This window comes from Pseudomonas fluorescens (genome assembly GCF_902497745.1).
Taxonomy (GTDB): domain Bacteria; phylum Pseudomonadota; class Gammaproteobacteria; order Pseudomonadales; family Pseudomonadaceae; genus Aquipseudomonas; species Aquipseudomonas fluorescens_BM.
Genome location: NZ_CABVHJ010000006.1, coordinates 168,605 through 225,353, shown reverse-complemented (window position 1 = coordinate 225,353; position 56,749 = coordinate 168,605). Strand labels below are relative to the sequence as shown.

Sequence of the window (56,749 nt, the reverse complement as noted above, 5' to 3'; positions counted from 1 at the left end):
CAGCTGTTTGGCAATCGCCGTGGAGCCGGTGAAGGCCAGCACGTCGACGTCCATGTGCAACGCCAACGCCTTGCCGACGGCGTGGCCGAAGCCTGGCAGAACGTTGAACACGCCTTTCGGAATGCCGGCATCCAGTGCGAGCTGGGCGATGCGGATCGCGGTCAGCGGCGATTTTTCCGAAGGTTTGAGAATGAACGAATTGCCCGCTGCCAGCGCCGGGGCGAATTTCCAGCTGGCCATGATCAGCGGGAAGTTCCACGGCACGATTGCCGCAACCACGCCGGAAGGCTCGCGGGTGACGAGGCCGAGTTGGTCGTGCGGTGTGGCGGCGACTTCGTCGTAGATCTTGTCGATGGCTTCGGCGCTCCAGCGGATCGCGTTGGCGGTCGCCGGGATGTCGATGCTCATCGAATCGCTGATCGGTTTACCCATGTCGAGGGTTTCCAGCAGCGCCAGTTCTTCCTGGTTCTGCAGGATCAGATCGGCGAAGCGAATCAGGATGCGCTTGCGCTCGGCCGGGGCTTTTTTCGCCCACACGCCGGATTCGAAAGACTGGCGCGCGACTTCAACGGCGAGGTTGGCATCGGCTTCATCGGTGCTGGCCACGGAGGCGAGGAAACGGCCATCGACGGGGCTCAGGCATTCGAAGGTGTCGCCACTGATGGCCGGGCGGTATTCACCGTTGATGAACGCGCGGGCTTCGATGGTCAGGGACTGGAAGCGTTGTTCCCAGTCGTTGCGGGTCGTTGTCATTGTTGTGGCTCGACAAGGGGGAATGGGGGTGTCGGGGTGTTGTGTCTGGTTTGAGATGGCCGCCCTCACCCTAGCCCTCTCCCGGGGGTAGAGGGGACCGACCGAGTTGTCTTGGGAGATACACCGACCTGAACGACCGAGTCGATTATGGATTCGGTAAAGCAGGTTCAGGTCGCAGAATTTCCCAAGCATCCCCGGGTCAGTCCCCTCTCCCTCCGGGCGGTCCGACGTTTCGGGAGGGTTAGGGTGAGGGGCTCTTCAGCTTTTGAGGGCCTCAGCCAATCACACCGTATGCAGATACCAGTTGTACTCAAGGTCAGAAATCGAGTTCTCAAACTCGGCCAGCTCGCTCTCTTTACACGCGACAAACACGTCGATGTACATCGGGTCGATGTAGCGGGCCATGACCTCGCTGTCGTCCAGCTCACGCAGTGCATCACGCAGGTTGTTCGGCAGGCTCTGTTCGTTCTGCTCGTAGCTGTTGCCTTCCACCGGGGCGCCCGGCTCTATCTGGTTGGTCAGACCGTGGTGAATACCGGCCAGCACCGAAGCCATCAGCAGGTACGGGTTGGCGTCAGCGCCAGCAACGCGATGCTCGATACGCACAGCGTCGGCCGAACCGGTTGGCACACGAACCGCAACGGTGCGGTTGTCGATGCCCCAGCTCGGCGAGTTCGGTACGTAGAACTGCGCGCCAAAGCGGCGGTACGAGTTGACGTTCGGGCAGAGGAACGCCATTTGCGCAGGCAGGGTCTCCAGCACACCGCCGATCGCGTGACGCAGTGCGGCGTTCTGCTCGGGATCCTCGCTGGCGAAGATGTTGTTGCCTTCTTTGTCCAGGATCGAAATGTGTACGTGCAGACCGTTGCCCGCCTGTCCCGGATACGGCTTGGCCATGAAGGTGGTGTCCATCTCGTGGTCGTAGGCGATGTTCTTCACCAGACGCTTGAGCAGGACGGCGTAGTCGCACGCCTTGATCGGGTCGGAGACGTGATGCAGGTTGACTTCGAACTGCGCCGGGGCGCTTTCCTTGACGATCGCGTCAGCCGGGATGCCCTGCTCTTTCGCGCCTTCGAGGATGTCTTGCAGGCAATCGACGTATTCGTCGAGATCGTCGATCAGGTACACCTGAGTCGACACCGGACGCTTGCCGGACACCGGCGAACGTGGCGATTGCGGACGACCGTTCACGTTGTCCTGGTCGATCAGGTAGAACTCGAGTTCGAACGCCGCGCAAATGGTCAGGCCGAGGTCGTCGAATTTGCGTACGACGTTGGCCAGCACTTCACGCGGGTCAGCGAAGAACGGCTGGCCTTCGATCTCGTGCATGGTCATCAGAAGTTGTGCGGTGGGACGCTTCTGCCACGGCTCGATGCTGAGGGTGCCGGGGATCGGGTAGCAGATGCGGTCAGCGTCGCCGATGTCCAGACCCAGGCCGGTGCTTTCCACCGTGGAGCCGTTGATGTCGAGGGCGAAAAGCGAGGCCGGCAGGTTGATGCCTTTCTCGTAAACCTTATGAAGACTGGTGCGTTCGATGCGCTTGCCGCGCACCACACCGTTCATATCCGCAATCAGAAGGTCGACGTACAAAACCTCAGGATATTTCTTAAGGAATGCGTTTGCTTCGTTGAGTTGAACGGTACGCAGAGGGACCGACATGATGCACCTATTTAGCTGTTAATTATTATGTTCACTGCTGTTTCGCCGAGCCAGTCAACCCGAACGGCAAAGTGAAGTCAATAGCGAACACATGGCCGCTCAGGGTTTATTTTTCGGGCTTTTTTTAACACTTGCGTGCCAATACAGGCGCCAGAGCCCCGATAATCATGAAGAGATGATGAACGGCGTTTAGAATTTTTTACATGGCAGTTGTTAATTAAAATCAACGAGGCTAAGCTCCGGAAAAGCTCGTTCAAGTGTCAAACTTCGAGGTGAATAAAAATGGCATTCAAGCCATTGATCGGCGTTACTGCGTGCGTCAAACAGATTGGCCTGCACCCCTATCACATCAGCGGCGACAAGTACGTACGTGCTGTCAGCGTTGGCGCTGAAGGGCTGCCAGTGGTCATTCCTTCCCTTGGCAACCTGACTGAAATCGAAGACCTGCTCGGTCAACTCGACGGTCTGCTGCTGACCGGTTCGCCCTCGAACGTGGAGCCTTTCCACTATCAAGGTCCGGCCAGCGCCCCCGGCACGGATCACGATCCGGCGCGGGATGCCACCACCCTTCCTTTATTGCGTGCAGCCATCGCGGCGGGCGTTCCGGTGCTCGGCATTTGCCGTGGCTTCCAGGAAATGAACGTGGCGTTCGGCGGCAGCCTGCATCAAAAGGTGCATGAGCTGCCGGGCATGCTCGATCATCGTGAAGCCGATAGCCCTGATGTGGCCGTGCAATACGCACCGGCCCATGCGGTGACAGTATTGAGCGGCGGCGTGTTTGAGGCGCTGGAGTTGCCGGGCGAGTTCCAGGTCAATTCGATTCACAGCCAGGGCATCGATCGCCTCGCCCCCGGCCTGCGTGCCGAAGCGGTGGCGCCGGACGGTCTGATCGAGGCGGTCTCGGTCGAGCACAGCCCGACCTTCGCCCTCGGCGTGCAATGGCACCCGGAATGGCAAGTGCTCGACAACCCGAACTACCTGAAGATTTTCCAGGCGTTCGGCGAGGCTTGCCGGCAACGGGCGGCGCGGCGCAACCAGCGCTGATCCAACCCAAGAATACGTAACGATTTACTGCCCCCATGAATATCGGGTGTGCCTGCGCGCATCCGTCATTCGTGAACAGCGACACCCGTAATAACAACAAGTACGACCCAGGCAGCCAGGACGGCGGCGCCGAACAAGCCGGATCGGTACGGGTAATGCCAGTCAGGTAAACGCATTTCCCCTGTGGGAGCGAGCCTGCTCGCGAAAGCGGTGTATCAGCAAACAATGATGTCGACTGACACTCCGTATTCGCGAGCAGGCTCGCTCCCACAGGTTCTGCGCCAGAGCTGACAGGCATCCCGTACAGGCTTGCAATCCACTTAAGCCCGGCCACATTGGCCCGGCGAACGAAACCTGTTGGGAGTTTCACATGGCAAACGCCTCCAGCACTTACAGGAAGGCACTTGAAGGTCATCAGCAACCGAAAAAGGTGCTGGTGAAAGTCGATCGTGTCACCAAGAAGTTCGACGAAACCGTGGCCGTGGACGATGTGTCCCTGGAGATCCATCAGGGCGAAATCTTCGCCCTGCTCGGTGGCTCCGGTTCGGGCAAATCGACCCTGCTGCGCATGCTCGCCGGGTTCGAGCGTCCGACCGAAGGGCGGATTCTGCTCGACGGCGTGGACATCACCGACATGCCGCCGTACGAGCGGCCGATCAACATGATGTTCCAGTCCTACGCGCTGTTCCCACACATGACCGTCGCGCAGAACATCGCCTTCGGCCTCAAGCAAGACCGTTTGCCGGCCAGCGAAATCGATGCCCGCGTCGATGAAATGCTGCGCCTTGTCCACATGACTCAATACGCCAAACGCCGTCCGCACCAGTTGTCCGGTGGTCAGCGTCAGCGCGTCGCCCTTGCCCGCTCGCTGGCCAAGCGTCCGAAGCTATTGCTGCTCGACGAGCCAATGGGTGCGCTGGATAAAAAGCTGCGTTCGCAGATGCAACTGGAGCTGGTACAGATCATCGAACGCGTTGGCGTGACCTGCGTGATGGTGACTCACGACCAGGAAGAAGCCATGACCATGGCCGAGCGCATCGCGATCATGCACCTCGGTTGGATCGCGCAGATCGGCAGCCCGGTCGACATTTATGAAGCGCCGGTCAGCCGCATGGTTTGCGAGTTCATCGGCAACGTGAACGCCTTCGACGGCACCGTGGTGGAAGACCTCGAAGGTCACGCGATCATCCACAGCCCGGACTTGCAGCAGAAGATCTACGTCGGTCACGGCGTCAGCACTTCGGTACAGGACAAGTCGGTCACCTACGCGATCCGTCCGGAAAAAATGCTCGTCAGCACCACCCAACCCGAGTTCCGCTACAACTGGTCCGAAGGCAAGGTGCATGACATCGCCTACCTCGGCGGTCACTCGGTGTTCTACGTCGAACTGCCCGGCGGCAAAATCGTCCAGTCGTTCATGGCCAACGCCGAACGCCGTGGTGCGCGTCCGACCTGGGACGACAAAGTCTACGTCTGGTGGGAAGACGACAGCGGCGTGGTACTGCGCTCATGAAAACCTTCAATCAGCAATTCCTGCGCCTGGTGCCCAGCGGGCGAAAACTGGTGATCGGCATTCCGTTCATCTGGCTGTTCCTGTTCTTCATGCTGCCGTTCTTTCTGGTGATGAAGATCAGCTTCTCGGAAGCCGCGCTGTCGATCCCACCGTACTCGGAGATCTACACCTACGCCGAACAGAAATTCCAGCTGCTGCTGAATATCGGCAACTACACCCTGCTCGGCGAAGACGAGCTGTACCTGTCGGCGTATCTCGGTTCGCTGAAGGTCGCGGCACTGAGCACGATGATGTGCCTGCTGATCGGTTTCCCGATGGCCTACGCGATCACCAAGACCGGCAAGGAAACGCAAAACGTCCTGCTGCTGTTGATCATGATGCCGACCTGGACCGCGATCCTGATCCGCGTTTACGCGTGGATGGGCATCCTCAGCAACAACGGTTTGCTCAACGCGTTTCTGATGTGGACGGGGCTGACCGATCACCCGATCGAGATCCTCAACACCAACACCGCCGTGTATATCGGCGTGGTTTATGCCTATTTGCCGTTCATGGTGTTGCCGCTGTACGCCAACCTGGTGAAGCACGATGGCAGTCTGCTGGAAGCCGCGCAGGATCTTGGCTCGAGCAACTTCAACAACTTCTGGAAAATCACCGTGCCGCTGGCCAAGAACGGCATTATTGCCGGCTGCATGCTGGTGTTCATTCCGGTGGTCGGCGAGTTCGTCATCCCTGAACTGTTGGGTGGCCCGGAGACGCTGATGATCGGTCGTGTGCTGTGGCAAGAGTTCTTCAATAACCGCGACTGGCCGGTGGCGTCTGCGCTGGCGGTGGTGATGCTGTTGATCCTGATTGTGCCGATTCTGCTGTTCAACCGCAGCCAGGCCAAAGAGATGGAGGCACGGGGATGAAACGCTTCGGTTTTTCCAAGTTCATGCTGATCTTCGGTTTGATGTTCATTTATCTGCCGATGCTGATTCTGGTGATCTACTCGTTCAACGCATCGAAACTGGTGACGGTGTGGGGTGGCTGGTCGGTAAAGTGGTACGTCGGTTTGCTCGACAACACGCAACTGATGGGCTCGGTGGTGCGCTCGCTGGAAATCGCCTGCTACACCGCGATTGCCGCCGTTGCATTGGGCACCCTCGCCGCTTTCGTGCTGACGCGCGTCACGCGCTTCAAGGGTCGCACGCTGTTTGGTGGTCTGGTCACCGCGCCGTTGGTGATGCCGGAGGTGATCACCGGTCTGTCGCTGTTGCTGCTGTTTGTGGCGATGGCGCAGTTGATCGGCTGGCCGCAGGAACGTGGCATCGTCACGATCTGGATCGCCCACACCACGTTTTGTGCCGCTTATGTGGCGGTGGTAGTCTCCGCCCGCCTGCGCGAACTGGATCTGTCGATCGAAGAAGCGGCGATGGATCTCGGTGCGAAGCCGTTCAAGGTGTTTTTCCTGATCACCATTCCAATGATCGCGCCGTCGCTGGCGGCGGGCGGGATGATGTCGTTCGCCTTGTCGCTGGATGACCTGGTGTTGGCCAGCTTCGTCTCCGGCCCGGGGTCCACCACCCTGCCGATGGAAGTTTTCTCGGCGGTGCGTCTGGGCGTGAAGCCCGAGATCAACGCTGTGGCGAGTCTGATTCTGCTGGCGGTTTCCTTGGTGACCTTCCTGGTCTGGTACTTCGGCCGCAAGGCAGAAGCCAACCGCAAAAAAGCGATTCAGGAAGCGATGGATCAGACGGCGAATGAGTCGTGGCAGCAACCGCAACAAGCCGCCACCGCTTGACCGGTAGGAGCTGCGGCACGCTGCGATCTTTTGATCTTGATGTAAAAGATCAAAAGATCGCAGCCTCGTTTCACTCGACAGCTCCTACACAAATGTAGTCAGCCCCTCGGTCAGTCCCCTCTCCCCTTGGGAGAGGGTCAGGGTTAGGGGGCTTTGCGTAATGTGAATAAAAAGAATGGAGTTGTACCGATGAAAATGTTTGGCAGGACTCTGCTGACACTGTCCTTAATGGGCGCAATGGTCATGGGCGCCCAGGCCAACGACAAGGTGCTGCGCGTTTACAACTGGTCCGATTACATCGCGCCGGACACCGTCAAGAAGTTCGAAGACGAGACCGGCATCCGCGTGACCTACGACGTCTTCGACAGCAACGAAACCCTTGAGGCGCGCTTGCTGGCGGGCAAATCCGGCTACGACCTGGTCGTGCCGTCGAACAGTTTCCTGGCCAAGCAGATCAAGGCCGGCGTCTATCAGACGCTGGACAAATCGAAGCTGCCGAACTGGAAGAATCTCAACCCGGTGCTGCTGAAAAACGCCGCCGCCAGTGACCCGGACAACGCCCACGCGTTCCCGTACATGTGGGGCTCGATCGGCATCGGTTTCAACCCGGCCAAGGTCAAGGAAGTGCTCGGCGCCAATGCCCCGACCAATTCCTGGGACTTGCTGTTCAAGCCGGAAAACGCTGAAAAACTCAAAGCCTGCGGCATCAGTTTCCTCGACTCGCCGACCGAAATGATCCCGGCCGCCCTGCACTATCTGGGCTACCCGGTGAACGACAAGGACACCGCGCACATCAAGGAAGCCGAGGCGCTGTTCATGAAGATCCGCCCGAACGTGGCGTATTTCCATTCCTCGAAATACATCTCCGATCTGGCCAACGGCAACATCTGTGTAGCGGTCGGTTACTCCGGCGACGTGCTGCAAGCCAAGGCCCGCGCCGTGGAATCGGGCAACAACGTGGTGATCGATTACAGCATTCCCAAGGAAGGCGCCGGCAGCTTCTACGACATGGTCGCGATCCCGCGCGATGCCGCCAACGTCGAGAACGCTTACCTGTTCATGGACTTCCTGATGCGCCCGGACATCATCGCCGAGATCACCAACAGCAATGGCTACAGCAACGCCAACGCGGCGGCTACACCATTGGTGGATGAAGCGATCCGCAACGATCCGGGTTCGTACCCGTCGCAAGCGGTGATGGCGACGTTGTACGCGGTGCCGGATCAGCCGATTGCCACACAGCGAATCATGACCCGTGGCTGGACCCGGGTGAAACTCGGTAAATAGGACAAGCGAAAATCCAAATGTGGGAGCGAGCTTGCTCGCGAAAGCGGTGGGTCAGGCCATGCAGATGTTGAGTGAGCCGACGCCTTCGCGAGCAAGCTCGCTCCCACAGGGACGGTGTTGACTCGAAAAATCATTGATTTCCCGTTCACGCAGCGCCTTACCACCGCTGCACCCTGCCATGAACGGCCTCACCTGGCTCCCTCGGTTCAGGTGAATTCTCAGGCGCCCTCGGGCGCCTTTTTTTGTGCCTTCACATCAGCGACCAGTCTTGAAGAATCCGATAGCGGCCCTTGTGTGATTCAAACAAGGCGAAGCGTTCAGCACGCAGGAAAAACTCCGGCGGCGTAGCGGATTCCGGCTCCGGCGCACGGTACTCACGGGACAACGTCAGATGCGGGCGAAACTCGCGTGGCGTCTCTTCAAAGCCAAACGGCAACATCGCCTGCTCCAGTGCATAAACCAACCGCAACAAAGCCTGCGGTGCCTGCTCCGGCGCCAGCGACAACACCCCGGCGCGATGCCAGACCTGCAGACGATCCAGCGCAATTTTCAATGGCTCACCCGGCGTACGCACTTGTCCGGCCGCCTCGCAGACTTCGTTGATCTGCGCTAATGGCACCGCGCCGAGAAACAGCAGCGTCAGATGAAAGTTGTCCGCCGGCACGGGCTTACCGGTTCGCAAGCCCAGATCCGCTCGCCATTGGGCAATCGCCTTGCGTTGCGCCGGCGGGCAATCGAGGGCGAAAAACAGTCGCTTCGCTTCATCGGTCATGGCCCTGCTCCCTTGCTCATCATGATCAGCCGGATTCTACACAGCCTGACCGGACGACTCGTGACAGCTAGCTATAGTTCAAGGATTGCCATCAAACGGAGGCCGCCATGCGCGAGATCCTCAGCAAAGAACCGTGGTGGGCCCGACCGCCGCAACCCGGGCAGGATGAGAAGGAAGTGGAATGGGGCTGGCTGGTGCATTACAGCGAGGGTGAGCCGCGTTTCGAATTCGTCCGTGAACGCCCGACGGACGAGCAGATCCGCGACCGCAAAAGCTGCCGCATCACCCCCTCTGCCGAGTGATCACAGCCAGTGACCACTAATCCTGTGGGAGCGAGCCTGCTCGCGAAAGCGGAGTTTCAGTGACCTTTTTGTTGACTGACACACCGCATTCGCGAGCAGGCTCGCTCCCACAGGGTTTTGTGGTGAAGCATGAATCTTGCCCATTCAAAAATCGGGTTCAGGACTCAAGAATATTTTTAAAGCCGCCAAAGATCATCCGTTGACCATCAAACCCCATCGGGTTGACGTCCGGTTGCATGCGCGGGTCTTCCATCATTTTTGCCATGCCGGCATCACGGGTGGCTTTGTCTGGCCAGATCAGCCAGCCGGACGACACCGTTTCGCCTTCCTTGAGTTTGACCGCCATCGGGAATGACGTGACCTTGCCCTCCGGCACGTCATCGCCCCAGCACTGCATCACTTCCTGTGCACCGTATTCCTTGAACAGTTTCGCCGCGATTTCACAGTGCTTTTTGTACTGCTCAAGGTTGGCAGTCGGCACCGGCGCTACGAAAATATCGATGTAAGCCATGATCACTCTCCTTGCACGTTGGGTTCGATCTGCTGATTGGTCGATTGCGGCGGTTGCCAGTCGACACGGTTCACGCCCAAGCCGACCGACGGTTCATCGCCCCCACCCAGATTGCGCTCGACCTGCCCGGCCATGTGCAGGGTACCGGCCATGACGCCGGTGGTCGGGTTCTGCACCAGTTTCAGCCAAGCCTTGTCGAAGGTGCTGCCCAGACTGCTGCGGATCAGCGCTTCACTGTCCGGCCGGTCATTGGCCTGGATGATCGCGCGAATGCCGGCCACACCGACCGAAATCAGTCCGCCAGCCAGTTTTCCGGCCGCTGCTGCGACTGCGCTGGCAGCCCCACGCGGGGCCATTTCCGCTTCCATCCGCTGACTGGCGCGTTTGGCCACCGGGGCCATGCCGGCATCCGTCGAGCCAATCCCCTTTGAGCCACCCTCGGTGTGAATCTTGTCGATCAGCGCGGCATAGGCCGGCAAGGTGTTCAACGGTTCCGTACTGATGACCTGAAACAACGAAGCGTCCCGCGCCGGCGGCGGGCCCAGCGCGATGGCAGGGACTTTCTGCAAGCGTCCATTGAGCTGACCAACGGGCACGCCATGACGCTGGGCGATGAGCGGCATCTGCTGTGCCATCAGTTGCGCGTAGAACGCCGTGGCCTGCCCGAGGATCGCATCCGGATCAATCTCCACCGCCACCGGCGCCAGCACCCTTTCCTGATATTGCTCAAGCAGATACGCCGCCAGGCGCTTGGCCGACGCGTCCTGCTCGCCACCGGCATTGATCGTGTACCAACTGACCTTCATCGACAGCCATTCCTGGGTCCAGTAGCTGCTGAACCACGGGATGAAATTTTCTTCAGTTTGCTGATAGACCCGAGTGCGCCAATGTTCCATCGAACCACGGGCAAAGACTTTGACTTGCTCGGTGGACTGCTGCGAAGCGCTGACGATTTCCCGGTCGATCTGCTGCCAGGTGGCCGGCGAGACAAACACGGCCTGCGGCGCCGACACCGGCGCCCGCGCCGAAGTGGCGCAGCCGGCCAGCAACAACAGTGCGGCGACGAGCAGCGCACGCGGGTTCACGGTGGCGGTTTCCTTTCAACAAGGAGGAGTCAGATTTGAGTATAGGTGTGGGCGTCGGACCATTTGTCCGCTATCGCGAAAACACTGTAGATCCCCTGTGGGAGCGAGCTTGCTCGCGAATGCGGTGTATCAGACACATATGAATCGACTGGCTCGACGCCTTCGCGAGCAAGCTCGCTCCCACAGTGGTCTGCGACAACCATCACTGCCATCGATATTCACCATCGCCACGATTGCCTTCCGCCCACCGCCCATGAAAGGCACGATTAGCCCATCCGAAACACAACGAGGAGTTCACAGCATGATTCACACCCACGTCATACTCTCCGTGAGTTTCCCGGTGTTCGGCAGCAACTATTACGACCAGCACGCCGTGTCGCACAGAGCTCAGGCACTGGTGTTCAACGAAGATTTCGAAGATCTGCTGATGCCCGCCGCGAGCAATCATTTCAGCAATGAAGTGGTCGGCCTCAACGATCAGTTCCGTTTTCTGAGCGACATTCTCGCCACCCATTTGCTGGACATCGAGGCCTCTGTGCCTGCGCGATCCAGCGTCCGGGCGAGCGCTCACTTTTAATTGCAACACGCACAAAAAAGCCCACTGGCCGTATCGGCGCAGTGGGCTTTTTCACATCAGGACGGCGACGCTCAGGGCTTCCAGCACTCAGCGAAACGCGAGCAAACGTTGTACTGCGCATCCATTTCGGCCAAACGGTCGAAATGGCGCCGGACGGCTTCGCGCATGGCATCCTTGGAGGACTGCAAATAGTACTGGATCATGGCGGTCTCCATTTCGGTCGGCGCGGTATTGCCGCGTTTACCGGAGGTACCGTCGAGGGTGGACCATTCCTTCAAGCGCTTGTCGTCGACACTGCGCAAGCGCTTGCGGTACTCGGCGCTGGAGCGGGTCATCGCCTCGCTGGCAACAGCCTCGGTTTCATTGTCGAATTCAAGCATGTTCTGGCGGTAAAGCGTCCAATACTCATCCGGCATGTCAAAGCCCATTCTGGCCTTGCGCTCGCGGACCAATGCATCGATTTTATCCCCGGTAACGCTCGCCGAAGTCGGCTTCTGGGGATCAGACTTCATCGCCACAAAGAGACTGGCATCGACAATGCGGTCGATCATCACCGTGCGCTCCGGCGTGTCCGGCAGCGATTCCAGCGGCTTTGGAAAGAGCGGACTAAGCCCCACACACGCTGCCGGCGGGTTGTGATCTAACGGGATGACCGTGCGCACATCTTTACCGCCAATGCGCTCCAAATGACGCAACGATGTGATGCACTGGGACTTGGTGACATCAAGGGTGACTTCGTATTCATTGCCACGCTTGGGGGTAAAGGAAAAGCTTGAACCGCAAACCGCGTAGCCGACCTGTGTATTGACGCTCAGATACGCTTCCTGCTCGGGTTTGAGCTTGAACTCAAGATAACCACGAGCCTTTTCCGGCGGCGCAACGATCATTCCCACGCGCCGATTGCTGTCGCGAAGAAGCAGATTATTGAGGATGCCGGTGGTCAGGCCATCGCAATGCTGCGCGTCAAAATAGTTCATCGTGGCGTTATCGGTATTAGCGACAAACCGCACTTTGGCGGCGTCTGGGTCGGTTGCATCCGGGTAAGTGCCGGTGATACTGCAACCCGACAGCAACGTGCAGGACAGCACCGTGCCCGCCAGTGTCATCGCGAAGCGTAGCGGAGAAGCAAAGGACATGATCTTCCTTGACGAGGCAGTAAAAAGGCGCACATGCTACTAAATTGCCATCACTGCGTCCATCCACGTATCAAATCAACATTAGCCCGTCCCTGGGCTGCGGATTCAATCAATCATCATCCCGATCACGGTAGTAACGACGCCCGTCGCGACGATCATCGCGGTCGTCCCAGCGCCGGTCATGGTCGTAATTGCGGCCATGATCGCGGTCGTAATGCCGGCCATGGCGGTGGTCATCATCAAAATCCGCGACACAGCCACCTAGCATTACGGCGGCGGTCACGGTCAGCAGCATCGTTGTTGCGCGCTTCATTCAACACTTCCCTAAAACCAAGGTCTTGACGACGGAATCGGCCACGCTGCCCGAGCCTTCTGGAGCGGTGCGTGCAGCCGCAGATACGACCGGGCAAAACGCCGTTGATTCAATGGCCACTAGCGACCGTTTGTCGCCCCGTCCTCGCAGCCCGAGCGGCGGCGAAATGCCACCTATACTGCTTGCAACCTAGCCCCACGCAATGGATCTGCGCCCTCAATAACAACAAGCAGAGGTGGACCATGGTCTGGCAGCAAATTTACGACCCGTTCGGCAACCCGGTGATCTCCACGCTCATGGCCGCCGTACCGGTGGTGGTGATGCTCGCAGCGCTGGCGTTCTTTCATGTCAAAGCGCATCTCGCGGCGCTGCTGGCGCTCGCGTCCGCCCTGCTGATTTCGATTTTTGCATTCGGCATGCCGGCGAGCATGGCCGGTTCCGCCGCGTTGTTTGGTGCAGCGAATGGCTTGTTGCCGATCGGCTGGATCGTCCTCAACATCATTTTTCTGCATCGCCTGACCACCGAGAACGGTTCGTTCAAAGTCCTGCAGGATTCCCTCGCGCGGATCACCGATGACCGTCGTTTGCAGTTGCTGCTGATCGCCTTCTGCTTCGGTGCATTTTTCGAAGGCGCGGCCGGGTTTGGCACGCCGGTGGCGGTGACCGGGGCGATTCTGATTGGTCTCGGTTTTTCGCCGCTGGCCGCGTCCGGTCTGGCGTTGATCGCCAACACCGCGCCGGTGGCATTCGGCGCACTGGGCACGCCGATCATCACCTTGGCCAAAGTCACCGGTCTGGATGAAATGGAACTGTCGATGATGGTGGGTCGGCAGTTGCCGTTTTTCTCGGTACTGGTGCCGTTCTGGCTGATCTGGGCCTTCGCCGGGTGGCGCAAGATGCTCGAGATCTGGCCGGCGATTCTGGTGGCCGGCGTCAGCTTCGCGATCCCGCAATTTCTGGTGTCGAACTACCACGGGCCGATGTTGGTGGACGTGATCGCCGCGCTGATTTCCATGGCGTGTCTGACGCTGTTTTTGAAGGTGTGGAAACCGGCGACCATTCACACCTCCGCTGCGCTTTCGGGGCGCGTAGACAACTCCAAGGTCGATGAAGAAAAAATCACTGCCAGCGCCGCGTTCAGTGATCAGGCGCGCCCGGCGGTGATGCGCGCGTGGATGCCGTGGATCATCCTCACCGTGTTCGTGTTTGCCTGGGGCACGCAGGGCTTCAAGAATATGTTCGACACCCGTCCGGTGATTGACCCGGTCACTCAATCGGCCAAGCTTGATCCCGCCGGCAAACCGCTGCGCGAGGCCAACCCGATTTTTGCCCCGGCGGTGACGTTCACCAGCCTGCACCTGCAAATCGAAAAAGTACCGCCGGTGGTCGCGGCGCCGAAAGCTGAGGAAGCGGTGTACAAGTTCACTTGGCTGACCGCCACCGGCAGCGGGATTCTGCTGGCAGCGATTGTCGGCGGTTTGCTGATGGGCTATTCGATTCCGCAACTGATCAAGCAATACCTGCGCACGTTGTGGGTGGTGCGGTTTTCGCTGATCACCATTGCGGCGATGCTGGCGCTGGGGTTTCTCACGCGCTACTCGGGACTCGATGCGACCATGGGCCTGGCATTTGCCGCGACGGGAATTTTCTATCCGATGTTCGGCACCTTGCTCGGTTGGCTGGGTGTGGCGTTGACCGGTTCGGATACGGCGTCGAACGTGTTGTTTGGCGGCTTGCAGCGGGTCACCTCGGAACAGCTCGGGATCAGTCCGGTGCTGATGGCGGCAGCGAACAGTTCGGGTGGGGTGATGGGCAAAATGGTCGATGCACAATCGATCGTGGTCGCCTCCACCGCGACCCGCTGGTACGGGCATGAGGGCGAGATTCTGCGCTACGTGTTCTTCCACTCGATTGTGCTGGCGATTCTGGTCGGCGGACTGGTGACGTTGCAGGCGTATGTGGCGCCGTTTACGCATATGGTGGTTGGCTCACATTAGACAGGCAGAATCCATTCCAGTGTGGGAGCGAGCTTGCTCGCGAAGGCGTCCGGTCTGCCAATGAAGATATTGGCTGTGCCGGCCTCTTCGCGAGCAGGCTCGCTCCCACAATGGCTGAGTGACGCTCTATGGATTGATGAACTGTGCACATAACTCTATAGCGAAAATCCGCAAAAACCTTTTCCTCTCTCCAGCAGTCACTCCTTAACGAGACCGGCGATAACGCTGGCTGCCCGCTTGGGCCATCTATGACCCTGCTGCCCTGATGAAGAGAGAAAAGGAATCGAACCATGACGATTTCCCGACGCGGATTTCTGATCCTCGGCGCCGTGACCGCCACCGCCTTCGCGATGCCGCCGTTTATCAGCCTCAAGGCCTACGCGGCCAATCTGGAGCAACCGGCCATGAGCACAGTGACGATCAACGTTAACGGCAAGCCGTGTGCGCTTGACGTCGACACCCGCACCACCCTCCTCGATGCCCTGCGCGAACACCTGCAACTGACCGGCAGCAAAAAAGGCTGCGACCACGGCCAGTGCGGCGCCTGCACGGTGATCGCCGATGGTCGACGGATCAATTCCTGTCTGACTCTGGCAGTGATGCACGAAGGCAGCGAGATTACTACCATCGAAGGCCTCGGCATGCCCGACAATCTGCACCCGATGCAAGCCGCGTTCATCAAGCATGACGGCTATCAGTGCGGCTATTGCACACCGGGGCAGATCTGCTCGGCAGTGGCGGTGATCAAGGAAATCCGCGATGGCATTCCCAGCCATGTCAGTGAAAGCCTCACCGAGGCGCCGCAGTTGATCGCCAGTGAGTTTCAGGAACGCATGAGCGGCAATATCTGCCGCTGCGGCGCCTACTCGAACATCATCGAAGCCATCACGGAAGTCGCGGAGGTACCGGCATGAGACCGTTCAATTACAGCCGCGCCGACTCCCCCGCCGCAGCCGCCGCACAAGCTGCGCAAGTTCAAGGCGCACGTTTCATCGCTGGCGGCACCAATCTGCTCGACCTGATGAAACTCGACATCGAAACCCCGCTGCACCTGATCGATGTCAATCACCTCGGCCTGGATCAGATCGAAGCCACCCCCGAAGGCGGATTGCGCATCGGCGCGCTGGTGCGCAATACCGATCTGGCTGCCGACGCGCGCGTGCGCAAAGACTACGCCCTGCTCTCCCGCGCCCTGCTCGCCGGGGCGTCCGGGCAGTTGCGCAACATGGCCACCACCGCTGGCAACCTGCTGCAACGCACGCGCTGCCCGTATTTCTACGACACCCATCAGGCCTGCAACAAACGCCAACCCGGCAGCGGTTGCGCAGCGATTGGCGGGGTCAGTCGGCAGTTGGGCATCATCGGCGTCAGCGACGCGTGCATCGCCACACACCCGAGTGACATGGCGATCGCCATGCGTGCCCTTGATGCGCAGATTGAAACAGTGAAACCGGATGGCACGACCCGCAGCATCGCCATGGCTGATTTTCATCAATTGCCCGGCACCACGCCGAACATCGAAACCAGCCTCACACCCGGCGAATTCATCACCTCGGTGACATTGCCCGCGCCAGTCGGCGGCACTCACGTTTATCACAAGGTGCGAGATCGCTCGTCCTATGCGTTTGCGCTGGTCTCGGTCGGTCTGATCCTGCAAAAGGACGGCAGTGGCCGCATCGCCGTCGGCGGTATCGCACCGAAACCATGGCGGGTTGATGCCGCCGAAGCATTGCTGCCCAAGGGCGCCAAAGCGGTCAGTGAACGCCTGCTCGACGGTGCCACGCCGACCCACGACAACCAATTCAAACTGACCCTGGTCGAGCGCACGCTCGGTTCGGTGTTGGCGCAAGCGAGGGATGAAGCATGAAATTCGACACGCCCGCCACCACCAACCCGATCGACCAGTTGAAGGTCATCGGCCAACCCACCGACCGCATCGAAGGCCCGCTGAAAACCAGCGGTCAGGCGCCTTACGCCTATGAGCAGCATGAAGCGGTGGCCAATCAGGCTTACGGTGTCATGGTCGGCTCGGCCATCGCCAAGGGCCGCATCAACAATATCGATCTTGAACAGGCGAAAGCCGCGCCCGGTGTGCTGGCCATCGTTACCGCCGCCAACGCCGGCAAGCTCGGCAAGGGCAAATACAACGCCGCGCATTTGTTGGCCGGGCCGGAGATTCAGCACTATCACCAGGCTGTTGCGCTGGTGGTTGCCGAGACCTTTGAACAGGCGCGCGCCGCTGCGCAAATGGTCAAGGTCGACTACGTCGCGGCCAAAGGCGAATTCGATCTGGCCAGCGTGCGCGACCAAGGCGTCGAGCCGAAAGACGAACTGCCCGACGTCAGCCACGGTGATTTCGCCAAAGCGTTCACCGCCGCGCCGGTGCAGTTCGACCAGACCTACACCACGCCGGATCAGTCCCACGCGATGATGGAGCCGCACGCCACACTGGCGGCATGGAAAGGCGATCAACTGACCTTGTGGACATCCAATCAAATGATCGCCTGGAGCGTCGGTGACATCGCCACGACGCTCGGCTTACCCAAGGAAAAGGTGCGGCTGATTTCGCCCTACATTGGCGGTGGTTTCGGCGGCAAACTGTTCGTGCGCGCCGATGCGATCCTTGCCGCCCTCGGTGCGCGGATGGCTGGCAGGCCGGTGAAGGTCGCCCTCGCCCGCCCGCAGATCGCCAACAACACCACCCACCGCCCGGCGACGATTCAGCGCATTCGCATGGGCGCGACAGCGGACGGCAAACTCACGGCGATTGCCCACGAGGGCTGGTCGGGCAACTTGGCTGAAGGCAAGGTCGAGGTCGCGGCGCAACCGAGTCAGTTGCTGTACGCCGCCGAGAACCGGCAGGTCAGCATGCGTCTGGCGCCGCTGGATCTACCCGAAGGCAACGCCATGCGTGCGCCCGGCGAAACCCCGGGGCTGATGGTGCTGGAAATTGCCATGGACGAGATGGCCGAACAGCTCAAACTCGATCCGATCCAGTTCCGCATTCTCAACGACACACAAGTCGACCCGGTGAAAACCGAGCGGCCGTTTTCGCAGCGGCGCCTGATCGAATGCCTGCAGACCGGTGCCGAGAAATTCGGCTGGGACAAGCGCAATGCGCAACCGGGAACACGTCGAGAAGGTCGCTGGCTGATCGGTATGGGTGTCGCGGCGGCAATCCGCAACAACCTGCTGGTCAAGTCCGGTGCGCGGGTGCGGCTGGAGCGCGACGGCAAGGTCACGGTGGAAACCGACATGACCGATATCGGCACTGGCAGTTACACGATCATTGCGCAAACCGCCGCCGAAATGATGGGGGTTGGCTTGAAGGATGTGAGCGTGCATCTGGGCGATTCGAGCTTCCCGGTGTCGGCAGGTTCCGGCGGGCAATTCGGTGCCAACTGCTCGACCGCCGGGGTGTACGCCGCGTGCATGAAACTGCGTGAAGCGGTGGCGGGCAAGTTGGGCATGGCGGCGGATCAGGCGGAGTTTGTCGACGGTCAGGTACAGGTCGGCAGCAAGAGCGTGCCGTTGCGCAATGCGGCTGAAGGCGGCGCACTGGTCGGCGAGGACAGCATCGAGTTCGGTGATCTGGCCGAGAAATATCAGCAGTCGACGTTTGGTGCGCATTTCGTCGAGGTCGCGGTGGATGCGGCGACCGGTGAAGTGCGGGTGCGCCGCATGTTGGCGGTGTGCGCGGCCGGGCGGATTCTCAACCCGAAAGCGGCGCGCAGTCAGGTGATCGGCGCGATGACCATGGGCGTCGGTGCGGCGTTGATGGAAGAGTTGGCGGTGGACAAGACGCTGGGGTTTTTCGTCAATCATGATCTGGCCGGGTATGAGGTGCCGGTGCATGCCGACATCCCGCATCAGGAGGTGATTTTCCTTGATGAGACGGATCCGGTGTCTTCGCCGATGAAGGCCAAGGGGGTTGGTGAGTTGGGGATTTGCGGGGTCAGTGCGGCGGTGGCGAATGCGATTTACAACGCTACGGGGGCTAGGGTGCGGGAGTATCCGGTTACGCTGGACAAGATTCTGTCGTCGTTGCCGGAGATGATGTGATGACCCGTTAAAAGCCCCTCACCCTAGCCCTCTCCCAGAGGGAGAGGGGACCGATTGGGGGATATTCAGGAGCTGCGCCGACTTGAACGTCCTGCTGTGAATCCATAATTGACACAGCACTTTCAGGTCGATGGATAGCGTTTTGCTGTGAATCCGTAATCGCCTCGGTCTCTCAGGTCGATGTATGACGCAAGACACTGCGGTCGGCTCCCTCTCCCTCCGGGAGAGGGCTGGGGTGAGGGAAATTGGCGAATTTCACCGATCTGAAAGCTCAAATGTGAATCCATAATCGACCCGGTCTCTCAGGTCGATGGATAACGCCAGACACCTCGGTCGGCCCCCTCTCCCTCCGGGAGAGGGCTGGGGTGAGGGAAGCGCTTCACTCGGTACCCGGATACTGCTCGGCACTCACCTGCTCCATCCAATCCACTACTTTGCCATCCAACACTTCGGCAATAGCGATATGGGTCATCGCCGTGTTCGGCGCCGCGCCGTGCCAATGCTTGGCCCCCGGCGCGATCCATACCGTATCGCCTGGACGAATCTCACGCACCGGCTGCCCCCACTCCTGCACAAACCCGGAACCGGCCGTGACGATCAATGTCTGCCCCAACGGATGCGTATGCCACGCAGTACGTGCGCCCGGCTCGAATGTGACTGTCGCACCACTGACTCGCGCGTCTTCAGTGCCTTTGAACGGCGCATCAACCCGCACTATGCCGGCGAACCAGTCCGCCGGGCCTTTCGCCGAAGGTTGCGAACCATTGGGCGTGACCGTCACACGCGGGGATTCATTGGCCTGCACCTCACCTGCCAGCAGGGAAAGGGTCAACGCAGAAGCGGCAATCGGGTTCATGGCAATTCCTCCAGATAATCAATGCCACTACTTTACTCAGCCGAACTCTTCCGATAATCGACTAGAATTCAAAAAAACTTATGCAGGACACTCATCAATGCTTCGGGAAAACGCCACCGATCTGCTCGCCTTCCTCGCCGTGGCCCGCGAGCGCAGTTTCACCAAAGCTGCCGCCAAACTCGGCGTCTCTCAATCGGCACTGAGCCATACCATCCGCGCACTCGAAGCGCGTTTAGGCCTGCGCCTGCTGACCCGCACCACCCGCAGCGTCTCGCCCACCGAAGCCGGCGAACACCTGCTGCAAACCATCGGCCCACGCTTCGAAGAAATCGAACTGGAACTCGCGGCCCTGAGCAACCTGCGCGACACACCGGCGGGCAAGATCCGCATCAACGCCACCGACCATTCGCTGGATTGGCTGCTGCGCCCGGTGCTCAAGGACTTTCTGCCAAAGTACCCGGACATCAGCGTTGAGGTGAGCTGCGACTACGGTTTCGTCGACATCGCCGGGCAAGGTTTCGACGCTGGCGTGCGCCTGGGCGAAGACGTCGCGCAAGGCATGATCGCCACGCGCATCGGCCCGGACATGCGCATGGCAGTGGTGGGCTCACCCGCCTATTTCGCCAAACGAACCGCGCCGCAAACGCCACGCGACCTGACCGAGCACGCCTGCAACAACCTGCGCCTGCCCACCAATGGCGGGTTGTACAGCTGGGAGTTCGAGAAGGATGGCGAAAGCCTGAAAGTGCGGGTCGCCGGACAGATCACCTTGAACGGCGTCTACCCGTTGCTGGATGCCGCATTGGACGGTTTCGGGCTGAGCTACATCCCGGAAAACATCGTCGCGCCGTATCTGGCGGATGGCCGTCTGCTGCAAGTGCTGGAAGACTGGTGCCCGACGTTTGCCGGTTATCACCTGTATTACCCGAGCCGGCGCCAGGCGGCACCGGCGTTTGCGTTGTTGCTGGAAGCGTTGCGCTATCGCGGTTGAGCACCGTCTACGAGATCGATCAACCCAGCAACGCAATCAACTGATGCCGTTGCGCATCGGTGAGCATCGGTCCGAACCCGGCCTTGGCGTTGTCGGCCATATAGCGTGAATTACTCGTACCCGGAATCACGCAAGTCACTGCCGAATGTGAGAGCAGAAACTTCAACGCCAATTGCGACCAACTGTTGACCTGCACATCCGACACCCAGCCCGGCAGCGGTTTGCCTTTGAGCCGGGCCAGCAGTCCGCCGCCACCGAATGGCCGATTACAGATCACCGCCACACCGCGCTCGCGACACAGCGGCAGAATGCGTTTTTCCACGCCGCGATCATCGAGGGCGTAATTGATTTGCAGAAAATCCAGTTGTTCGGCCTTCAGCACCGCTTCGACTTCGTCGTAGGCCGAGGGCGTGTAATGGGTGATGCCGATGTAACGGATGCGCCCCTGGGCTTTCCATTCGCGCAAGGTCGGCAGGTGGGTTTGCCAGTCGAGCAGGTTGTGGATCTGCATCAGGTCGATGCGTTCGGTGCGCAGCAGACTGAATGACTGCTCCATCTGCGCGATGCCCTCCTCGCGCCCGCGCGTCCACACCTTGGTGGCCAGAAACGCCGGCGAACGCGGCTCGTGGATCGACAGCAGTTCACCGGTGGTTTCCTCTGCCCGGCCGTACATCGGTGAACTGTCGATCAGCGTGCCGCCCTTGGTGAACAGCTCATCGAGCACCGTCGGCAATTGCCGGTAGGCCGGATCACCGGGGGCGACGTCGAAGCCGCGATAGGTGCCCAGCCCCACGATGGGCAGCGACTCGGCGCTGGACGGGATGGCGCGGGTCTGCATGGCGTGGCCTCCGGAAGTCGCGGGCGTGGTGGTTGTGGCCAACGCCCGATCAAAGGTGAAGACCGCCGAAACCCCGGCAGCCAGCGTGAGCAATCGGCGACGGGAGTAACCCTCAGTGTGGCTCATGCTGGTTCCCCTGCTGCGTGGATCTGTTGCATGTTGTGTGTGCGAGCGGCCCGGTTGCACGGCTGGACTACACTGCGACAGCGATCCTTCACACACCGTTAAAAGTAGCCGAATGTCCCGAACCCTGATGTCACTCGTCGCATTGATCGTTGCCGTGTACTTGGTGCTGTGTGCGGCGCTGTTCTTTTTCCAGCGTTCGCTGATCTATTTTCCGCAGCCCAATGCCGTCAACAGCGCTGATTCCCGGATAACCCTGTCGATGCCGGATGCGCAGGTTTCGGTGGTCACCCGCGAGCGGGTCGGGCCGAGGGCGCTGATCTATTTCGGTGGTAATGCCGAGGACGTGTCGCGCAATCTGCCGGAGTTTGCCGAGGCATTTCCTGAATACGCGGTGTATCTGCTCAACTATCGCGGTTTTGGTGGCAGCGATGGTTCACCGTCCGAGGCGGCGATTGCCGAGGATGCTCTGGCACTGTTCGATCAGGTCTACGCCAGTCATCCGCAGATTGCCGTGGTCGGGCGCAGTCTCGGTTCCGGAGTGGCCGTGCGTCTGGCCAGTCAGCGGCCGGTGCAGCAATTGATTCTGGTGACGCCTTACAACAGCCTCGAAGAAATCGCGGCGCGGCAATACCCATGGGTGCCGGTGCAGTGGTTGCTCAAGGATCGTTTTGAATCAGGCAAGTACGCCGCGCATATCCGCGTGCCGACGTTGTTGCTGGCGGCGAGTGACGACGAGGTGATTCCGCGCGCCAGCACGCAGCGCTTGCTGGAGCACTTCCCGCAAGGCGTGGCGGTGCTCAGGGTGGTGCCGGATTCGGGGCATAACTCGATCTCCGACCGTGTGCAGTATTTGCAGTGGATGGCGGATGTGTTGAATCGGTGAACCAAGTCCCGATTCCCCAGTCCTACTCGCGCCGCGTTCTGCGGTTCAATCAACTTTTGCGCTGTCCCTCTTCAGAGCTGCCCGTCTCATGCGCCACGCCGTTCGCTCGTCTCGCTTGGTTTCGCTGTGCCTGCTGATCCTTTCACCGTTGTTCGCTGAAACTGCCCTTGCCGGTGCGGAGCGGCAACTGGTGGCCGCCATCAACGACTATCGCGCCCATCCGCAACGTTGCGATCGACGCCCGGCGCAACGCTTGGCACCGTTGGCGCTGAAGTCGAACCTGGCGTTGCCGATCGGTTATCGCTACGCCGGCGGCATGCGTGAAGCGTTGAAGTCGTCCGGTTATTCGGCCGTGGCGGTGCGCAGTATTCGCGTGATTGGCGCCGAGGACGCCGAAGAGGCTTTCGACCTGCTGCAAGACGAGCACTGCGCCGCGCTGCTGGATGCGAGCTACGCCGACATCGGTGTCAGTCGTTCGCGCAATGAGTGGCAAGTGGTGTTGGCGCAACCGGTGCTCGACAGCCGCGTTGGCGATAACCGCAGCGTCGGCAAGGCCCTGCTGGCCGAGGTCAACGCCGCGCGCGCCCGGCCACGCATGTGCGGGCGCCAGCGCTTCGCCGCCGCCCGACCGTTGAGTTGGAACGCGGCGTTGGGCGCCGCCGCGCAGGGGCACAGCAAAGCCATGGCTTACGGCAACTATTTCGCCCACCGCGACCCGGACGGTGACCTGCCCGCCGATCGCGCCCGCGCGGCCGGCTATCGCGGTCGGCAAATCGGCGAAAACATTGCCGCCGGGCAGAGTTCACCGGGCAAGGCCATGGCCGGATGGCTGGCCAGTCCCGGGCACTGCGCCAATCTGATGAACCCGATGTTTACCCAGGTCGGTGCCGGGTTTGCCAGTGAGGCGCGCAGTGATGAAGGGGTTTACTGGACGATGGTGTTTGGCGCGCAGTGACTGGCAGCGTCCAGCCCCAATTTCAGCCATTCCTTGCGCAACATTGACGGCGACACAACGGCGACTCCAGCCTGCCAGTCGAGTGGCCATAGACAATTGAGCTTTGCTTGGCTGACGTGATTCGGTGCCAGCAGACAGCTTTTGCTGTCGCGAATGCTGATGACATTCAACAGCCAGTCATCGCCCTGCTCTGCCATCCAGCGCTCGATCATCGACCGGTGTTTTTGCAGCAAAGCGTCGGCATCCCACACGGTCATTTGCGCAAAGAAGCCTGGCAGGTTGCTCTCGGACTTCATCCGTTTCGAGTCGGCTGCCAAAGCTGCGGCGAGGTCCGATTCGATGCTGGCCTGGCATTCGAGAAAATACTGCCGGGGCCAGTCTGCGGTCAGTTTTGCCCGTGAAGCGAGATCGGTATAGGCCTCAATGTCCGCTGGAGTGGTCATCTGCCCGGTAAAATTCAGCGTGTTGTCGAGAATCGCGGTGGCCAGCAAAGCGGCACTTTGCATGCTGATCTGCGGCAGCACACCGGCCGTCTGCCAGCGCTGAAAAACCTGAGTTGCCGCCGCGCCGATCGCACGGATATCGGCGGCAGCCCCAAGCGTCTGCTGCCAGTAATGCTCGAACCCCGGATGATGATCGATGATCTCCACCACCCGTTCGAGCACCACCAACGGGTCGAAATGGTGATAGTCCGAGACATCGACCAGGACAAACTCATCGTCCAGCGTCGGCTGGCAATCGTCAAAAGTAGCAGCCCAGCCGAGCACGGTGTGCGAAACGCTGGCGTTAGGTTGTGCGCTACTGACGGCGCGGGCGGGAATGCCTTGCAGGTTGAGCAATTCTGCGTAAGCGATGCAGCAGGCGTAGGCGTCGATGTCCAGATAGGACGCGCCGGAGGTGATGATTTTCATGGGCCGGCAAATTCACACATTTTCATGACGTTGTGGTGACAGCGAAGATCGCAGTCTCCGGCAATTCCTACACAGGATTTATGGTTTCCCTGTAGGAGTTGCCGAAGGCTGCGATCTTTTGATCTTCAAGCTGCGCGCTGCCCTCCCGCGACCATCGCCGAAGCCGCCAGCATCGCCCGCAACAACACCGCACACCCCGCTGCCAGATCATCCGGTGCCGCGTTCTCGATTTCGTTGTGGCTGATGCCGCCTTCGCACGGCACAAAAATCATCCCCGCCGGGCCGAGTTCGGCGAGGAAAATCGCGTCATGCCCGGCGCCGCTGACGATGTCCATATTCGACAGGCCCAAACCTTTCGCCGCCCCGCGCACCGCTTCCACGCAGCCCTTTTCGAAATACAGCGGCGGGAAGTCGGCAGTCGGGGTCAGTTCATAAGTCAGACCGTGTTCCTCACAGGTGGCTTCGATGACTTGCTTCACCTCGGCAATCATCGAGTCCAGACGCGCCGGTTCCAAGTGACGGAAGTCGAGGGTCATGCGCACTTCGCCGGGGATGACGTTGCGCGAGCCAGGATAGGCTTGCAGGCAACCAACGGTGCCGCAGGCATGGGGTTGATGACCGAGGGCGGCGCGGTTGACCGCGCCGACGATCACCGAGGCGCCGACCAGCGCGTCTTTACGCAAGTGCATCGGCGTCGGGCCGGCGTGGGCTTCGACGCCGCGCAGCTTGAGGTCGAACCACTTCTGCCCCAACGCGCCCAGCACGACGCCGATGGTTTTCTGTTCGTCTTCGAGGATCGGGCCTTGTTCGATGTGTGCCTCAAAATAGGCGCCGACCTTATGCCCGCTGACCTTGCGCGAACCGGCATAACCAATGGCATTCAGCGCTTCACCGACGGTGACGCCGTCGGCATCGACTTTGGCGAGGGTTTCTTCGAGGGTGAATTTCTCCGCGAACACGCCGGAGCCCATCATGCACGGTGCGAAGCGCGAGCCTTCTTCGTTGGTCCAGACCACCACTTCCAGCGGCGCTTCGGTTTCCACACCGAGGTCGTTGAGGGTGCGCAGGACTTCGACACCGGCGAGCACGCCGAAACAGCCGTCGAACTTGCCGCCAGTGGGTTGGGTGTCGATGTGGCTGCCGGTCATCACCGGTGGCAGATTCGGATTGCGCCCGGGGCGACGGGCGAAAATGTTGCCGACAGCATCGACGGTGACGCTGCATCCGGCGTCCTTGCACCACTGCACGAAGAGGTCGCGGGCCTGGCGGTCGAGATCGGTCAGGGCCAGGCGACAGACCCCGCCCTTGACCGTGGCACCGAGCTTGGCCAGCTCCATGAGCGAGGCCCACAGGCGATCGCGGTTGATGTGCTGATGGGTCGATTGCAGAACGTCTACGGCTGCGTTCATGGGGATCTCCTCAGGCTGCTTTTCTTATGAATATTTCTCTGGTGTCGGGTAGATCGCCTTCGCGAGCAGGCTCGCTCCCACAGGGGAAACGCATTTCAAATGTGGGAGCGAGCCTGCTCGCGAAAGGGCCATCCGCTACACCGCCGACTTCACGACCGAAGGCTGCGCGCGCATCACGCACAACCCGTAATAAATAATCCCGCCCAGCGCCGAGCCGGTGAACCAGCCATAGCTGTAGAACCAGCTGAACGCATCGCTGCCCAGCGACAGCAAGGTCAACACCACCGGCACACCGAACGCGAGAAACCCGGCCCAGTTCCACGCCGGATACACGTCGTCGCGGTACAACCCGGCCAGGTCCAGTTGCTGTTTCTTGATCAGGAAATAGTCCACCACCATGATCCCGGCAATCGGCCCGAGCAGGCTCGAATAGCCCAGCAGCCAGTTGGAATACACGGTTTCCAGGCTCACATCGGAAACGATCAGACCGAGTTTTTTCAGTAGTTCATGGCCCATCAACAACAACCCGACCAACCCGGTCAGCAACACCGCTTTGGTGCGGTTGATCACCTTGGGCGCGATGTTCTGGAAGTCATTGGTCGGCGAAACAATGTTGGCGGCGGTGTTGGTCGACAGCGTGGCAATGATGATCAACGCCATCGCCACCGCCACCCACACCGGGCTTTGGATATGACCGATCAGACTGACCGGATCGGAGACGGTCACACCTACGAGTTTCACCGACGCGGCCGTCATGATCACGCCGAGGGAGGCGAACAGAAACATGGTCAGCGGCAGGCCGAAAATCTGCCCGAGGATCTGATCTTTCTGGCTCTTGGCGTAACGGCTGAAGTCGGGAATGTTCAGCGACAACGTCGCCCAGAAACCGACCATCGCGGTCAGCCCGGCGGCGAAGTAACTGACCACGCTGGCACCCTCCGGACGCTTGGCTGGAATCGCCAGCAGTTCGGTCATCGACACATTGGGCATCGCCCACACCAACAGGCCAATGCCCACCGCCACCAGCAACGGCGCCGACAAGGTTTCCAGCCACTTGATCGACTCGGCGCCACGGATTACCACCCACAGGTTCAGCGCCCAGAAGATCATGAAGCCAATCACCTCACCCGTGCCGCCGAGGGATTTCCAGCCCTCGAACACCGAGCCGAGAAACAGGTGAATGGCCAACCCGCCAAACATCGTTTGAATGCCGAACCAGCCACACGCCACCAGTGCGCGGATCAGGCACGGCACGTTGGAGCCGAGAATGCCGAACGACGAGCGCAGCAGCACCGGAAATGGAATGCCGTACTTGGTGCCGGGAAACGCATTGAGCGTCAGCGGGACCAACACGATGATGTTGGCGAACAGAATTGCCAGCAGCGCTTCACCAACAGTCAGGCCGAAGTAAGCCGTGAGGACACCGCCGAGTGTGTAGGTCGGCACGCAGATCGACATGCCGACCCACAGCGCGGTGATGTGCCATTTGTTCCAGGTTCGTTCGCGCACCTTGGTCGGTGCCATATCGTGGTTGTAACGGGGACTGTCGAGGACGTCGCTGCCGGCTTCGAGTTCGAACAAGCCGTCGCGCTCGGTCACTTGCGATCTGTTCTGTTGCATGGCCGCTCCACTGTTCTTCTGATTATTTTTTTGCTCATCAGGCGGCGTGCGCACAAGGGTGCGAGCCGGACGATGGCCGGAGGAACTGACAACTTTCGTGCACCGGCCATGGTGTCAGCGGCGGCATCAATAAACGTGCCGGGTAACCCGCTAGCGCATCGGGCGGTGTTTCAAACGCTTTGCAACTTTCTGATATTCATCAGTTTTAATTATTCACCGGAGGAGTTCGCGGAAACTTGTCTGGGTGCTCAGGCTAAACACCTGGCAAGTTGTCCGAACAGACAGGACTCAAACTGGTGCACTGCATTTATTTTCATCGTGAGCGAGCAACCGCAGCTCAACTTCAAGCGGCTGATTTCACATAGGAAATCTTGCTCATATTTCCATCCTGTCAAGTGCGTCAAAATGGTGAACAGCCTCACCATTTTGGTGATTTTCAGTTTTTATCGTTATTTTTCATATACTTAAAACAGTCATAAGCTTATAAAAAATAATCTTGATCTATTGCAAATCTGCGACTAGCTTCTATTCCTGACAGCGCTGACAGGAATACACCCTACAACGCTGTACATCAATAAAACATCTAGAACCGACACAAGTCGGTCAATGCCTGCGAGGAACTCGGAATGTCTCTGTTGATCCGTGGCGCCACCGTTGTTACCCATGATGAAAGTTATCGCGCCGACGTCTATTGCGCCGACGGCGTGATCAAAGCCATCGGTGAAAACCTTGATATTCCCGCCGGCGCCGAAGTGCTCGACGGCAGCGGTCAATACCTGATGCCCGGCGGCATCGATCCGCACACCCACATGCAACTACCGTTCATGGGCACTGTGGCCAGTGAAGACTTTTACAGTGGCACGGCGGCCGGTCTGGCCGGTGGCACCACTTCGATCATCGATTTCGTCATACCCAATCCACAGCAGTCATTGATGGAAGCGTTTCATCAGTGGCGCGGCTGGGCGGAAAAGTCGGCGTCCGACTATGGCTTCCACGTCGCGATCACCTGGTGGAGCGAGCAGGTGCGTGAGGAAATGGCCGAGCTGGTCAGCCATCACGGCATCAACAGCTTCAAGCATTTCATGGCCTACAAGAACGCGATCATGGCCGCCGACGACACGCTGGTGGCGAGTTTCGAGCGTTGCCTGGAACTCGGCGCGGTGCCGACGGTGCATGCGGAAAACGGCGAGTTGGTCTATCACCTGCAACGCAAGTTGATGGCCCAAGGCATCACCGGCCCGGAGGCGCATCCGCTGTCGCGTCCGTCGCAGGTTGAAGGTGAGGCGGCGAGCCGGGCGATTCGTATCGCTGAAACCATCGGCACACCGCTGTACCTGGTGCACGTTTCGACCAAAGAGGCCCTCGACGAGATCACCTATGCGCGCAGCAAGGGTCAGCCGGTGTACGGCGAAGTGCTCGCCGGGCATTTGCTGCTCGACGACAGCGTTTATCAACACCCGGACTGGCAGACCGCCGCCGGTTACGTGATGAGCCCGCCGTTCCGTCCACGCGGTCATCAAGAGGCGCTGTGGCACGGACTGCAAAACGGCAATCTGCACACCACCGCGACGGACCACTGCTGCTTCTGCGCTGAGCAAAAAGCCGCCGGGCGCGACGACTTCAGCAAGATTCCCAACGGTACGGCTGGCATCGAAGACCGCATGGCGGTGTTGTGGGATGAAGGCGTTAACAGTGGACGTTTGTCGATGCAGGATTTCGTCGCCCTCACCTCTACCAACACGGCGAAGATCTTCAATCTCTATCCGCGCAAAGGCGCGATTCGCGTCGGCGCGGATGCCGATCTGGTGCTGTGGGATCCGCAAGGCACCCGCACCATTTCCGCCAAGACCCACCATCAGCAGGTGGACTTCAACATCTTCGAAGGCAAGACCGTGCGCGGCGTGCCCAGCCATACCGTCAGCCAGGGCAAAGTTGTTTGGGCCGATGGTGATTTGCGCGCTGAGCGTGGTGCCGGGCGGTATATCGAACGGCCGGCGTACCCGACAGTGTTTGATTTGCTGAGCAAGCGGGCTGAGTTGCATAAGCCGACTGCCGTTAAACGCTGAAATCCAAGCCTTCGGCCTTCGCGAGCAAGCTCGCTCCCACATTTGAAATGCATTCCCCGTGTAGGAGCTGCCGAAGGCTGCGATCTTTTGATTTTGTTTTTGAGAAGCAAGATCAACAGATCGCAGCCTTCGGCAGCTCCTACACGGGGATTTGGCCAATGCCCGATAGAGGCAGTTACCGTGAGGCACACAACCGTGATCGAGACCCTGAACCATCTCCCCCACCCGCACGAAAGCGCGGCCGCCCTCGCCGGGCATTTCACCGATCTGGCGCCGCCGCTCAATGACCGGCAGGCGCATCTGGAAGCCTCGCGCTGTCTGTATTGCTACGACGCGCCGTGCGTGAATGCGTGCCCGAGCGAGATCGACATCCCGTCGTTCATCCGCAATATCCATCAGGACAATGTGCCCGGCGCGGCGCAGAAAATCCTCTCGGCGAACATCCTTGGCGGTAGTTGCGCACGAGTCTGTCCAACCGAAATCCTTTGTCAGCAAGCCTGTGTGCGCAACAACGCTCAGGAATGCGCGCCGGTGCTGATCGGCCTGCTGCAACGCTACGCCGTGGATAACGCACACTTCAGCGAGCACCCGTTCCAGCGCGCCGCCATCACCGGCAAACGCATCGCCGTGGTCGGGGCGGGACCGGCCGGTTTGTCATGCGCCCATCGCAGTGCCATGCACGGCCACGACGTGGTGATTTTCGAAGCACGGGAGAAGGCTGGCGGTCTCAATGAGTACGGGATCGCCAAGTACAAACTGGTCGACGACTACGCGCAAAAGGAACTGGATTTCCTCATGCAAATCGGCGGCATCGAGATCCGTCATGGGCAAAAGCTCGGCGAGAATCTGCCCCTCAGCGAATTGCATCAGCAGTTCGACGCGGTATTCCTCGGCCTTGGCCTCAATGCCAGCAAACAACTCGGCCTGCCTCACGAAGATGCCCCGGGTCTGCTCGCCGCCACCGACTACATCCGCGAACTGCGTCAGGCCGATGACCTCACGCAACTGCCACTGGCCGAACGCTGCATCGTGCTCGGCGCCGGCAATACGGCGATCGACATGGCCGTGCAAATGGCTCGCCTCGGTGCCCGCGACGTCAATCTGGTCTATCGCCGTGGCGCCGCCGACATGGGCGCCACCGGTCACGAACAAGACATCGCCAAAGCCAATCAGGTACGTCTGCTGACCTGGGCGCAACCGGAAGAAGTGCTGCTCGACACTCAGGGCCATGTGCGCGGCATGCGTTTCGCCCGCACCGATCTGGTCGACGGTCGCCTGCAAACCACCGGCGAAACCTTCGAACTGGCCGCCGATGCGATCTTCAAAGCCATCGGCCAAGCGTTCGATGGCAGCGCCCTCGCCGACCCGTTGGCCCGTGAACTCAAGCGCCAGGGCGAACGCATTCAGGTCGACGAAAACATGCGCACCAGCATCCCCGGCGTGTATGCCGGCGGCGATTGCACCAGCCTTGATCAGGACCTCACCGTGCAAGCCGTGCAGCACGGCAAACGCGCCGCCGAGGCGATCAACGTTCAACTGATGCTTAATGTGGAGGCTGCGTAAATGGCCGATCTGTCGATTGTCTTCGCTGGCATCAAAGCGCCGAATCCGTTCTGGCTGGCCTCTGCGCCGCCGACTGACAAAGCCTACAACGTCGTCCGTGCCTTCGAAGCGGGCTGGGGCGGCGTGGTGTGGAAAACCCTCGGTGAGGACCCGGCCGCGGTCAACGTGTCCTCGCGTTACTCGGCGCATTATGGCAACAACCGTGAAGTGCTCGGCATCAATAACATCGAGCTGATCACCGACCGTTCGCTGGAAATCAACCTGCGCGAAATCACTCAGGTGAAGAAGGACTGGCCGGATCGCGCACTGATCGTCTCGCTGATGGTGCCGTGCGTGGAGGAATCGTGGAAACACATCCTGCCGCTGGTCGAAGCCACCGGCGCTGACGGTATCGAACTGAATTTCGGCTGCCCGCACGGCATGCCTGAACGAGGTATGGGCGCGGCGGTCGGTCAGGTGCCGGAGTACGTCGAGCAAGTCACACGCTGGTGCAAGACCTATTGCTCGCTGCCGGTGATCGTCAAACTGACGCCGAACATCACCGACATCCGCGTCGCCGCCCGCGCCGCCCATCGTGGTGGCGCCGATGCGGTGTCGCTGATCAATACGATCAACTCCATCACCAGCGTCGATCTGGAACACATGGTCGCCCTGCCCACCGTCGGCAGCAAAAGCACCCACGGCGGTTACTGCGGCTCGGCAGTGAAACCGATTGCACTGAACATGGTGGCCGAAATCGCCCGCGACCCGCAGACCCAGGGCTTGCCGATCTGCGGCATTGGCGGCATTGGCAGTTGGCGCGATGCGGCGGAATTCATGGCGCTGGGCAGCGGCGCGGTGCAGGTGTGCACGGCGGCGATGCTGCATGGTTTCCGCATTGTCGAGGAGATGAAGGATGGGCTGTCGCGGTGGATGGACAGTCAGGGCTACGCCAACATCGCCGAGTTTTCCGGGCGTGCGGTGGGCAATACCACGGACTGGAAGTACCTCGACATCAATTATCAGGTGATCGCGAAGATTGACCAGGAGGCATGCATTGGTTGCGGGCGTTGTCATATTGCTTGTGAGGACACTTCACACCAGGCGATCAGCAGTCTCAAGCAGGCGGACGGCACGCATAAATATGAAGTGATTGATGAGGAGTGTGTGGGTTGTAATTTGTGCCAGATCACTTGTCCGGTGGCGGATTGCATCGAGATGGTGCCGATGGAAACGGGCAAGCCGTTTCTGGACTGGAATCATGATCCGCGGAATCCGTATCACGTTGCGGTCTAGATCGCCGACTGATCCAACAGCCCCCTCACCCTAACCCTCTCCCAAAGGGAGAGGGGACTGATTGGGGGATGCTGCGAAACTCCGCCGACCTGATAGTGCTGCTGTGAATCCATAATCGACAGGACTCATAGGCAAGGATTGCTTTGAATCCATAACCGATGCATGAACTGGCAAGGACTGCTTTGAATCCATAATCAACCCGGTGTTTCAGGTCGATGTACCTCTAAATACACCTCGGTAGGCCCCCTCTCCCTCTGGGAGAGGGCTGGGGTGAGGGTCAGCTTTTGCTTCAGGGCTCCAGCCCGATCCCACGCAAAATCACACTCGTCACCGTCTGCACCGCCCGCTCGAACTGCATATCCGACAACGGCTGATGCTCATTCAGAATATTCACCTGATGATCAAAATCAGCATAGTGCTGCGTCGACGCCCAGATCATGTACAGCAGACTCGACGGCTCCACCGGCAGGATCCGTTTGTCCTCGACCCACTGGCGAATCTTCGCTTCCTTCATTTTCGCCCAGTCATACAGGCTGACATCCAGCGCCTCGCCCAGCGTCGGCGCGCCGTGGATGATTTCGTTGGCCCAGACTTTCGAGCCGTACGGCCGGCTGCGCGAGTGGTTCATCTTGGCGCGGATGTAGCTGCTCAGCACCACGCGCGGATCGTCGAACATTTCGAAGCACAGCGCGTCCTGTTTCCACACTTCGAGCAGGTCGAACAGCACCGCGCTGTACAGCTCGCTCTTGGTGGAGAAGTAGTAATGCAGGTTGGAGCGCGGCAATTGCACCTCAGCCGCGATATCGGCCATGGCCGTGCCGCCAAAGCCTTTTTCGGCGAAAACTTTTTCCGCCGCCAGCAGGATTTTCTCGACGTTATTGCGACGAATCTCGATCTTGTGATTGCCCATGAGGGCTCCCTGACAACAGCGTTGCCCAAGACTAGCATCCGCTCTGCTCCGCGGGCGACCGCTGCAAACAAAACTTCGTACTGACGTCAGCGGATGGCTAAACTGACGCTTCTTCACTCCGGCCCCAAAGGTATTCGCGATGCTGTTCAAGAACGTCCTGACCACCACTGCCCTGCTCGCTTCGCTGTTCGCCGCATCTTCCGTGTTTGCCCACGCCCACCTGAAAAGCCAGACCCCGGCGGCCGACAGCACCGTCGCCGCGCCGGCCGATTTGCGTCTGACCTTTTCCGAAGGTGTCGAAGCCAGTTTCACCAAAGTCACCGTGACCAAGGATGGTGCGCCGGTCGCAGTCAAAGCGCTGACCACCGAAGGCGACAAGAAAATCCTGATCGTCACCCCGGCTGCACCGCTGGGTGCCGGCGAGTACAAAGTCGAATGGCACGCGGTGTCGGTCGATACGCACAAAAGCGAAGGCGCTTATCAGTTCAAGGTTGGCCAGTAATTCATGAGTGAAGCGCTGGTGCTGTGCCGCTTTGCGCATTTCATCGTGGTGTTGATGCTGTTCGGAGCCTGGCTGTTCAGGCCGTTGCTGCTCAAGGATGAAGCGCTGCAAGTGGACCGGCGCCTGGCGCGAATGGCGCGTTGGCTTGCCGCTGTGGCGCTGCTCAGCGGGATTGTCTGGGCACTTTTGATTACTGCGAGCATGGCCGGCTCGGCAGCAGCGGCGTTTGATGCGGACACGGTTGCGCTGGTGCTGGGCCATACGTTTTTCGGTCAGGTGTGGCGCTGGCATCTGCTGATCAATGCTGCGCTGCTGGCGTTGCTGTTTACACCTTGGCACTCGAGCATGCCGTTGCGGTTGGGTTTGAGCGGCTTGTTACTGGCGACCCTGGCACCAGTCGGGCATGGTGCGATGCTCGATGGTTTGAGCGGGCAATTGCTGATCCTCAACCAGATCGTTCATCTGACCTGCGTAGCGGCGTGGCTCGGCGGGTTGTTGTTGCTGGTGCTGATTCTGCGTCAGCCGACGGAGCCGATACGTGAAGTTTTGCGGCGCTTCAGCGGCATCGGTTATGTGCTGGTCGCCGGGCTGCTGCTGACGGGTTTGATCAACGTGCGCGTGCTGACCGGCCAGTGGTGGCCGACGCCATTGTTCAGCGGGTTTGCCTTGATTCTGTTGATCAAGGCGCTGATCGTGATGGGAATGCTTGGCCTGGCGCTGTTCAACCGTTTGCGGATTGATGATTGCGAACAGCGCATGGGCGCGCTCAGACGCAGTGTGATGCTCGAATGGCTGCTGGGCATTGGCGCGGTTGCAGCTGTCTCGCTGCTCGGTACCCTGCCCCCGATGATTGCTGGATAAACACAGTTCAAATGTGGGAGCGAGCTTGCTCGCGAAAGCGGTGTGTCAGATAAAGAAATGTCACTGATACATCGCTTTCGCGAGCAAGCTCGCTCCCACAGGGTTATGCATTGTGTCAGTGGGGCTGGGTGTCGCCCGCTGCGGTATCGATGCTGACGACCACCGACATCCCCGGCCGCAACCGCTCTTCTTCCTGCTGATCCGGATCGATGGTGATTCGCACCGGCACCCGCTGAGCAATTTTGACGAAGTTGCCGGTGGCGTTATCCGCCTGCAACAAGGCAAATTCCGACCCCGTCCCCGGGGAAATATGCTGCACATGCCCGGTGAATTTGCGGTGGTTCAACGCATCGACAGTGAAGCGCACCGGTTGCCCGACGCGCACATTGTCCATCTGGGTTTCTTTCATGTTGGCGATCACCCATTTCTGGTTCGGCACCAGCGCCATCAACTGCGCCCCGGAGTTGACGTAAGCGCCGAGGCGCACGCCGATCTGCCCGAGCTGACCATCACGGGGCGCAACAATGCGCGTGTTCGACAGGTCGATCCGCGCCAGTTGCACCGCCGCTTCCGCACTGGCCACGGCCGCTTCCAGCGAGCCACGATTGACGATCACTGTTTGCAGATCCTGCCGGGCAATTTCCAGATTGGCCTTGGCCTGAGCCACCGCTGCAATGCTTTGCGCATTGGCCGCCAGCGCCACGTCCATCTCGCGTTTCGACACCGAACCGTCGCGTACCAATTCCTGATTCCGCCGCAGATCCGCCTCGCTCTTGCGCAACTGCGCTTCGCTGTCGGCCTGCACCGCCTGACGCAATTTGATCGTCGCCTCGGCGCTGTTGCGTTGCTGCACCACATTGGCCAATGCAGCTTTCTGCACCGCCAACTGCGCCAGCGACTGGTCGAGACGCTGCTGATAGATGCGGTCGTCCAGCCGCACCAGCAAATCGCCGGCCTTCACGTACTGGAAATCCTGCACCGGCACTTCATACACATAGCCGGCGAGCTGCGGACCAATGATCGTCACTTGCCCACGAATCAGGGCATTTTCAGTGGTCTCGACCGCACTGCTGAACGGCGGCAATTGCCAGGCATAGAGCACGATCAACACACCGACGATGGCAATTGCCGCGAAGCCCAGCGAGGAGATGATCCGCACCCGCAGCGAGCGCGGCTCGGTGTTCGGCGATGACGGCGGCGCCACACCCTCGGGCGTGGCAGCAATGGCATTGGTGGTCGTGGTGGTCGGTTCGGTCATGAAGAAGTGGCACCGCTCGAAGGTGTGGATGGCGCCGTGGCGGCGGCTTTGGTGGTGCTCATCAGCCACAGCGCACGAATGGACAGCCAGATCATGGTCAACACCGCAATCACGGCAATCAACATGAACACATCGTTGTAGGCCAGCACGTTAGCCTCTCGGGTGGCGGCGTTGGACAGGCTGCGAATTCCCGCAAGGTTGCGCAAACTCGGGTCGGCCAACAGCGAACCGTACGCCGAGCCGCCGCTCTGCACGCGTGCAGCCACCAAAGGGTCAGACAGCGTCAGGTGCTCAACGATGTGACTGGAGTGAAATTTTTCCCGGACGATCTGAAAGGTGCCCAAAAGCGCCGCACCGAGCAGGCCGCCGAGGTTGTTGCAGATCCCGAACAGCACCGAAAAACTCACCAGATTACGCGGATTGGTCAGCACGTTACGGGTGCCGAAGACCATAGTCGGGCCGAGGAAAAACGTACTGCCGAAGGCCAGCAGGAACTGACTGAAGTAGAGGTTTTGCGGGCGGGTCAGGTTGTTGGAAAAACTGTCCATCACCGACCCGGTGGCCATCAGTGCCAGCGAGATGATCAGCGGCATCAGCAGGTGTTTGGGGTCGATGGTCAGTGCGCTGGTCAACAATCCCGCGACACTGCCGATCAGCATCACCACGTACAGGCTGTGCAACTGCTCATAGCCCATGTTCAGATTCTGCATGAAACCCACCGCACCGGTGGACTGTTCCGAGGTGACCATCCGAATCAGGGTCACCGCCAGCGCCAGACGGATCATCGTCCCGCTGCCCAGCCAACGGGTCATCAGCAGCGGGTTGCTGCGGTTATGTTCGATGGCCAGGCCGGCGAGGATCAAGGCAATCGAGGCGGCCAGCGCATAGCCGATCCAGTTGGCCTCCAGCCACCAGTCAATTCGCCCCAGCGACAACACCGCACACAGCAGCGCCACGCCAGTGGCGAGAATGGCGAAGGTCAGAAAGTCGAGCTTTTCGAAGGTTTTGAAGCGGTCGCCCGGCGGCAACTTGAGCAGCAATACGCAGCCCAGCGAGAGCAGTGCCATGCCGAGTTCGAACAGGTAAAGGCCGCGCCATTCGGCAATCTGCAGCAAGTCTTCGGAGAACAATCGCGCCAATGGCAGCGCCAGTTGTGAAGTACCGAGGCCGAGCACCAGCGCCTTGAGCCGCCACTTCGCCGGGAACGCCTGGACCATGTAATACAGGCCCAGCGAGCTGAGCGCCGCGCCAACCATGCCGTGCGCCGCGCGCACCGCCACCGCCGAATTGAGGTCATTGACGAACAAATGGCCGAAGGTCACCAGCGCATACAGCACCAGAAACACTTCGGTGAACGCACGCAAACCGAACTGCTGACGAAACTTCACCAGCAGCAGGTTCATCGACACGTTGGTCATCACGTACGCCGCCGGTAACCAAGCCATTTCCGCCGTGGTCGCACCAAGTGCGCCTTGCAGGTAAGGCAGGTTGGCCACCACCAGCGAGTTGCCCAAGCCACCGGTCACCGCCACCAGTACGCCGACCAAGGCATAGGCCAGGCGCTTGGGGTTGGAGTGCAACGGCGTCGAGGGGGAACCGGGCAGACTGGGCTTTTCGTGGGGCTGCCAGTTGCGCGGGGCGTATTGATCCATGGAAAGACCTTGTGCGGAAGGTGGGTGAAGTTTGCCGCAAATTCACGGTTAAAACACTTTCCCCTTGTGGGAGCGAGCCTGCTCGCGAAAGCGGTCTGTCAGTCGACAACTTTGTCGGGTGAAAGTCCGTCTTCGCGAGCAGGCTCGCTCCCACAAGGGTTCTGCGTTATGGCCGGACGTCATCGTATAACTCGCTGTTGACATTCCCATAAAACCGAGGAAATATCCGCACCCATGTTGTACGACGACGTATAACAAATAATAAAAACAACAAACGAAACAGGGAGCGTCACAGTGAGCACACTCGTCTGCAATTCCGTCCGCCCTTCCCGTCTTTCCGTCACCCGCCAGCGTACCGCTTTAAGTCTGATCGGCTGCAGCAGCCTCGCCCTTGCCATGCCGATGAGCGCCGATGCCGAAGGCTTTCTCGAAGACAGCAAAGCCACGCTGAACCTGCGTAACGCCTATTTCAATCGCAACTTCGTCAACCCCGCCTACCCGCAGGGCAAGGCTGAAGAGTGGACGCAGAACTTCATCCTCGACGCCAAATCCGGTTTCACTCAGGGCACCGTCGGTTTCGGCATCGATCTGCTGGGGATGTATTCGCAGAAGCTCGATGGCGGCAAAGGCACCGGCGGTACGCAACTGTTGCCGATCCACGATGACGGGCGCCCGGCAGACAATTTCGGACGGTTCGGTGTAGCGCTGAAAGCCAAGGTCTCGAAGACTGAACTCAAGGTGGGTGAATGGATGCCGGTGCTGCCGATTCTGCGCTCCGACGACGGCCGCTCCCTGCCGCAAACTTTTCGTGGCGGCCAGATCACTTCCACCGAGATCAATGGCCTGACCGTCTACGGCGGCCAGTTCCGCGGCAACAGCCCGCGCAACGACGCGAGCATGGAAGACATGTCGATGAACGGCCGCGGTGCGTTTACTTCGGATCGCTTCAACTTTGGTGGCGGTGAGTACACCTTCAACGACAAACGCACCCTGGTCGGTGTGTGGTACGCCGAACTCAGCGACATCTACCAGCAACAGTATTTCAACCTCAGCCACAGCCAGCCGTTGGGCGATTGGACGCTGGGTGCCAACCTCGGTTTCTTCACCGGCAAGGAAGACGGCAGCGCCCAGGCTGGCGACCTCGACAACAAGACTGCGTTCGCTCTGCTTTCGGCCAGATACGGCGGCAACACGTTCTATGTCGGCCTGCAAAAACTCAGCGGCGACGACGCGTGGATGCGGGTCAACGGCACCAGCGGCGGCACCCTCGCCAACGACAGTTACAACGCCAGTTATGACAACGCCAAGGAACGTTCCTGGCAGCTGCGCCACGACTACAACTTCGTCGCCCTCGGCATTCCCGGCCTGACCCTGATGAACCGCTACATCAGCGGCGACAACGTGCACACCGCCACCACCAATGACGGCAAGGAATGGGGCCGCGAGTCGGAACTGGCCTACACCGTGCAGAGCGGCCCGCTGAAAAATCTCAACGTGAAATGGCGTAACGCAACGATACGCCGGGACTTCAGCACCAACGAGTTTGACGAGAACCGGATTTTTATCAGTTATCCGATTTCGTTGTTGTAAGCAGATCTCTCTTTACCCTGTGGGAGCGAGCCTGCTCGCGAAGGCGGCGTGTCAGTCAACATCAACTCTAAATGACACACCGCTTTCGCGAGCAGGCTCGCTCCCACATGGGATTGCATTGCAAATACAGAACTGTGGTGATTGAAAAGAGGCCAGGCCTTCCGTCATCTACACCAAAAGTCGCGTTGACAAGTTCCGGAAACCCTACCGATACTTCAGCGCAGTCATACGACAACCTACAACAAACCTAATAACAAACGTGTAAGGGATTGCCATGACATCTATCTCCACTCCCCGCGCCCCGTTCAACCGTCTGCTGCTGACCGGCGCTGCCGGTGGCCTGGGCAAAGTCCTGCGCGAACGTATGCGCCCTTATGCCAATGTCCTGCGCCTGTCGGACATCGCCGCCCTCACACCGGCCGTCGATGATCGCGAAGAAATCGTGGTCTGCGACCTCGCCGACAAACACGCCGTACACCAACTGGTCGAGGGCGTCGACGCGATCCTGCATTTCGGCGGTGTCTCCGTGGAGCGGCCGTTCGAAGAAATCCTCGGCGCCAACATCTGCGGTGTCTTCCACATCTACGAAGCAGCGCGCCGCCACGGTGTGAAGCGGGTGATCTTCGCCAGCTCCAACCACGTCATCGGCTTCTACAAACAGGACGAGCCACTCGACGCCAGCTCCGCGCGCCGCCCCGACGGCTATTACGGACTGTCCAAGTCCTACGGCGAAGACATGGCCAGCTTCTACTTTGATCGCTACGGCATCGAAACCGTGAGCATCCGCATCGGCTCCTCGTTCCCCGAGCCGCAGAACCGTCGAATGATGCACACCTGGCTGAGCTTCGACGACCTCACGCAACTGCTCGAGCGCGCGCTGTACACGCCCAACGTTGGCCACACCGTGGTGTATGGCATGTCCGACAACAAGGACGTCTGGTGGGACAACCGCTTCGCCAGCCACCTCGGCTTCGCGCCAAAGGACAGCTCCGAAGTGTTCCGCGAAAAAGTCGAAGCACAACCGATGCCGGCCGCCGATGACCCGGCGCGGATTTACCAGGGCGGCGCGTTTGTCGCAGCAGGTCCGTTCGGCGACTGATCCCCCTGACAACGACGCAAAGGAATGAGTATGCAAGCCGAATTGATCGTCGATGCCCGCAACGCCGTGGGCGAAAGCCCGGTCTGGGTGGCAGAGGAAAACGCGCTGTACTGGGTGGACATTCCCAACGGCGGCCTGCAACGCTGGAGCGCTGATACCGGCCACGTGCATGCCTGGAAAACCCCGGAAATGCTCGCCTGCATTGCCCGCCACAGCCGTGGCGGCTGGGTTGCCGGGATGGAAAGCGGCTTCTTTCATCTGCATCCGCACAGCGACGGCAGCCTCGACAGCGAACGCCTCGCCAGCGTTGAGCACCCGCGCGAAGACATGCGTCTCAACGATGGTCGCTGCGACCGTCAGGGCCGCTTCTGGGCCGGCAGCATGGTGCTGAATATGGGCCTGAGCGCGCCCGAAGGCCGGCTCTACCGCTACGGCGCCGGGCAATCTGGCGTGATCGAAGCGCAGCTCGACGGTTTTATCGTGCCCAACGGTTTCGGCTTCAGCCCCGACGGCAAGACCATGTACCTGTCCGATTCGCATCCCGACGTGCAACTGATCTGGGCGTTCGATTACGACACCGAGACCGGCACGCCGTCGAAGCGACGCGTCTTCGTCGACATGAACCATTTTCCCGGTCGCCCCGATGGCGCTGCTGTGGACGCCGAAGGTTTCTACTGGATCTGCGCCAACGACGCCGGCCTGATTCACCGCTTTGCCCCGGACGGTCGGCTTGATTTCTCACTGGAGGTGCCGGTGAAAAAACCGACCATGTGTGCCTTCGGCGGCAGCCGGATGGACACCTTGTTCGTCACCTCGATTCGCCCCGGCGACGACCACGACCCGCAATCCCTGGCCGGTGGCGTGTTCGCCCTGAATCTCAACGTCAAAGGTTTGCCGGAACCGCAGTTCAACGATTCGCTGTAATACCCGCCTCTGCTGCACCGCTGTGCCTTGAACACAAAAATAACAAGACTGGAGACTCACCCCCATGAACTTCAAACGCACCTTGCTGGCCGCTGCACTCCCGCTGATGTTTACCTTCACTGGCGCCGCTCAGGCACTGCAACTCAAATTCGCTGACATTCACCCCGCCGGTTATCCCACCGTGGTGGCCGAAGAAAACATGGGCAAGACCCTGACCAAGGAAACCAACGGCGAGCTGACCTTCCAATACTTCCCCGGCGGCGTGCTGGGCTCCGAAAAGGAAGTCATCGAGCAGATGCAAGTCGGCGCCGTACAGCTGTCTCGCGTCAGCCTGGGTATCGTCGGCCCCGTGGTTCCGGACGTGAACGTGTTCAACATGCCGTTCATCTTCCGCGATCATCAACACATGCGTAACGTCATCGACGGCGCAGTGGGCGACGAAATTCTCGACAAAATCACCAATTCCGAATTCGGTCTCGTGGCCCTGGCCTGGATGGACGGCGGCACGCGCAACGTCTACACCAAGAAACCGGTACGCAAGCTCGAAGACCTCAAGGGCATGAAAATCCGCGTGCAAGGCAACCCGATGTTCATCGACATGATGAACGCCATGGGCGGCAACGGCATCGCGATGGATACCGGCGAAATCTTCAGTGCCCTGCAGACCGGCGTAATCGACGGCGCGGAAAACAACCCGCCAACCCTGCTCGAACACAACCACTTCCAGAACGCGAAGTACTACAGCCTGACCGGTCACCTGATCCTGCCAGAGCCGATCGTGATGTCGAAAATCACCTGGGAAAAACTGACCCCGGATCAACAGGCGCTGGTCAAGACAGCCGCCAAGGCTGCCCAGGCCGAAGAGCGCGTGCTGTGGGACAAGAAGTCCGCTGCCAGTGAAGAAAAACTCAAGGCTGCCGGCGTCGAGTTCATCGAGGTCGACAAGAAACCCTTCTACGACGCCACCGCACCGGTGCGGGAAAAGTACGGCGCGAAGTATGCCGACCTGATCAAGAAGATCGAAGCCGTTCAGTAACGCCTCCCGCTCCGTCCTCATGAACAAGGCCCGGTGCGCCCGATGACTGCGGCGCGCCCGGTTACGGTGGAACCCGATGAAGAATCTACTGCTGCGTATCAACGACAAGATCTACATGACGTGCATCTGGGTCGCCGGCCTTTCCGTCCTGGCGATTTCCCTGATGATTCCCTGGGGCGTGTTCGCCCGCTACGTCCTGGGCACCGGTTCGAGCTGGCCCGAGCCCACGGCGATCCTGCTGATGATGGTGTTTACCTTCATCGGCGCCGCCGCCAGTTACCGCGCCGGCGCGCACATGGCCGTGGCCATGCTCACCGATCGCATGCCAGCGCACGTGAGATCCGCAGCGGCGATTTTTTCCCAGCTGCTGATGGCGGCGATCTGCATCTTCATGACGATCTGGGGCGCCAAGCTGTGCATGTCCACCTGGAACCAGTTCATGGCCGCCCTGCCCGATCTGCGCGTTGGCGTGACCTACTTGCCCATTCCGGTGGGCGGCTTGCTGACGCTGATTTTCGTGCTGGAAAAACTCTTGCTCGGTGACCAGAGCAAACGGCGCGTCGTGCAGTTCGACCTGGTTGAAGAAAGTGAAGGTGCCGCTTAATGGACGCTCTGATACTGCTGGGCAGTTTTATCGCTTTGATCCTGATCGGCATGCCAGTCGCCTATGCGCTGGGCGCCGCCGCGCTGATCGGTGCATGGTGGATCGACATTCCGTTCCAGGCGGTGATGATTCAGGTCGCTTCGGGGGTGAACAAATTCTCGCTGCTGGCCATTCCGTTCTTCGTACTGGCCGGTGCGATCATGGCCGAGGGCGGCATGTCCCGCCGGTTGGTGGCGTGTGCCGGGGTGCTGGTGGGTTTTGTCCGCGGCGGTCTGTCACTGGTCAACATTGTCGCCTCGACCTTTTTCGGCGCGATCTCCGGTTCGTCGGTGGCCGACACCGCGTCGGTGGGTTCGGTGCTGATTCCGGAAATGGAACGCAAGGGCTATCCACGGGACTTCTCCACCGCCGTGACGGTCAGCGGTTCGGTGCAAGCCCTGCTGACCCCGCCAAGCCATAACTCGGTGCTTTACTCCCTGGCCGCTGGTGGCACGGTTTCGATTGCCTCGCTGTTCATGGCGGGCATCGTGCCGGGCTTGCTGATGAGCGCCTGTCTGATGGTGCTGTGTCTGATTTTCGCGAGAAAACGCAATTATCCGAAGGGTGAAGTGATCCCGATGCGCCAGGCGTTGAAAATCGTCGGCGAAGCCCTCTGGGGCCTGATGGCGATGGTGATCATCCTCGGCGGCATCCTGTCCGGCATCTTCACCGCGACCGAATCGGCGGCCATCGCGGTGCTGTGGTCATTCTTCGTCACCATGTTCATCTACCGCGACTACAAGTGGAGCGAACTGCCGAAACTGATGCACCGTACGGTGCGGACGATTTCGATCGTGATGATCCTGATCGGTTTCGCCGCGAGCTTCGGCTACATCATGACCCTGATGCAGATCCCGGCGAAGATCACCACGATGTTCCTGACCCTCTCGGACAACCGCTACGTGATCCTGATGTGCATCAACGTCATGCTGCTGTTGCTCGGCACGGTGATGGACATGGCGCCGCTGATCCTGATCCTGACGCCAATCCTGATGCCGGTGATTCTCGGCATCGGCGTCGACCCGGTGCAGTTCGGCATGATCATGCTGGTGAACCTTGGGATCGGATTGATAACGCCGCCGGTGGGTGCGGTGCTGTTTGTCGGCTCGGCGGTGGGCAAAGTGAGTATTGAAAGCACCGTGAAGGCGCTGCTGCCGTTCTATGCCGTGCTGTTCCTGGTGTTGATGCTGGTGACTTACGTGCCGGCACTGTCGCTGTGGTTGCCGCATCTGGTGTTGTAAGCCGATAGAAAGATCGCAGCCCTTGATGGGCTGCGATTTCTTTTGAACCTCACGCCCGCAACAACATATACCCCGCCACCACCAGACACACACTGGCAAACCCCACCTGCAACGCCCGCGCCGGCACTCGCGCACAAAGCTTGCGGCCGATGATCATGCCGACAATGCTGGCGACGATGAACGCCGCGCCCTGTCCGTCAATCCGCACGCCTGCGTGAAACGAGCCGATCACCCCGATTGCCGAAATCAGACTGATCACCATCAACGACGTGGCGACAATCCCGCGCATCTGCACATCGGTCAGTTGCTTGAACGCCGGCACGATCAAAAAACCGCCACCGACCCCGAGCAATCCAGAAACCACGCCGGTAATGGCGCCCAGCGCCGCCAACGTAGCGGTGCATTTGGCGGTCCAGTCAAAACGCCCGGTTTCTTCATTGAGCATGCAGTTCTTCTGGCCCCAACTGGCGTGACCGTGATCGCTCGGCCCCTCCTGCTGACGCTCGCGACGCAGCATGCGCCAGGCCACCATGACCATCAGCAGACTGAACAGAATCATCAGGATTTTCTCCGGCAACTGATGCGCGAAGTAAATTCCCAACGGCGAGAACACCGCACCCAACGCCGCAATCAACAACGCCGCGCGATAGCGCACCAGGCCATGACGCAAGCCATCGATCGCGCCGACCGCAGCTGCACTGCCGACCGCAAACAGCGCCACTGGCGCCGCTTGCGTCATCGTCCAGCCAAGCCCGAGCACCAGCGCCGGCACCGCAAGAATCCCGCCGCCGGCCCCGGTCAAGCCGAGGACCAACCCCATCACCATGCCAAACAGACTTGCCAGCAACATAGGGTTTTCTCAGTCGACCTTGGACAGACTTGTCAGCCACTCACGGCCCTTGAGCATGCCGTTCCAATAGAACCACGGCAGCAGCGAGGCCTTGAGAAACCACGCCGAACGTCGCGCCACAGTCGGGTCCATTGGAAAAGTCGGCAGCAACTTCCCGGCATAACCGAACTCGGCGAGAATCACCTTGCCCTTCTCTACCGTCAGCGGGCAGGAACCGTAACCGTCGTACTTCAGAGGCAGCGGTTGTTGCTTGCGCAGGGCCAGCAGGTTTTCCGCCACCACGACCACTTGTTTGCGCACCGCTGCGGCGGTTTTCGCGTTGCTGGTGCCGCAGATATCACCGAGTGCGAACACCTCGGGAAACCGCGGATGCTGCAGGCTGTGCGGATTGACTTCGCACCAGCCTGCAGCATCGGCCAACGGGCTCTGGGCAATGAAATCCGGCGCAACCTGCGGCGGCACGACATGGAGCAGATCGAAGGTCTTCGCCTCGCGGGTGACGTTGCCTTCAGCGTCCTTGATCTCGAACCAGGCGGTTTTCGTCGGGCCGTCAACCTTGACCAGATTCGAATTGAACGCCAACTGTGCGTTGTACTTTTCGATGTACTTCATCAACGGCGGCACGAACGTCGCCACGCCAAACAGTGCGGCGCCGGCCAGGTTGAATTCGACATGGATGTTATTCAGCACGCCGCTTTTGAGCCAGTGATCGCAGGACAGGTACAGGGCTTTTTGCGGCGCGCCGGCACATTTGATCGGCATCGCCGGTTGAGTGAACAGCGCTTTGCCGCCGCGCAGTTTCTGCACCTGATCCCAAGTGTACTGCGCGTGCTGGTAGCTGTAATTGGAGGTGACGCCGTGCTGGCCGAGGCTTTCCTGCAAGCCTTCGATCTTCTCCCAGGCCAGACGCAGGCCGGGGCAGACGATCAGGTTCTGGTAGCTGACCGTGCGCTCGTCGTTAAGGGTGAGTTGTTTTTTGTCGGGATCGATGCCGGTGACGGCGGCTTGTATCCAAGTGGCTTGGCGCGGTAGTACTTTGGCCATCGGCCTGACCGTGTCTTTCACGTCGTAAGCGCCACCGCCGACCAGCGTCCACGCCGGTTGGTAGTAATGGTGAGTGCTCGGCTCGATGACCGTGATGTTCAGGCTCGGATCACGCTTGAGCAGACTGGCGACAAAACCGATACCGGCCGTACCACCGCCGATGACCACGATGTCTGCACTGATGGATGGGCCCCAGTGTTGATCGTTCATTGCTTGTTCCTTTTGCTGCACGCAAGGATTGTTCGAGCCAAACCACAAATCCCAATGTGGGAGCGAGCCTGCTCGCGAAGGCGGCGTATCAGTCGATGCAAGTATTGCCTGACCTAGCGCTTTCGCGAGCAGGCTCGCTCCCACATTGAACCAGTGTCATGGCTGGCATTTATTGATGGCCCAGACTTTTCAGCACGGCGCCGCAATACAACCCGGAGAGCGTTTTCATCACCTGGATGACCTCCGGACTGGCGAGGCCGTAGAAAATGTACTTGCCTTCACGACGGGTCGCGACCAGCCCTTCGTCACGCAAGATGCCCAATTGCTGAGACAGCGTCGGCTGGCGCACGCTGGTCATCTTTTCCAGTTCGCCGACGTTGCGCTCACCCTGAGTCAGCTGACACAGGATCAGCAGGCGATCCTCATTGGCCAGAGCCTTGAGCAACGCGCAGGCCTTGGAGGCCGAGGCGCGCAGCTGGGCGACTTCACATTCGGTCAGACTGGATTGCATTTGCACGATGCCTTGAAGGTCACTTAAGCTGCGAACATTATGTTTTTAGATAAAGTGTTGCAACCCATTTCCCTTGTTCAGGTTGGTGTCCATGCCCGCGCAGATTGAAGCTTTCCTCGACCCCGCCTCTTCGACCTACAGCTATGTGGTCTATGAAGCCGATGGCGGGCAGTGCGCGATCGTCGATCCGGTGCTCGATTACGACGGCGCCGCCGGACGCACCTGCACCGCCCAAGCCGACAAAATCATCGCCTTCGTTCGCGCGCACAACCTGCAGGTGCAGTGGCTGCTGGAAACCCACGCCCACGCCGATCACCTGTCCGCCGCGCCGTATCTGCGCAGGGAATTGGGCGGCAAGATCGCCATCGGTGAATCGATCAGCAAAGTGCAGAACGTGTTCAAGACGCTGTTCAATCTGGAGCCGGAGTTTTGCGTCGACGGCTCGCAGTTCGATCACCTGTTCGCGCCGAACGAGTCGTTCCGCATCGGCAACCTCAAGGCCACCGCTCTGCACGTCCCCGGCCACACCCCGGCGGACATGGCTTATTTGATCGATGGCGAGCAGATTCTGGTCGGTGACACGCTGTTCATGCCCGATGTCGGCACGGCGCGCTGCGACTTTCCCGGTGGCAATGCCCATCAGTTGTTTGCCTCGATCCACAAACTGCTGGCCTTCCCCGCCAGCGTGAAACTCTACGTTTGCCACGATTATCCGCCCGAGAGTCGCGCCTCGCAGTGCCAGACCACGGTCGGCGAGCAGCGCAAAAGCAATATTCATGTGCATGACGGGATCGATGAAGCAGCGTTCGTCGAAATGCGCACCAAGCGCGATGCCGGGCTGGGTATGCCGACGCTGTTGCTGCCGGCGATTCAGGTGAATGTCCGGGCCGGACATCTGCCGCCAGCGGAGGACAACGGTGTGGTTTACCTGAAGATTCCGCTCAATTCCCTATAGGAAAAAACCGCTCGACCGGCCACCGGATTATTTTTCCTACGAACGCTGTCGAGGGTGATGAACTGGTGAAAATCCTGTAAGCGAGCAGACTCCATTGGGCAAACATTCAATGGAGTTTTCGCAATATGGATATTCGTCGTAATCACCGAGACATGACACCGCAACAGAAATCCGCATTCATCGATGCCATCCTGAGGCTGAAGAACAACGTCGACAGTGTCCTGCGACCCGGGCAGCAATGCCGCTATGATGATTTCGTCCAGATCCACAAGAATTCGATGGGCGGGGCCAGTCCGCTGGTACCCAATCCACATCGAAGCCCCTTGTTCTATCCGTGGCATCGCATTCTGATCCGCCAGTTCGAACTGGCCCTGCAGTCCGCCGCCAGTGATCCGACCATCACCTTGCCTTACTGGAACTGGCAACTGACCGGCGCCGACAACCCCTTCACCTCGGACTTCATGGGTTCGAACGGTGACAACCTGCAAGACCAGCGTGTCACCAGCGGCCCGTTTTCCAGGGAACAATCGCAATTCGATGTCAGGGTCTGGGACGAAGGCACAGGCAACACGGGCATTCGTCGAAATCTCGGGGCAATCGGCGCACTGCCCAGCGCAGAGACCGTCATATCGACGCTCAACAGGGCGCCTTACTGGATGAATGGGAGTGGTTGGGAAAATGTCTCGGAAATCGAATTGCACAATCCGGTGCATGCGTGGATAGGCGGCAGCATGGGGGACGCTTCCTCACCCAATGATCCAATATTCTTCCTGCACCACTGCTACCTCGACTTGTTGTGGGAACGCTGGAAACACCAGCATCCTGGCACTCCCGGCTTTACCAATGAGGCCGGCTCGACAGACATGAATGAAACCGTCCTGATCTTTCACCCCGCCAACGAACTGGCGCCCTGGGCGCAAACCTTTACCGTCCAGCAAACCCTCTTCACCGCAGAGCTCGATTACCGCTATGACTATATCTGACGTTCAACTGCCCAGCGTCAAACCGTTAGCGGGTAACGGCAGCGCGGTCTTGTAGCGCACCTGTTTCAGCGCAAAGCTTGACCGGATATTTGCCACACCCGGCACTTTGGTCAGGAAGTCCATCATGAAGCGTTCGAGCGACTGAATCGTCGGCACCAGGACCCGGATGAGGTAATCCGGGTCTCCGGCCATGAGGTAGCACTCCATCACCTCCGGGCGGTCGGAAATGGCTTCCTCGAAATGCTGCAGCGCTTCCTCGACCTGCTTCTCCAGGCTCACGTGAATAAACACGTTCACGTGCAGCCCCAGCAGATCGGCATCCAGCAGCGTGACCTGCTCGCGAATCAGCCCCAATTCTTCCATGGCCTTGACCCGGTTGAAGCACGGTGTCGGCGACAGATTCACCGAGCGTGCGAGGTCGGCGTTGGTGATGCGCGCATTCTCCTGAAGGCTGTTGAGAATGCCGATATCTGTACGGTCCAGTTTGCGCATGAGACAAAACCACCTGTTTTTTATGTTTATGCAGAATTTCTATCTGCAAATCGTCTCCAGCGCAACGAAACAGAGATAAATATTCTTCTTGCCCGGGCCTATGATTGTTGTAGGACAAGATTTCTTCTACCGAAGAATGACTGCCAGCTCACTACAAGAAATTCACAAGATCGAGCGTAGAAGCCATGACCCAAGCGTATGAACCGCTGCGTCTGCACGTCCCTGAACCCTCGGGCCGTCCAGGCTGCAAAACCGATTTTTCCTACCTGCATCTGACCGATGCCGGTACGGTGCGCAAACCTCCCATCGACGTCGAACCTGCCGACACCGCCGACCTGGCCCGTGGGCTGATTCGTGTGCTCGACGATCAGGGCAACGCCCTCGGCCCATGGGCCGAGAACGTGCCGGTCGAGATCCTGCGTAAAGGCATGCGCGCCATGCTCAAGACGCGGATCTACGACAACCGCATGGTGGTCGCCCAGCGTCAGAAAAAAATGTCGTTCTACATGCAGAGCCTTGGCGAAGAAGCCATCGGCAGTGCTCAGGCCCTAGCCTTGAACATCGACGACATGTGCTTCCCGACCTACCGCCAGCAAAGCATTCTGATGGCCCGCGAGGTTCCGCTGGTCGACCTGATCTGCCAACTGCTGTCCAACGAGCGCGATCCGCTCAAGGGCCGGCAATTGCCGATCATGTACTCGGTCAAGGATGCCGGTTTCTTCACTATTTCCGGCAACCTCGCCACCCAGTTCATTCAGGGCGTGGGCTGGGGCATGGCCTCGGCGATCAAGGGCGACACCAAAATCGCCTCGGCGTGGATCGGTGACGGCGCCACCGCCGAATCGGACTTCCACACCGCCCTCACCTTCGCTCACGTTTATCGTGCGCCGGTGATCCTCAACGTCGTGAATAACCAATGGGCGATTTCGACCTTCCAGGCCATCGCCGGTGGTGAAGCCACCACCTTCGCCGGACGCGGCGTCGGTTGCGGCATCGCCTCGCTGCGCGTGGATGGCAACGACTTCTACGCGGTGTATGCGGCATCTGCCTGGGCTGCCGAACGCGCCCGCCGCAACCTCGGCCCGACCATGATCGAATGGGTCACCTACCGTGCCGGCCCGCACTCGACCTCCGATGATCCGTCGAAATATCGTCCGGCCGATGACTGGAGCCACTTCCCGCTCGGCGACCCGATCGCCCGTCTCAAACAGCACCTGATCAAGGTCGGTCACTGGTCGGAGGAAGAGCACGCCGCCGTCAGCGCCGAGCTCGAAGCCGAAGTGATTGCCGCGCAGAAACAGGCCGAACAGTACGGCACCCTCGCCGGCGGCCAGATTCCAAGCGCCGCGACCATGTTCGAAGACGTCTACAAAGAGATGCCGGAGCACTTGAAGCGCCAGCGTCAGCAGTTGGGGATCTGACATGAACGATCACAACAACAATATTCAGTTGGAAACCGCCATGACCACGACCACCATGACCATGATCCAGGCCCTGCGCTCGGCCATGGATGTGATGCTTGAGCGTGATGACAATGTCGTCGTGTTCGGTCAGGACGTCGGCTACTTCGGCGGCGTATTCCGTTGCACCGAAGGCCTGCAGACCAAATACGGCACCTCGCGGGTGTTCGACGCGCCGATCTCGGAAAGCGGCATCGTCGGCGTGGCCGTCGGCATGGGCGCCTACGGTCTGCGTCCGGTCGCCGAGATCCAGTTCGCCGACTACGTCTACCCGGCGTCCGACCAGATCATTTCCGAAGCGGCGCGCCTGCGTTATCGCTCGGCTGGCGAGTTCACCGCACCGATGACCCTGCGCATGCCATGCGGCGGCGGCATCTATGGCGGTCAGACCCACAGCCAGAGCATCGAGGCGATGTTCACTCAGGTGTGCGGCTTGCGCACCGTGATGCCCTCCAACCCATATGACGCCAAAGGCCTGCTGATCGCCTCCATCGAAAACGATGACCCGGTGATCTTCCTTGAGCCGAAACGCCTGTACAACGGCCCGTTCGACGGCCACCACGACCGCCCGGTTACCCCGTGGTCGAAACACCCGCAAGCCCAGGTCCCGGACGGTTACTACACCGTGCCGCTGGACGTTGCTGCGATCACTCGCCCGGGCAAGGACGTAACCGTGCTGACTTACGGCACCACCGTTTACGTGTCGCAAGTCGCTGCCGAAGAATCCGGCGTGGATGCTGAAGTCATCGACCTGCGCAGCCTGTGGCCGCTGGACCTGGAAACCATCGTCAAGTCGGTGAAGAAAACCGGCCGTTGCGTGGTGGTTCACGAAGCCACGCGCACCTGCGGTTTCGGCGCCGAACTGGTGTCGCTGGTGCAAGAGCATTGCTTCCATCACCTGGAAGCGCCGATCGAACGCGTCACCGGTTGGGACACTCCCTACCCGCACGCGCAGGAGTGGGCGTATTTCCCAGGGCCCTCCCGAGTGGGCGCGGCGTTGAAACGGGTTATGGAGGTCTGAATGGGCACGCACGTTATCAAGATGCCGGACATCGGCGAAGGCATCGCAGAAGTAGAACTGTCGCAGTGGCACGTCAAGGTTGGCGATCTGGTCGTTGAAGACCAGGTGCTGGCGGACGTGATGACCGACAAGGCGATGGTCGATATTCCGTCGCCAGTGCACGGGAAAGTGATTGCCCTCGGCGGTCAGCCAGGTGAAGTGATGGCGGTTGGCAGTGTGCTGATCAGCATCGAGGTTGAAGGTGCTGGCAACCTCAAGGAATCGGCTGCTCCTGCTCCGGTAAAAGAAGCACCTGCGGCGCCGAAAGTTGAAGCAGTCGTTGAGAGTAAACCTGCTCCAGCCGCCCCGCGCCCTGCTGCGGTTTGCCAAGGCCCGATGGTTGCCCGCGAAGCAGACGAACGTCCGCTCGCCTCGCCGGCCGTGCGCAAACATGCGCTGGATCTGGGCATTCAGTTGCGTTTGGTGCGCGGTTCCGGCCCGGCCGGTCGTGTGTTGCACGAAGACCTTGAAGCCTATCTGGCGCAAGGTCAGTCCAACGCTTCAGTTCCAGTCGCCGCCGCTTACGCCCAGCGTAACGACGAAGAACAGATTCAAGTCATCGGCATGCGCCGCAAGATCGCCCAGCGCATGCAGGACGCTACCCAGCGTGCCGCACACTTCAGCTATGTCGAAGAAATCGACGTCACCGCGATTGAAGAACTGCGCGCACATCTGAATGAAAAACACGCCGCCAGCCGTGGCAAGTTGACCTTGCTACCGTTCCTCGTCCGCGCTCTGGTTGTGGCCCTGCGCGACTTCCCGCAGATGAACGCCCGTTACGACGACGAAGCCCAGGTCATTACTCGCCTCGGCGCCGTGCATGTCGGCGTCGCTACGCAAAGCGACCTCGGCCTGATGGTGCCGGTGGTGCGTCACGCCGAGGCGCGCAGCCTGTGGGACAGCGCCGCCGAGATTTCCCGTTTGGCCAACGCCGCACGCAATGGCAAGGCCAGCCGCGATGAATTGTCCGGCTCGACCATCACCCTGACCAGCCTCGGTGCACTGGGCGGCATCGTCAGTACGCCAGTGCTGAACCTGCCGGAAGTGGCCATCGTCGGCGTGAACAAAATCGTTGAACGGCCGATGGTCGTCAAAGGCCAGGTGGTGATCCGCAAGATGATGAACCTCTCCAGCTCCTTCGATCACCGCGTGGTCGACGGCATGGACGCGGCACTCTTCATCCAGGCCATTCGCGGCTTGATCGAACAACCTGCCACCTTGTTTGTGGAGTAAGGCGCGCATGCAATCTCTGAACACTACGCTGCTGATTATCGGCGGCGGTCCCGGCGGTTATGTGACGGCGATCCGCGCCGGCCAACTGGGCATTCCGACCATTCTGGTCGAAGGTCAATCGTTGGGCGGCACCTGCCTGAACATCGGCTGCATTCCGTCGAAAGCGCTGATTCATGTGGCTGAGCAGTTTCACCAGACGCAGCATCACAGCCAGCATTCGGCGCTGGGCATCAGCGTTGCCGCGCCGACGCTCGATATCACTAAAAGCGTCGAGTGGAAGGACGGCATCGTTGATCGCCTGACCACCGGCGTCGCTGCACTGCTGAAGAAGAACAAAGTTCAGGTCATCAATGGCTGGGCCAAGGTCATCGATGGTAAAACCGTCGACGTCGGCGACACGCGCATCCAGTGCGAGCACTTGGTGCTGGCCACCGGTTCGACCAGCGTCAATCTGCCGATCCTGCCGATTGGCGGACCGATCATCTCTTCCACCGAAGCACTGGCACCGACATCCGTGCCGAAACGTCTGGTGGTGGTGGGCGGTGGTTACATCGGTCTGGAACTGGGCATCGCTTATCGCAAGCTTGGCGCCGACGTGAGCGTGGTCGAGGCGCAGGATCGCATCCTGCCGGCCTACGACGCCGAACTGACGCAACCGGTGCATGACGCGCTGAAGCAACTGGGCGTGAAGCTGTATCTGAAGCACAGCGTGCTGGGCTTCGACGGCACTTTGCAGGTGCGCGATCCAGAAGGCGAAACCCTGAATCTGGAAACCGATCAGGTGCTAGTCGCCGTCGGTCGCAAACCGAATACCCAAGGCTGGAACCTCGAAGCGCTGAATCTGGATATGAACGGTTCGGCGATCAAGATCGACAGTCGCTGCCAGACCAGCATGCGCAACGTTTACGCCATCGGCGACTTGAGCGGCGAGCCGATGCTGGCCCACCGCGCCATGGCTCAAGGTGAGATGGTTGCCGAGTTGATCAGCGGCAAAACCCGCGAATTCAACCCGACAGCGATTGCTGCCGTGTGCTTCACCGACCCGGAATTGGTGGTGGTCGGCAAAACCCCGGACGAGGCAAAAGCTGCGGGTCTGGACTGCATCGTTTCCAGTTTCCCGTTCGCCGCCAATGGACGGGCGATGACGCTGGAATCGAAAAGCGGCTTTGTGCGCGTGGTCGCTCGTCGGGATAACCATGTGATTGTTGGCTGGCAAGCGGTAGGCGTGGGCGTTTCCGAATTGTCGACAGCGTTTGCGCAAAGCCTGGAAATGGGCGCGCGGCTGGAAGACATCGGCGGCACCATTCATGCGCATCCGACCTTGGGTGAAGCGGTACAGGAAGCGGCGTTGCGTGCTCTGGGGCATGCGTTGCACCTGTAGATGGTGGTGGCAACACCGGCCCCTTCGCGAGCAGGCTCGCTCCCACAGGTGGAACGCATTTCAAATGTGGGAGCGACGGTGCGACGATTCGACCTGCTCGCGAATTCTTGAGGGCAACACGATTTATCTGTGTGTCATCCGATAGTCCGGGCTGCGAAACCGCTCAAGAATGAAGTATTGTTGTGCCCATCCAAAAAACGTCAGAAGCCTTGAACCGTTTCGACGGTTGTTCAGTGATAGAGGGTGTCATGGGTAACGAAAGCATCAATTGGGACAAGCTGGGTTTTGATTACATCAAGACCGACAAACGCTATCTGTCGTACTTTCGCGATGGCGAGTGGGACAAAGGCACCCTGACCGAAGATAACGTGCTGCACATCAGTGAAGGCTCGACTGCCCTTCACTATGGCCAGCAGTGCTTCGAAGGCATGAAGGCCTATCGTTGCAAGGACGGCTCGATCAACCTGTTCCGCCCGGACCAGAATGCCCTGCGTATGCAACGCAGCTGCGCGCGTCTGCTGATGCCGACGGTCGACACCGAGCAGTTCATCGAAGCGTGCAAAGCCGTGGTTCGCGCCAACGAGCGCTTCATTCCGCCATACGGCACTGGCGGCGCGCTGTATCTGCGCCCGTTCGTGATCGGCGTGGGTGACAACATTGGCGTGCGCACGGCACCCGAGTTCATCTTCTCGATCTTCTGCATTCCGGTCGGCGCCTACTTCAAGGGCGGCCTGACCCCGCACAACTTCCAGATCTCCAGCTACGACCGCGCCGCCCCACAAGGCACCGGCGCAGCCAAGGTCGGCGGCAACTACGCCGCCAGCCTGATGCCGGGCTCGAAAGCGAAGAAAGCCAACTTCGCTGACGCGATCTATCTGGATCCGATGACCCACACCAAGATCGAAGAAGTCGGTTCGGCCAACTTCTTCGGGATCACCCACGACAACAAGTTCATCACCCCGAACTCGCCGTCCGTGCTGCCAGGCATCACCCGCCTGTCGCTGATCGAACTGGCAAAAACGCGTCTGGGCCTGGAAGTGGTTGAAGGCGACGTGCTGATCGACAAGCTGTCGGACTTCAAAGAAGCCGGCGCTTGCGGTACGGCTGCGGTGATCACCCCGATCGGTGGTATCAGCTACAACGACCATCTGCATGTGTTCCATAGCGAGACCGAAGTGGGTCCTGTGACCCAGAAGCTCTACAAAGAGCTGACCGGCGTGCAGACCGGCGACATCGAAGCGCCAGCGGGCTGGATCGTCAAGGTTTGATCTGACGGCTGCTGATGTAGAAAAGCCCTCTACCGAGTGATTGGTGGGGGGCTTTTTTGATCGTGGTTGTTGGTTGTTTTTGTGTAAGGCTGGAGATCTTTTCCCCCTCACCCCAGCCCTCTCCCCCAGGGGGCGAGGGGGAAAGGGAGCCGATCGTTGTGCCGTTCAAAACCTGAGTTCGACGCGAGCTTTCAGGTCGGTGTAGTACGCGAGAACACCTCGGTCAGTCCCCTCTCCCTCTGGGAGAGGGTTAGGGTGAGGGGCTTTTCAGCGTTATCCGTTTACCAAGTCGCTCAGCAATCCCGCTCGCCTGCCCATTCTGCTGCTTACCCATTCGCGCCTGCGTAATCAACCCGGGAATCAACTCCCCTTCCGGCAGATTCTTCCAGAACCGCGCCGGCAAATGCCCCTGCATGACCTTCTCGTTCAACCGCGCTGGATTAAAGATGTGGCTGTAATAAGTCAGCCACAGATCCCCATGAGGATCGTCGACATTCTGCGCCAGTTGCTGCCATTCCAGCGGGCATTGCCGCTGATGAATCAGTTGCTCGCCATCGTAATAAACCCCGTCACGTGGCGTGGCGATCAACCAGCGGTGGCGGCCCATGCGCCCGATGAAGTGCTCGCTGGCGCTGTGCAGAATGTCATGGGCCGGTTCATGCCAAGCCACATATTGCGGACCCGCGCTGGATGAAGGGCGTTCGATGAAGCGCACAAACGCATGCAGATGATGGGCTTCGCGATTGACTTGTTTGATCCGTCGCTGCAGTTCACTGCCGAGTTTGTCCCCGGCCATCATCGCCGTGCGGTCGCCGTGGCTGACGCGCCACAACACCTCATAGAGCAGGCTCCAGCGTTGATCGCCGCGATAGCGCGAGGCTTGCTCCAGCGTGTCGAGCAACGCTCGCGGAATACGTGCCTGAAACGGCCCTTGCCCTTCAGGCACCGGCTCATCATTGGCAAACAGATCACCGACACCTTCCGAGGCCCAGCTCACCAGACTCGGATCAACTTCATGGCTCAGCAACCAGCGCGCCTGCTGGCGCCAGGTGTCGAACAGATCATCGCAATCGAGATTGATCATCCCCACAGCCCCATCTGCTGCGGCATCGGCCGGTCGCGCAGTTGCTGATAGAGCAAATGGCTGGTGACTTCAGCCTGCTGCGGGTGGTAGTCGCTGGTGATGATGAACGGCTTGGCCTTGGCCAGCACGCAGCGCATGCGCGCGACGTCTTCGTAACGAATGCGCCGCTGTCGACGCAGCTCGACCAGACGTTCGGTGGTACGCAGGCCGATACC

Annotated in this window: 53 protein-coding genes (2 of these 53 cut by a window edge); 32 read left to right on the top strand and 21 right to left on the bottom strand. The window is 59.9% G+C overall.

The genetic code is table 11. From position 1 onward, the window contains the following. Window positions 1-753: the 5' portion of an aldehyde dehydrogenase gene (locus F8N44_RS11785; protein ID WP_150650425.1), read on the bottom strand. Its footprint begins 738 nt before the window's first position; 753 of the gene's 1,491 nt are visible here — the first part of the coding sequence; its start codon is at window positions 751-753; the stop codon falls past the left edge of the window. A gap of 282 nt (window positions 754-1,035) precedes the next feature. Next, the gene (locus F8N44_RS11780; RefSeq protein WP_007918694.1) at window positions 1,036-2,412 is read right to left on the bottom strand and encodes a glutamine synthetase family protein; all 1,377 of its coding nucleotides are present in this window, start codon (window positions 2,410-2,412) and stop codon (window positions 1,036-1,038) included. Window positions 2,413-2,694: 282 nt separating this feature from the next. On the opposite strand from F8N44_RS11780, the gene F8N44_RS11775 reads away from it, so the two are divergent. From F8N44_RS11775 to F8N44_RS11755, 5 genes are all read left to right on the top strand, one after another. Then, on the top strand, window positions 2,695-3,456 hold the full coding sequence (locus F8N44_RS11775) for a gamma-glutamyl-gamma-aminobutyrate hydrolase family protein (protein ID WP_150650424.1): 762 nt from the start codon (window positions 2,695-2,697) through the stop codon (window positions 3,454-3,456). A gap of 370 nt (window positions 3,457-3,826) precedes the next feature. Next, a complete protein-coding gene (locus F8N44_RS11770) occupies window positions 3,827-4,969 on the top strand; it encodes an ABC transporter ATP-binding protein (RefSeq protein WP_007919249.1) in 1,143 nt (380 codons plus the stop codon). Next, window positions 4,966-5,880, top strand: a complete 915-nt coding sequence (locus tag F8N44_RS11765) for an ABC transporter permease subunit (RefSeq protein WP_150650423.1) — start codon at window positions 4,966-4,968, stop codon at window positions 5,878-5,880. Before F8N44_RS11770 ends, F8N44_RS11765 begins: the two co-directional genes overlap by 4 nt. After that, window positions 5,877-6,752, top strand: a complete 876-nt coding sequence (locus F8N44_RS11760; protein ID WP_122598593.1) for an ABC transporter permease subunit — start codon at window positions 5,877-5,879, stop codon at window positions 6,750-6,752. The genes F8N44_RS11765 and F8N44_RS11760 overlap by 4 nt, the downstream gene beginning before the upstream one ends. A 189-nt stretch (window positions 6,753-6,941) precedes the next feature. Beyond that, complete coding sequence (locus tag F8N44_RS11755) at window positions 6,942-8,039, top strand: polyamine ABC transporter substrate-binding protein (protein WP_034155530.1); 1,098 nt, start codon at window positions 6,942-6,944, stop codon at window positions 8,037-8,039. A gap of 250 nt (window positions 8,040-8,289) precedes the next feature. Here F8N44_RS11755 and thpR read toward each other — a convergent pair whose 3' ends face one another. Continuing rightward, window positions 8,290-8,811: an RNA 2',3'-cyclic phosphodiesterase gene (gene thpR, locus F8N44_RS11745; protein WP_150650422.1), complete on the bottom strand. Its 522-nt coding sequence runs from the start codon at window positions 8,809-8,811 to the stop codon at window positions 8,290-8,292. Between the two features lie 107 nt (window positions 8,812-8,918). Between thpR and F8N44_RS11740 the strand changes: the two genes are divergently transcribed. Then, the gene (locus F8N44_RS11740; RefSeq protein WP_150650421.1) at window positions 8,919-9,113 is read left to right on the top strand and encodes a hypothetical protein; all 195 of its coding nucleotides are present in this window, start codon (window positions 8,919-8,921) and stop codon (window positions 9,111-9,113) included. A gap of 157 nt (window positions 9,114-9,270) precedes the next feature. Here F8N44_RS11740 and F8N44_RS11735 read toward each other — a convergent pair whose 3' ends face one another. Beyond that, on the bottom strand, window positions 9,271-9,624 hold the full coding sequence (locus tag F8N44_RS11735; RefSeq protein ID WP_150650420.1) for a DUF1428 domain-containing protein: 354 nt from the start codon (window positions 9,622-9,624) through the stop codon (window positions 9,271-9,273). Between the two features lie 2 nt (window positions 9,625-9,626). Continuing rightward, on the bottom strand, window positions 9,627-10,709 hold the full coding sequence (locus F8N44_RS11730) for a hypothetical protein (RefSeq protein WP_150650419.1): 1,083 nt from the start codon (window positions 10,707-10,709) through the stop codon (window positions 9,627-9,629). A 301-nt stretch (window positions 10,710-11,010) separates the two neighbouring features. Between F8N44_RS11730 and F8N44_RS11725 the strand changes: the two genes are divergently transcribed. Next, the gene (locus F8N44_RS11725; RefSeq protein ID WP_150650418.1) at window positions 11,011-11,286 is read left to right on the top strand and encodes a hypothetical protein; all 276 of its coding nucleotides are present in this window, start codon (window positions 11,011-11,013) and stop codon (window positions 11,284-11,286) included. A 71-nt stretch (window positions 11,287-11,357) separates the two neighbouring features. Here the strand turns inward: F8N44_RS11725 and F8N44_RS11720 are convergent, their stop codons facing one another. Both F8N44_RS11720 and F8N44_RS11715 read right to left on the bottom strand, forming a co-directional pair. Beyond that, entirely contained in the window at window positions 11,358-12,422 is a 1,065-nt protein-coding gene (locus tag F8N44_RS11720; protein WP_224794759.1) for a hypothetical protein, read from the bottom strand. 109 nt (window positions 12,423-12,531) lie between these two features. Further along, window positions 12,532-12,735, bottom strand: a complete 204-nt coding sequence (locus F8N44_RS11715) for a hypothetical protein (RefSeq protein ID WP_064120858.1) — start codon at window positions 12,733-12,735, stop codon at window positions 12,532-12,534. A gap of 242 nt (window positions 12,736-12,977) precedes the next feature. On the opposite strand from F8N44_RS11715, the gene F8N44_RS11710 reads away from it, so the two are divergent. From F8N44_RS11710 to paoC, 4 genes are all read left to right on the top strand, one after another. Beyond that, the gene (locus F8N44_RS11710) at window positions 12,978-14,732 is read left to right on the top strand and encodes an L-lactate permease (protein ID WP_150650417.1); all 1,755 of its coding nucleotides are present in this window, start codon (window positions 12,978-12,980) and stop codon (window positions 14,730-14,732) included. A gap of 290 nt (window positions 14,733-15,022) precedes the next feature. After that, entirely contained in the window at window positions 15,023-15,646 is a 624-nt protein-coding gene (gene paoA, locus F8N44_RS11705; RefSeq protein ID WP_150650416.1) for an aldehyde dehydrogenase iron-sulfur subunit PaoA, read from the top strand. Continuing rightward, window positions 15,643-16,599, top strand: a complete 957-nt coding sequence (locus tag F8N44_RS11700; RefSeq protein ID WP_150650415.1) for an FAD binding domain-containing protein — start codon at window positions 15,643-15,645, stop codon at window positions 16,597-16,599. Before paoA ends, F8N44_RS11700 begins: the two co-directional genes overlap by 4 nt. Beyond that, window positions 16,596-18,794, top strand: coding sequence for an aldehyde oxidoreductase molybdenum-binding subunit PaoC (gene paoC, locus F8N44_RS11695; protein ID WP_150650414.1), 2,199 nt, complete (start codon window positions 16,596-16,598; stop codon window positions 18,792-18,794). The genes F8N44_RS11700 and paoC overlap by 4 nt, the downstream gene beginning before the upstream one ends. A gap of 379 nt (window positions 18,795-19,173) precedes the next feature. On the opposite strand, the gene F8N44_RS11690 is transcribed toward paoC, so the two are convergent. Then, on the bottom strand, window positions 19,174-19,650 hold the full coding sequence (locus tag F8N44_RS11690; RefSeq protein WP_150650413.1) for a cupin domain-containing protein: 477 nt from the start codon (window positions 19,648-19,650) through the stop codon (window positions 19,174-19,176). Between the two features lie 97 nt (window positions 19,651-19,747). Between F8N44_RS11690 and F8N44_RS11685 the strand changes: the two genes are divergently transcribed. Next, complete coding sequence (locus F8N44_RS11685; RefSeq protein WP_150650412.1) at window positions 19,748-20,641, top strand: LysR family transcriptional regulator; 894 nt, start codon at window positions 19,748-19,750, stop codon at window positions 20,639-20,641. Between the two features lie 19 nt (window positions 20,642-20,660). On the opposite strand, the gene F8N44_RS11680 is transcribed toward F8N44_RS11685, so the two are convergent. Next, window positions 20,661-21,605 carry an aldo/keto reductase gene (locus F8N44_RS11680; protein ID WP_191630885.1) on the bottom strand — a complete coding sequence of 315 codons (945 nt, stop codon included), beginning with the start codon at window positions 21,603-21,605 and terminating at the stop codon, window positions 20,661-20,663. Window positions 21,606-21,717: 112 nt separating this feature from the next. Between F8N44_RS11680 and F8N44_RS11675 the strand changes: the two genes are divergently transcribed. Together F8N44_RS11675 and F8N44_RS11670 are read left to right on the top strand one after the other, a co-directional pair. Further along, entirely contained in the window at window positions 21,718-22,488 is a 771-nt protein-coding gene (locus F8N44_RS11675; protein WP_150650411.1) for an alpha/beta hydrolase, read from the top strand. Window positions 22,489-22,576: 88 nt separating this feature from the next. Continuing rightward, on the top strand, window positions 22,577-23,443 hold the full coding sequence (locus tag F8N44_RS11670) for a CAP domain-containing protein (protein WP_150650410.1): 867 nt from the start codon (window positions 22,577-22,579) through the stop codon (window positions 23,441-23,443). On the opposite strand, the gene F8N44_RS11665 is transcribed toward F8N44_RS11670, so the two are convergent. The 3 genes from F8N44_RS11665 to F8N44_RS11655 form a co-directional block, all read right to left on the bottom strand. Beyond that, window positions 23,413-24,354: a DHH family phosphoesterase gene (locus tag F8N44_RS11665; protein WP_150650409.1), complete on the bottom strand. Its 942-nt coding sequence runs from the start codon at window positions 24,352-24,354 to the stop codon at window positions 23,413-23,415. The two genes, F8N44_RS11670 and F8N44_RS11665, sit on opposite strands and share 31 nt — an antisense overlap. A gap of 125 nt (window positions 24,355-24,479) precedes the next feature. Continuing rightward, window positions 24,480-25,763 carry a Zn-dependent hydrolase gene (locus tag F8N44_RS11660; protein WP_150650408.1) on the bottom strand — a complete coding sequence of 428 codons (1,284 nt, stop codon included), beginning with the start codon at window positions 25,761-25,763 and terminating at the stop codon, window positions 24,480-24,482. A gap of 135 nt (window positions 25,764-25,898) precedes the next feature. Further along, window positions 25,899-27,383, bottom strand: a complete 1,485-nt coding sequence (locus tag F8N44_RS11655) for an NCS1 family nucleobase:cation symporter-1 (protein ID WP_150650407.1) — start codon at window positions 27,381-27,383, stop codon at window positions 25,899-25,901. 626 nt (window positions 27,384-28,009) lie between these two features. On the opposite strand from F8N44_RS11655, the gene hydA reads away from it, so the two are divergent. The 3 genes from hydA to preA all read left to right on the top strand — a co-directional run bounded on the left by hydA (window position 28,010) and on the right by preA (window position 32,287). Beyond that, window positions 28,010-29,449 carry a dihydropyrimidinase gene (hydA, locus tag F8N44_RS11650; RefSeq protein ID WP_150650406.1) on the top strand — a complete coding sequence of 480 codons (1,440 nt, stop codon included), beginning with the start codon at window positions 28,010-28,012 and terminating at the stop codon, window positions 29,447-29,449. Between the two features lie 195 nt (window positions 29,450-29,644). After that, window positions 29,645-31,012, top strand: coding sequence for an NAD(P)-dependent oxidoreductase (locus F8N44_RS11640; RefSeq protein ID WP_150650506.1), 1,368 nt, complete (start codon window positions 29,645-29,647; stop codon window positions 31,010-31,012). Further along, window positions 31,013-32,287: an NAD-dependent dihydropyrimidine dehydrogenase subunit PreA gene (preA, locus tag F8N44_RS11635; RefSeq protein WP_150650405.1), complete on the top strand. Its 1,275-nt coding sequence runs from the start codon at window positions 31,013-31,015 to the stop codon at window positions 32,285-32,287. It begins immediately after the preceding gene. A gap of 289 nt (window positions 32,288-32,576) precedes the next feature. On the opposite strand, the gene F8N44_RS11630 is transcribed toward preA, so the two are convergent. Further along, window positions 32,577-33,197 (bottom strand): TetR/AcrR family transcriptional regulator, encoded by a 621-nt coding sequence (locus tag F8N44_RS11630; protein ID WP_007919317.1) that lies wholly within the window; start codon window positions 33,195-33,197, stop codon window positions 32,577-32,579. A 139-nt stretch (window positions 33,198-33,336) separates the two neighbouring features. On the opposite strand from F8N44_RS11630, the gene copC reads away from it, so the two are divergent. After that, a complete protein-coding gene (gene copC / locus F8N44_RS11625; RefSeq protein ID WP_150650404.1) occupies window positions 33,337-33,699 on the top strand; it encodes a copper homeostasis periplasmic binding protein CopC in 363 nt (120 codons plus the stop codon). 3 nt (window positions 33,700-33,702) lie between these two features. After that, window positions 33,703-34,560 (top strand): copper homeostasis membrane protein CopD, encoded by an 858-nt coding sequence (gene copD / locus F8N44_RS11620; RefSeq protein WP_150650403.1) that lies wholly within the window; start codon window positions 33,703-33,705, stop codon window positions 34,558-34,560. Between the two features lie 115 nt (window positions 34,561-34,675). Here copD and F8N44_RS11615 read toward each other — a convergent pair whose 3' ends face one another. Beyond that, complete coding sequence (locus F8N44_RS11615; RefSeq protein WP_150650402.1) at window positions 34,676-35,818, bottom strand: HlyD family secretion protein; 1,143 nt, start codon at window positions 35,816-35,818, stop codon at window positions 34,676-34,678. Next, entirely contained in the window at window positions 35,815-37,470 is a 1,656-nt protein-coding gene (locus tag F8N44_RS11610; RefSeq protein WP_150650401.1) for an MFS transporter, read from the bottom strand. The genes F8N44_RS11615 and F8N44_RS11610 overlap by 4 nt, the downstream gene beginning before the upstream one ends. A gap of 294 nt (window positions 37,471-37,764) precedes the next feature. On the opposite strand from F8N44_RS11610, the gene F8N44_RS11605 reads away from it, so the two are divergent. The 6 genes from F8N44_RS11605 to F8N44_RS11575 all read left to right on the top strand — a co-directional run bounded on the left by F8N44_RS11605 (window position 37,765) and on the right by F8N44_RS11575 (window position 44,003). After that, window positions 37,765-39,060, top strand: a complete 1,296-nt coding sequence (locus F8N44_RS11605) for an OprD family porin (RefSeq protein WP_150650400.1) — start codon at window positions 37,765-37,767, stop codon at window positions 39,058-39,060. A 274-nt stretch (window positions 39,061-39,334) separates the two neighbouring features. Continuing rightward, window positions 39,335-40,159 (top strand): NAD-dependent epimerase/dehydratase family protein, encoded by an 825-nt coding sequence (locus tag F8N44_RS11595; protein WP_150650398.1) that lies wholly within the window; start codon window positions 39,335-39,337, stop codon window positions 40,157-40,159. 30 nt (window positions 40,160-40,189) lie between these two features. Beyond that, entirely contained in the window at window positions 40,190-41,083 is an 894-nt protein-coding gene (locus tag F8N44_RS11590; RefSeq protein WP_150650397.1) for an SMP-30/gluconolactonase/LRE family protein, read from the top strand. Between the two features lie 64 nt (window positions 41,084-41,147). Next, complete coding sequence (locus tag F8N44_RS11585; RefSeq protein ID WP_095118327.1) at window positions 41,148-42,119, top strand: TRAP transporter substrate-binding protein; 972 nt, start codon at window positions 41,148-41,150, stop codon at window positions 42,117-42,119. Window positions 42,120-42,195: 76 nt separating this feature from the next. After that, window positions 42,196-42,723, top strand: coding sequence for a TRAP transporter small permease (locus tag F8N44_RS11580; RefSeq protein WP_150650396.1), 528 nt, complete (start codon window positions 42,196-42,198; stop codon window positions 42,721-42,723). Then, window positions 42,723-44,003, top strand: a complete 1,281-nt coding sequence (locus F8N44_RS11575; RefSeq protein ID WP_102899273.1) for a TRAP transporter large permease — start codon at window positions 42,723-42,725, stop codon at window positions 44,001-44,003. The genes F8N44_RS11580 and F8N44_RS11575 overlap by 1 nt, the downstream gene beginning before the upstream one ends. 49 nt (window positions 44,004-44,052) lie before the next feature. Here the strand turns inward: F8N44_RS11575 and F8N44_RS11570 are convergent, their stop codons facing one another. The 3 genes from F8N44_RS11570 to F8N44_RS11560 form a co-directional block, all read right to left on the bottom strand. Continuing rightward, window positions 44,053-44,853, bottom strand: coding sequence for a sulfite exporter TauE/SafE family protein (locus F8N44_RS11570; RefSeq protein WP_150650395.1), 801 nt, complete (start codon window positions 44,851-44,853; stop codon window positions 44,053-44,055). A 9-nt stretch (window positions 44,854-44,862) separates the two neighbouring features. Continuing rightward, on the bottom strand, window positions 44,863-46,107 hold the full coding sequence (locus tag F8N44_RS11565; protein WP_150650394.1) for an FAD/NAD(P)-binding oxidoreductase: 1,245 nt from the start codon (window positions 46,105-46,107) through the stop codon (window positions 44,863-44,865). A gap of 169 nt (window positions 46,108-46,276) precedes the next feature. Continuing rightward, window positions 46,277-46,618, bottom strand: coding sequence for an ArsR/SmtB family transcription factor (locus tag F8N44_RS11560; protein ID WP_150650393.1), 342 nt, complete (start codon window positions 46,616-46,618; stop codon window positions 46,277-46,279). Window positions 46,619-46,709: 91 nt separating this feature from the next. On the opposite strand from F8N44_RS11560, the gene F8N44_RS11555 reads away from it, so the two are divergent. Both F8N44_RS11555 and F8N44_RS11550 read left to right on the top strand, forming a co-directional pair. Continuing rightward, window positions 46,710-47,573, top strand: coding sequence for an MBL fold metallo-hydrolase (locus F8N44_RS11555; protein WP_150650392.1), 864 nt, complete (start codon window positions 46,710-46,712; stop codon window positions 47,571-47,573). A gap of 125 nt (window positions 47,574-47,698) precedes the next feature. Further along, window positions 47,699-48,556 (top strand): tyrosinase family protein, encoded by an 858-nt coding sequence (locus tag F8N44_RS11550; RefSeq protein ID WP_150650391.1) that lies wholly within the window; start codon window positions 47,699-47,701, stop codon window positions 48,554-48,556. 3 nt (window positions 48,557-48,559) lie between these two features. On the opposite strand, the gene bkdR is transcribed toward F8N44_RS11550, so the two are convergent. After that, on the bottom strand, window positions 48,560-49,048 hold the full coding sequence (bkdR, locus tag F8N44_RS11545; protein ID WP_016985245.1) for a Bkd operon transcriptional regulator BkdR: 489 nt from the start codon (window positions 49,046-49,048) through the stop codon (window positions 48,560-48,562). A 185-nt stretch (window positions 49,049-49,233) separates the two neighbouring features. Here bkdR and F8N44_RS11540 point away from each other — a divergent pair, with 185 nt between their 5' ends. From F8N44_RS11540 to F8N44_RS11520, 5 genes are all read left to right on the top strand, one after another. After that, on the top strand, window positions 49,234-50,469 hold the full coding sequence (locus F8N44_RS11540) for a 3-methyl-2-oxobutanoate dehydrogenase (2-methylpropanoyl-transferring) subunit alpha (protein ID WP_150650390.1): 1,236 nt from the start codon (window positions 49,234-49,236) through the stop codon (window positions 50,467-50,469). Between the two features lies 1 nt (window position 50,470). Continuing rightward, on the top strand, window positions 50,471-51,529 hold the full coding sequence (locus F8N44_RS11535; protein WP_003224000.1) for an alpha-ketoacid dehydrogenase subunit beta: 1,059 nt from the start codon (window positions 50,471-50,473) through the stop codon (window positions 51,527-51,529). Next, entirely contained in the window at window positions 51,530-52,801 is a 1,272-nt protein-coding gene (locus F8N44_RS11530) for a dihydrolipoamide acetyltransferase family protein (RefSeq protein WP_150650389.1), read from the top strand. It abuts the gene before it with no gap. Between the two features lie 7 nt (window positions 52,802-52,808). After that, window positions 52,809-54,182 (top strand): dihydrolipoyl dehydrogenase, encoded by a 1,374-nt coding sequence (lpdA, locus tag F8N44_RS11525; protein ID WP_150650388.1) that lies wholly within the window; start codon window positions 52,809-52,811, stop codon window positions 54,180-54,182. A gap of 248 nt (window positions 54,183-54,430) precedes the next feature. Beyond that, window positions 54,431-55,450 (top strand): branched-chain amino acid aminotransferase, encoded by a 1,020-nt coding sequence (locus F8N44_RS11520; protein ID WP_007915073.1) that lies wholly within the window; start codon window positions 54,431-54,433, stop codon window positions 55,448-55,450. Between the two features lie 250 nt (window positions 55,451-55,700). Here F8N44_RS11520 and F8N44_RS11515 read toward each other — a convergent pair whose 3' ends face one another. After that, window positions 55,701-56,534: a TIGR03915 family putative DNA repair protein gene (locus tag F8N44_RS11515; protein WP_150650387.1), complete on the bottom strand. Its 834-nt coding sequence runs from the start codon at window positions 56,532-56,534 to the stop codon at window positions 55,701-55,703. Further along, window positions 56,531-56,749, bottom strand: partial view of a putative DNA modification/repair radical SAM protein gene (locus F8N44_RS11510; RefSeq protein WP_077573477.1) — the 3' end only. It continues 1,002 nt past the right edge of the window; 219 of the gene's 1,221 nt are visible here — the last part of the coding sequence; its start codon lies off the right edge, out of view; its stop codon occupies window positions 56,531-56,533. The genes F8N44_RS11515 and F8N44_RS11510 overlap by 4 nt, the downstream gene beginning before the upstream one ends.

Excerpts from the sequence above, each read along its gene's own strand:
- F8N44_RS11655 (WP_150650407.1), bottom strand. The coding sequence starts at position 27,383 with ATGCAACAGAACAGATCGCAAGTGACCGAGCGCGACGGCTTGTTCGAA.
- F8N44_RS11700 (WP_150650415.1), top strand. The coding sequence starts at position 15,643 with ATGAGACCGTTCAATTACAGCCGCGCCGACTCCCCCGCCGCAGCCGCC.
- preA (WP_150650405.1), top strand. The coding sequence starts at position 31,013 with ATGGCCGATCTGTCGATTGTCTTCGCTGGCATCAAAGCGCCGAATCCG.
- F8N44_RS11760 (WP_122598593.1), top strand. The coding sequence starts at position 5,877 with ATGAAACGCTTCGGTTTTTCCAAGTTCATGCTGATCTTCGGTTTGATG.
- F8N44_RS11735 (WP_150650420.1), bottom strand. The coding sequence starts at position 9,624 with ATGGCTTACATCGATATTTTCGTAGCGCCGGTGCCGACTGCCAACCTT.
- F8N44_RS11740 (WP_150650421.1), top strand. The coding sequence starts at position 8,919 with ATGCGCGAGATCCTCAGCAAAGAACCGTGGTGGGCCCGACCGCCGCAA.
- F8N44_RS11670 (WP_150650410.1), top strand. The coding sequence starts at position 22,577 with ATGCGCCACGCCGTTCGCTCGTCTCGCTTGGTTTCGCTGTGCCTGCTG.
- paoA (WP_150650416.1), top strand. The coding sequence starts at position 15,023 with ATGACGATTTCCCGACGCGGATTTCTGATCCTCGGCGCCGTGACCGCC.
- F8N44_RS11535 (WP_003224000.1), top strand. The coding sequence starts at position 50,471 with ATGAACGATCACAACAACAATATTCAGTTGGAAACCGCCATGACCACG.
- F8N44_RS11660 (WP_150650408.1), bottom strand. The coding sequence starts at position 25,763 with ATGAACGCAGCCGTAGACGTTCTGCAATCGACCCATCAGCACATCAAC.
- F8N44_RS11530 (WP_150650389.1), top strand. The coding sequence starts at position 51,530 with ATGGGCACGCACGTTATCAAGATGCCGGACATCGGCGAAGGCATCGCA.
- F8N44_RS11520 (WP_007915073.1), top strand. The coding sequence starts at position 54,431 with ATGGGTAACGAAAGCATCAATTGGGACAAGCTGGGTTTTGATTACATC.
- F8N44_RS11610 (WP_150650401.1), bottom strand. The coding sequence starts at position 37,470 with ATGGATCAATACGCCCCGCGCAACTGGCAGCCCCACGAAAAGCCCAGT.
- F8N44_RS11560 (WP_150650393.1), bottom strand. The coding sequence starts at position 46,618 with ATGCAATCCAGTCTGACCGAATGTGAAGTCGCCCAGCTGCGCGCCTCG.
- F8N44_RS11580 (WP_150650396.1), top strand. The coding sequence starts at position 42,196 with ATGAAGAATCTACTGCTGCGTATCAACGACAAGATCTACATGACGTGC.
- F8N44_RS11725 (WP_150650418.1), top strand. The coding sequence starts at position 11,011 with ATGATTCACACCCACGTCATACTCTCCGTGAGTTTCCCGGTGTTCGGC.
- F8N44_RS11715 (WP_064120858.1), bottom strand. The coding sequence starts at position 12,735 with ATGAAGCGCGCAACAACGATGCTGCTGACCGTGACCGCCGCCGTAATG.
- F8N44_RS11575 (WP_102899273.1), top strand. The coding sequence starts at position 42,723 with ATGGACGCTCTGATACTGCTGGGCAGTTTTATCGCTTTGATCCTGATC.
- F8N44_RS11555 (WP_150650392.1), top strand. The coding sequence starts at position 46,710 with ATGCCCGCGCAGATTGAAGCTTTCCTCGACCCCGCCTCTTCGACCTAC.
- F8N44_RS11515 (WP_150650387.1), bottom strand. The coding sequence starts at position 56,534 with ATGATCAATCTCGATTGCGATGATCTGTTCGACACCTGGCGCCAGCAG.
- lpdA (WP_150650388.1), top strand. The coding sequence starts at position 52,809 with ATGCAATCTCTGAACACTACGCTGCTGATTATCGGCGGCGGTCCCGGC.
- F8N44_RS11550 (WP_150650391.1), top strand. The coding sequence starts at position 47,699 with ATGGATATTCGTCGTAATCACCGAGACATGACACCGCAACAGAAATCC.
- paoC (WP_150650414.1), top strand. The coding sequence starts at position 16,596 with ATGAAATTCGACACGCCCGCCACCACCAACCCGATCGACCAGTTGAAG.
- F8N44_RS11710 (WP_150650417.1), top strand. The coding sequence starts at position 12,978 with ATGGTCTGGCAGCAAATTTACGACCCGTTCGGCAACCCGGTGATCTCC.
- F8N44_RS11540 (WP_150650390.1), top strand. The coding sequence starts at position 49,234 with ATGACCCAAGCGTATGAACCGCTGCGTCTGCACGTCCCTGAACCCTCG.
- F8N44_RS11770 (WP_007919249.1), top strand. The coding sequence starts at position 3,827 with ATGGCAAACGCCTCCAGCACTTACAGGAAGGCACTTGAAGGTCATCAG.
- F8N44_RS11565 (WP_150650394.1), bottom strand. The coding sequence starts at position 46,107 with ATGAACGATCAACACTGGGGCCCATCCATCAGTGCAGACATCGTGGTC.
- F8N44_RS11680 (WP_191630885.1), bottom strand. The coding sequence starts at position 21,605 with ATGAGCCACACTGAGGGTTACTCCCGTCGCCGATTGCTCACGCTGGCT.
- hydA (WP_150650406.1), top strand. The coding sequence starts at position 28,010 with ATGTCTCTGTTGATCCGTGGCGCCACCGTTGTTACCCATGATGAAAGT.
- thpR (WP_150650422.1), bottom strand. The coding sequence starts at position 8,811 with ATGACCGATGAAGCGAAGCGACTGTTTTTCGCCCTCGATTGCCCGCCG.
- F8N44_RS11685 (WP_150650412.1), top strand. The coding sequence starts at position 19,748 with ATGCTTCGGGAAAACGCCACCGATCTGCTCGCCTTCCTCGCCGTGGCC.
- F8N44_RS11615 (WP_150650402.1), bottom strand. The coding sequence starts at position 35,818 with ATGACCGAACCGACCACCACGACCACCAATGCCATTGCTGCCACGCCC.
- F8N44_RS11595 (WP_150650398.1), top strand. The coding sequence starts at position 39,335 with ATGACATCTATCTCCACTCCCCGCGCCCCGTTCAACCGTCTGCTGCTG.
- F8N44_RS11780 (WP_007918694.1), bottom strand. The coding sequence starts at position 2,412 with ATGTCGGTCCCTCTGCGTACCGTTCAACTCAACGAAGCAAACGCATTC.
- bkdR (WP_016985245.1), bottom strand. The coding sequence starts at position 49,048 with ATGCGCAAACTGGACCGTACAGATATCGGCATTCTCAACAGCCTTCAG.
- F8N44_RS11665 (WP_150650409.1), bottom strand. The coding sequence starts at position 24,354 with ATGAAAATCATCACCTCCGGCGCGTCCTATCTGGACATCGACGCCTAC.
- F8N44_RS11570 (WP_150650395.1), bottom strand. The coding sequence starts at position 44,853 with ATGTTGCTGGCAAGTCTGTTTGGCATGGTGATGGGGTTGGTCCTCGGC.
- copC (WP_150650404.1), top strand. The coding sequence starts at position 33,337 with ATGCTGTTCAAGAACGTCCTGACCACCACTGCCCTGCTCGCTTCGCTG.
- F8N44_RS11765 (WP_150650423.1), top strand. The coding sequence starts at position 4,966 with ATGAAAACCTTCAATCAGCAATTCCTGCGCCTGGTGCCCAGCGGGCGA.
- F8N44_RS11775 (WP_150650424.1), top strand. The coding sequence starts at position 2,695 with ATGGCATTCAAGCCATTGATCGGCGTTACTGCGTGCGTCAAACAGATT.
- F8N44_RS11675 (WP_150650411.1), top strand. The coding sequence starts at position 21,718 with ATGTCCCGAACCCTGATGTCACTCGTCGCATTGATCGTTGCCGTGTAC.
- F8N44_RS11590 (WP_150650397.1), top strand. The coding sequence starts at position 40,190 with ATGCAAGCCGAATTGATCGTCGATGCCCGCAACGCCGTGGGCGAAAGC.
- F8N44_RS11690 (WP_150650413.1), bottom strand. The coding sequence starts at position 19,650 with ATGAACCCGATTGCCGCTTCTGCGTTGACCCTTTCCCTGCTGGCAGGT.
- F8N44_RS11630 (WP_007919317.1), bottom strand. The coding sequence starts at position 33,197 with ATGGGCAATCACAAGATCGAGATTCGTCGCAATAACGTCGAGAAAATC.
- copD (WP_150650403.1), top strand. The coding sequence starts at position 33,703 with ATGAGTGAAGCGCTGGTGCTGTGCCGCTTTGCGCATTTCATCGTGGTG.
- F8N44_RS11755 (WP_034155530.1), top strand. The coding sequence starts at position 6,942 with ATGAAAATGTTTGGCAGGACTCTGCTGACACTGTCCTTAATGGGCGCA.
- F8N44_RS11720 (WP_224794759.1), bottom strand. The coding sequence starts at position 12,422 with ATGTCCTTTGCTTCTCCGCTACGCTTCGCGATGACACTGGCGGGCACG.
- F8N44_RS11585 (WP_095118327.1), top strand. The coding sequence starts at position 41,148 with ATGAACTTCAAACGCACCTTGCTGGCCGCTGCACTCCCGCTGATGTTT.